Origin of the sequence: Vibrio eleionomae, assembly GCF_009874545.1 — a bacterium.
Classification (GTDB): Bacteria; Pseudomonadota; Gammaproteobacteria; order Enterobacterales; family Vibrionaceae; genus Vibrio; species Vibrio nitrifigilis.
On sequence record NZ_WEKT01000039.1, the window covers coordinates 1 to 48,343 of the forward strand.

At 42.7% G+C, this 48,343-nt stretch carries 36 protein-coding genes; 16 read left to right on the forward strand and 20 right to left on the reverse strand.

Translation table 11 applies throughout. From position 1 onward, the window contains the following. Nucleotides 1-118 precede the first annotated feature (118 nt). The 10 genes from F9817_RS16900 to F9817_RS16945 form a co-directional block, all read right to left on the reverse strand. Nucleotides 119-589 (reverse strand): NanQ anomerase/TabA/YiaL family protein, encoded by a 471-nt coding sequence (locus tag F9817_RS16900; protein WP_161157335.1) that lies wholly within the window; start codon nucleotides 587-589, stop codon nucleotides 119-121. A gap of 145 nt (nucleotides 590-734) precedes the next feature. Then, a complete protein-coding gene (locus tag F9817_RS16905; protein WP_161157336.1) occupies nucleotides 735-2,639 on the reverse strand; it encodes a sensor histidine kinase in 1,905 nt (634 codons plus the stop codon). A 71-nt stretch (nucleotides 2,640-2,710) separates the two neighbouring features. Then, entirely contained in the window at nucleotides 2,711-4,891 is a 2,181-nt protein-coding gene (locus tag F9817_RS16910) for an EAL domain-containing protein (protein WP_161157337.1), read from the reverse strand. 502 nt (nucleotides 4,892-5,393) lie between these two features. Continuing rightward, nucleotides 5,394-6,407: a M20/M25/M40 family metallo-hydrolase gene (locus tag F9817_RS16915; RefSeq protein WP_161157338.1), complete on the reverse strand. Its 1,014-nt coding sequence runs from the start codon at nucleotides 6,405-6,407 to the stop codon at nucleotides 5,394-5,396. Next, nucleotides 6,404-7,816, reverse strand: a complete 1,413-nt coding sequence (locus tag F9817_RS16920) for a M20 family metallopeptidase (protein ID WP_161157339.1) — start codon at nucleotides 7,814-7,816, stop codon at nucleotides 6,404-6,406. The genes F9817_RS16915 and F9817_RS16920 overlap by 4 nt, the downstream gene beginning before the upstream one ends. Nucleotides 7,817-7,900: 84 nt before the next feature. Further along, nucleotides 7,901-8,728, reverse strand: a complete 828-nt coding sequence (locus F9817_RS16925; protein WP_161157340.1) for an ATP-binding cassette domain-containing protein — start codon at nucleotides 8,726-8,728, stop codon at nucleotides 7,901-7,903. Next, nucleotides 8,728-9,720 carry an ABC transporter ATP-binding protein gene (locus F9817_RS16930; protein WP_161157341.1) on the reverse strand — a complete coding sequence of 331 codons (993 nt, stop codon included), beginning with the start codon at nucleotides 9,718-9,720 and terminating at the stop codon, nucleotides 8,728-8,730. Before F9817_RS16930 ends, F9817_RS16925 begins: the two co-directional genes overlap by 1 nt. Before the next feature lie 12 nt (nucleotides 9,721-9,732). Beyond that, nucleotides 9,733-10,638, reverse strand: coding sequence for an ABC transporter permease (locus F9817_RS16935; RefSeq protein ID WP_161157342.1), 906 nt, complete (start codon nucleotides 10,636-10,638; stop codon nucleotides 9,733-9,735). 12 nt (nucleotides 10,639-10,650) lie between these two features. Next, nucleotides 10,651-11,568 (reverse strand): ABC transporter permease, encoded by a 918-nt coding sequence (locus F9817_RS16940; RefSeq protein WP_161157343.1) that lies wholly within the window; start codon nucleotides 11,566-11,568, stop codon nucleotides 10,651-10,653. A gap of 57 nt (nucleotides 11,569-11,625) precedes the next feature. After that, the gene (locus F9817_RS16945) at nucleotides 11,626-13,143 is read right to left on the reverse strand and encodes an ABC transporter substrate-binding protein (RefSeq protein ID WP_161157344.1); all 1,518 of its coding nucleotides are present in this window, start codon (nucleotides 13,141-13,143) and stop codon (nucleotides 11,626-11,628) included. Between the two features lie 313 nt (nucleotides 13,144-13,456). Here F9817_RS16945 and F9817_RS16950 point away from each other — a divergent pair, with 313 nt between their 5' ends. Then, on the forward strand, nucleotides 13,457-14,392 hold the full coding sequence (locus tag F9817_RS16950; RefSeq protein WP_161157345.1) for a LysR family transcriptional regulator: 936 nt from the start codon (nucleotides 13,457-13,459) through the stop codon (nucleotides 14,390-14,392). Between the two features lie 113 nt (nucleotides 14,393-14,505). Here the strand turns inward: F9817_RS16950 and trhO are convergent, their stop codons facing one another. The 3 genes from trhO to F9817_RS16965 form a co-directional block, all read right to left on the reverse strand. After that, nucleotides 14,506-15,486 (reverse strand): oxygen-dependent tRNA uridine(34) hydroxylase TrhO, encoded by a 981-nt coding sequence (gene trhO / locus F9817_RS16955; protein WP_161157346.1) that lies wholly within the window; start codon nucleotides 15,484-15,486, stop codon nucleotides 14,506-14,508. 243 nt (nucleotides 15,487-15,729) lie between these two features. Beyond that, nucleotides 15,730-16,923, reverse strand: a complete 1,194-nt coding sequence (locus F9817_RS16960; RefSeq protein ID WP_329604817.1) for an amino acid aminotransferase — start codon at nucleotides 16,921-16,923, stop codon at nucleotides 15,730-15,732. Nucleotides 16,924-17,220: 297 nt separating this feature from the next. Continuing rightward, complete coding sequence (locus tag F9817_RS16965; protein WP_161157348.1) at nucleotides 17,221-17,688, reverse strand: Lrp/AsnC family transcriptional regulator; 468 nt, start codon at nucleotides 17,686-17,688, stop codon at nucleotides 17,221-17,223. Nucleotides 17,689-18,166: 478 nt separating this feature from the next. Between F9817_RS16965 and F9817_RS16970 the strand changes: the two genes are divergently transcribed. Continuing rightward, the gene (locus F9817_RS16970; RefSeq protein WP_161157349.1) at nucleotides 18,167-18,946 is read left to right on the forward strand and encodes a BUD32 family EKC/KEOPS complex subunit; all 780 of its coding nucleotides are present in this window, start codon (nucleotides 18,167-18,169) and stop codon (nucleotides 18,944-18,946) included. A 55-nt stretch (nucleotides 18,947-19,001) separates the two neighbouring features. On the opposite strand, the gene F9817_RS16975 is transcribed toward F9817_RS16970, so the two are convergent. Both F9817_RS16975 and F9817_RS16980 read right to left on the reverse strand, forming a co-directional pair. Next, nucleotides 19,002-19,616, reverse strand: coding sequence for a sugar O-acetyltransferase (locus F9817_RS16975; protein WP_161157350.1), 615 nt, complete (start codon nucleotides 19,614-19,616; stop codon nucleotides 19,002-19,004). 314 nt (nucleotides 19,617-19,930) lie between these two features. Next, nucleotides 19,931-22,375, reverse strand: a complete 2,445-nt coding sequence (locus tag F9817_RS16980; protein WP_161157351.1) for a TonB-dependent receptor plug domain-containing protein — start codon at nucleotides 22,373-22,375, stop codon at nucleotides 19,931-19,933. Nucleotides 22,376-22,515: 140 nt separating this feature from the next. On the opposite strand from F9817_RS16980, the gene F9817_RS16985 reads away from it, so the two are divergent. From F9817_RS16985 to F9817_RS17030, 10 genes are all read left to right on the forward strand, one after another. Further along, nucleotides 22,516-25,224, forward strand: a complete 2,709-nt coding sequence (locus F9817_RS16985) for a M16 family metallopeptidase (RefSeq protein WP_161157352.1) — start codon at nucleotides 22,516-22,518, stop codon at nucleotides 25,222-25,224. Between the two features lie 75 nt (nucleotides 25,225-25,299). Beyond that, entirely contained in the window at nucleotides 25,300-25,917 is a 618-nt protein-coding gene (locus tag F9817_RS16990; RefSeq protein WP_161157353.1) for a MotA/TolQ/ExbB proton channel family protein, read from the forward strand. Beyond that, nucleotides 25,910-26,329 (forward strand): ExbD/TolR family protein, encoded by a 420-nt coding sequence (locus F9817_RS16995; protein ID WP_161157354.1) that lies wholly within the window; start codon nucleotides 25,910-25,912, stop codon nucleotides 26,327-26,329. The genes F9817_RS16990 and F9817_RS16995 overlap by 8 nt, the downstream gene beginning before the upstream one ends. A gap of 1 nt (nucleotide 26,330) precedes the next feature. Beyond that, complete coding sequence (locus F9817_RS17000; protein WP_161157355.1) at nucleotides 26,331-26,804, forward strand: hypothetical protein; 474 nt, start codon at nucleotides 26,331-26,333, stop codon at nucleotides 26,802-26,804. Continuing rightward, nucleotides 26,755-27,159, forward strand: coding sequence for an energy transducer TonB family protein (locus F9817_RS17005; protein WP_345789742.1), 405 nt, complete (start codon nucleotides 26,755-26,757; stop codon nucleotides 27,157-27,159). The genes F9817_RS17000 and F9817_RS17005 overlap by 50 nt, the downstream gene beginning before the upstream one ends. Before the next feature lie 577 nt (nucleotides 27,160-27,736). Further along, nucleotides 27,737-28,771 carry a phosphate ABC transporter substrate-binding protein PstS gene (pstS, locus tag F9817_RS17010; RefSeq protein ID WP_161157357.1) on the forward strand — a complete coding sequence of 345 codons (1,035 nt, stop codon included), beginning with the start codon at nucleotides 27,737-27,739 and terminating at the stop codon, nucleotides 28,769-28,771. A gap of 76 nt (nucleotides 28,772-28,847) precedes the next feature. Continuing rightward, nucleotides 28,848-29,768 carry a phosphate ABC transporter permease subunit PstC gene (gene pstC, locus F9817_RS17015; RefSeq protein WP_161157358.1) on the forward strand — a complete coding sequence of 307 codons (921 nt, stop codon included), beginning with the start codon at nucleotides 28,848-28,850 and terminating at the stop codon, nucleotides 29,766-29,768. 2 nt (nucleotides 29,769-29,770) lie between these two features. Then, nucleotides 29,771-30,610, forward strand: coding sequence for a phosphate ABC transporter permease PstA (pstA, locus tag F9817_RS17020; RefSeq protein WP_161157359.1), 840 nt, complete (start codon nucleotides 29,771-29,773; stop codon nucleotides 30,608-30,610). A 35-nt stretch (nucleotides 30,611-30,645) separates the two neighbouring features. After that, nucleotides 30,646-31,434, forward strand: a complete 789-nt coding sequence (pstB, locus tag F9817_RS17025) for a phosphate ABC transporter ATP-binding protein PstB (protein WP_202436503.1) — start codon at nucleotides 30,646-30,648, stop codon at nucleotides 31,432-31,434. Between the two features lie 199 nt (nucleotides 31,435-31,633). Continuing rightward, nucleotides 31,634-32,473 carry an aldo/keto reductase gene (locus F9817_RS17030; RefSeq protein WP_161157360.1) on the forward strand — a complete coding sequence of 280 codons (840 nt, stop codon included), beginning with the start codon at nucleotides 31,634-31,636 and terminating at the stop codon, nucleotides 32,471-32,473. On the opposite strand, the gene F9817_RS24435 is transcribed toward F9817_RS17030, so the two are convergent. Beyond that, nucleotides 32,461-34,323 (reverse strand): diguanylate cyclase, encoded by a 1,863-nt coding sequence (locus tag F9817_RS24435; protein ID WP_161157361.1) that lies wholly within the window; start codon nucleotides 34,321-34,323, stop codon nucleotides 32,461-32,463. The two genes, F9817_RS17030 and F9817_RS24435, sit on opposite strands and share 13 nt — an antisense overlap. A 679-nt stretch (nucleotides 34,324-35,002) precedes the next feature. Here F9817_RS24435 and F9817_RS17040 point away from each other — a divergent pair. The 4 genes from F9817_RS17040 to F9817_RS17055 all read left to right on the forward strand — a co-directional run bounded on the left by F9817_RS17040 (nucleotide 35,003) and on the right by F9817_RS17055 (nucleotide 40,225). After that, entirely contained in the window at nucleotides 35,003-36,127 is a 1,125-nt protein-coding gene (locus F9817_RS17040) for a M14 family metallopeptidase (protein ID WP_161157362.1), read from the forward strand. A 290-nt stretch (nucleotides 36,128-36,417) separates the two neighbouring features. Next, a complete protein-coding gene (locus F9817_RS17045) occupies nucleotides 36,418-37,761 on the forward strand; it encodes a pectate lyase (RefSeq protein WP_161157363.1) in 1,344 nt (447 codons plus the stop codon). Nucleotides 37,762-38,189: 428 nt separating this feature from the next. Continuing rightward, entirely contained in the window at nucleotides 38,190-39,164 is a 975-nt protein-coding gene (locus F9817_RS17050) for a DUF1852 domain-containing protein (protein ID WP_161157364.1), read from the forward strand. Nucleotides 39,165-39,196: 32 nt separating this feature from the next. Continuing rightward, entirely contained in the window at nucleotides 39,197-40,225 is a 1,029-nt protein-coding gene (locus F9817_RS17055) for a methionine synthase (RefSeq protein WP_161157365.1), read from the forward strand. Between the two features lie 80 nt (nucleotides 40,226-40,305). Here the strand turns inward: F9817_RS17055 and F9817_RS17060 are convergent, their stop codons facing one another. From F9817_RS17060 to melB, 4 genes are all read right to left on the reverse strand, one after another. Next, complete coding sequence (locus F9817_RS17060; protein WP_161157366.1) at nucleotides 40,306-41,091, reverse strand: TSUP family transporter; 786 nt, start codon at nucleotides 41,089-41,091, stop codon at nucleotides 40,306-40,308. A 220-nt stretch (nucleotides 41,092-41,311) separates the two neighbouring features. Further along, nucleotides 41,312-43,432 (reverse strand): alpha-galactosidase, encoded by a 2,121-nt coding sequence (locus F9817_RS17065; protein WP_161157367.1) that lies wholly within the window; start codon nucleotides 43,430-43,432, stop codon nucleotides 41,312-41,314. Nucleotides 43,433-43,441: 9 nt separating this feature from the next. Next, nucleotides 43,442-46,531, reverse strand: a complete 3,090-nt coding sequence (locus F9817_RS17070; RefSeq protein ID WP_161157368.1) for a beta-galactosidase — start codon at nucleotides 46,529-46,531, stop codon at nucleotides 43,442-43,444. 52 nt (nucleotides 46,532-46,583) lie between these two features. Next, nucleotides 46,584-47,969: a melibiose:sodium transporter MelB gene (melB, locus tag F9817_RS17075; protein ID WP_161157369.1), complete on the reverse strand. Its 1,386-nt coding sequence runs from the start codon at nucleotides 47,967-47,969 to the stop codon at nucleotides 46,584-46,586. Between the last annotated feature and the right edge of the window lie 374 nt (nucleotides 47,970-48,343).

A 48,343-nucleotide genomic window follows, 5' to 3' on the forward strand; every position in this document is an offset into this window, starting at 1 on the left:
CCATATTTTTATGAAATTAATAGAATATAAATAAAAAACGATACCTAATTGAAAGTATCGTCTATTGGGAGAACGGGGTTGAAATCAACCTTCTTTGGATCATCAATACTAAGAAATATTACAAAATATCTTTATGTACTTTAATAATGACTTTTCGTATCGGTGCCGGCGTATCACGAACAGCAACAAGTGGGCGGTGTGGTTGACCTGGATAGAACACAACAAAATCCCCAGCACCTAGCGTGATAAAACGTTCGTTTTTAAGCTGATTACTAAACGCTAAATCTTTTTCTGCAAGGAAGTCTTGTTCCAAAGCGATAAATGTTTCTGTGCTATAACCAAACGTTTCTTCCCCTTCAAGTAGCAGTTGCACATCAAGATACTGCTGATGACATTCAGGGGTACGTTCTTTAATCAAATGCGTTTGATCATCTACTAACATGAAAAAAGCATTGTCGTCTGCCAATTCATATTTGCCGTTGGCTAACGACTCGTTAGCAAGACGAGTGGTGACTTGTTGAATCAATTTTACTAACGTTGGAGACAGCGCGTTATGGAACGAAGGTTGTGCAATATTTCCTATAAACATGAGCATATTCCTATGGTTAAGTTGGAATACATCATAAACCTATCAAGGTAATTTGCGACAGGATCAAGTCAAAAACGAGTGTAAGATAATACATTTTCATCAGGCAGCATGTCTAAATCTCACCCGAAGGGCTATAGACATGCTGTTAATCGTCTGGCAGAACTAACGTCATGGTTTGCGGTATATTGATCACAAAGGTCGTTCCTTTGCCTAATTCCGAGTCTACTTTTATCGAGCCATTTAAGGTACGCGTAACCCATTGATGTACAAAATGCATTCCCAACCCAGTACTCCCTTGGGACCGCTTACTTGTCACGAAAGGTTCGAATATTTTAGCGGCAATATCACTGTGCATTCCTTTACCATTATCAGCAACTTGTAAAATGACTCGCTCATTTTGACAAGTTGCACTAATGGTTACTTTCCCGCCTATTTCAGGTTCAAAAGCATGCACGATAGCGTTAACCACTAAATTTTGTAGAACCTGAGAGATGATGCCGGGAATACCCATCATCTCGATACTTTCGCTATGAAGGTCTATGTCGACATTAGCCACTTTTAAACGATGGTGTAACGTTTTTATGAGGTCATCGATAACTTGTTCGACATTGAAGGCAACAATATCTTCTCTGGCTCTGTCGATCGCTAACCGTTTAAAACTTCGAATGAGTTGCGCGGCTCTTTGTTGATTACTTTCAACAAGCTCTAAGCCCTCTTTAGTTGACTCAATATAATTTTGTAACTCTTTCTTGGTCAACCCCGTAACAAAAGACTCAGATAACGCGTTATGCTCTTTTTTGATGGTTGATGATGCCATTATTGCCGCGCCTAACGGGGTATTAAGCTCATGAGCCACACCTGCCACCATCATTCCTAATGCAGACAATTTTCCCGACTCTATTAAATCATCTTGTAAAAGCTGCTGTTGAGTTAACAACTTTCGGGTCGATTCTGCAGATTGTTCTAACAGAATTTTATCGTCGGCCAATTTGTGATTCACCTGAATCAACTGCATACTCATTTTCCGTTCACGAGAAATCGCCCAACTTGAACAAAAGAACAGCAGAACGCTTAAACTTATCGAAGGTATCGCAATGCTCATCTTCTGATCGTTAATAATGCTTTTTGGCGTATTGGCAATAAAGCACAACTTCGAATTCTGGGTGTCTTTATTGTAATAGAATCCCCGAGAGACATCATTACACTTGTAAGTAACTAAACCAGAGGGGACTTCAATACTTTTCATTTCATTTAATCGTTGTATCTGCTGCCAAACCGTAGGATTAATGATCTGAATGTTTTTACTTTTATTGTCTAAATCATACCCCCACTCATAAGATCTGTTTGGGTGCATCACCCAGTAACCACGCTTATCGACGATCTGTAGTTGCACTTTTTCATTATTAAATTCACGCAAAGAGTTCAGTAATGCGCCAATATCGTAATTGAGAATAAATAAACCAGATCTTAAATGATCATCAGCATCCGTTCTTAACGTGACACGAATCGTCGGCCGGTAAGGTATTTCAATTTTGCCATGTTCAATATTAAGATCTAACGCGGACAGATAAACATCACCTTTATCTGCTGCTATACCCTCCGAAAAATAATAGCGGTTACTTTTATCCTGAAGATTCTTCTCATCAATGACGATGGCATCACCACCTTTCCCATCAACCCTGACTTGTTCTTTACCTTGCTTGTCTAACCATCGAACCTGCATCAATGGCTCATAGGTTTTAATAAACGAAACAAAGGTTTTCTCTGCCAGCTCTCTATTTAATGGCGAATTAAGCTTTAATGAAGACTGCATGGAAGGCGTATCATGAAGAAGGTTAATTGTATCTTCCATACTCTTTATTTCATGACTAAAAATCACCAGTGATTGCGTAATATCTTTTTGTTGAACCTGAATAATACTATCAAGATATTTGTTGACGTTGATGGTATAAATCGTCCACCCAAGAATAACGCTCCCCATCATTCCTAAAATAAAAAGAATTAAGGTATAGCTTCGCGTATACGGTTTTGATAACTTATCAACTTGCATGATGCTAGCCCACGATATCTTGGGGTTGATGTTGTTTTAACCAATCGATTAACTGACCTAATGGCATTGGCTTAGCATAGAGGAAACCTTGCCCGATATGGCACCCTTTTTTTCAATAACGTTTCTTTTTCTTCTTGCGTTTCAATACCTTCAGCCACCACTGAAAAATTAAACAGTGAAGCAAGATTAATCACCAACTCAACAACCTGTTGATTAGCTCTGTTTTCTCTCAGATTCGTCACAAATGTTTTATCAATTTTGATCGTATCTGCGGCTAATTTAGAGATATGTGCCAGTGATGAATAACCCGTACCAAAATCATCGATACTGACGTGTACATGTAAATCATGTAAATGCTCTAAGATAGGATTAACTTTGGCGTAAGAATCCATGGCTTGAGTTTCGGTAATTTCGACATCAAGTAACTCTGGATCAATATGTTCAACGGCAATGGCATCTTCGATAAGCTGTATATAAGAAGATTCATATAAATCTTTCACGGTTGCGTTAAATGAAATTGGCAATTTATAACCGTGTTTTCCTAGCGCTTTAATTGCCTCTAACGTCAAATTTAGCGCAATCGCATCCAATTTAGTGATAATGCCTGAATTTTCGGCAATTGGAATAAAGGTGTCTGGAGGAATCACCGCTCCTTGCTTTTTCCAACGTAACAGCGCCTCTAAACCAACTGGCCGATCATTGTGAAGATCGATCTTAGGTTGCAGTTCAAGAAAAAATTCATCTTCTTCAATGGCTGCTTTTAAATCATTAAGAATCTGATATTCCGTTAATAATCGTTCACGATACCAAGCACCATAGGCCATAAAACCGACGCCTTTTTGACGTGCGTAATAAAGCAGACTTTTTGATAGATATAGTATCTGCATAGCCGAAAAAGATGACATATGTGAAAGGTCAACTTTAATAATCGTTAACGTATAATTACGTATTTCACCATCAACCTCATTGATCTGATTGGTAAATTCAACCAGCTCACTATCATCGATAGCCTCATTCTTATTACATAAGACAGAAAATATACTCGATTCAATCCGGCTAAATGCCATGGGGTGATGATATAACTCTGAAATTTTATGATAAGTATGAGTAATCACCTGAAGCAAAGAGTCTTCACTTAAAGTCAGGGCTTGCGAATCAAAATTATCAATGGAAAAGATGACTAATTGCGTATTATTCCGGTCAACACTATTCATGTTTTGCAATTCACGTAATAACCAGTTCTGGTTATAGATTTGCAGTTCTGAATCCAAATAGGCGAGATTAGAAAGTTGGTTTATAAGTGCAATTTTCATAAATCCAGAGCTGATATTTTCACCAAACACTTGTAAAAGGTGAATGCTATATTCACTTAAAGGTTGCTGTCCCTCTGCCAGAATAAAATAGCAGTTAGATTGTTGTTGCTCGTTAGAAAAACAGAGAATCGATAAGTTATCATTAAACTTATGGCTATGTTCTGATATTGCTTCCTGATACAAGTCACCGAATTTATCAAGCAAGACAGGAGGTAACGGCTTGCCAACAGGTACATTTTCATGTCCGGAATAAGCAAGGACATAAGACTGTTCTAGCGAATCATTGGTGACGTGAGTCGCGACACAGAGAGTGGATTCTCCCTCTCCCCCATCAATTATTGAAGCGACTTGCTTAAGCACTACTTGGATGAAAGACTTTTTATCATACTGGCTGGCCAGTTGCCGTGATGCGTCTATCACCAATTGCAGCCCTATTCTTGCTTGCTCTAACTGATACATTGACCGCCACGAACGGAGATTAGAGGCAACCACCGCTTTTAATATGTCATAATCAATCTCTGATTTATTCCAATATTCGTCAATATCATACTTCTGCATGACATCTTTGCGCGGTGCAACACCGGGTTGTCCTGTCAGCAATACAATCCTAACTAATGAGTTTCCTTGAATATTACGAATAGTCTCGACCAGACGTAAACCTGCATCATCGTCTTCCATCACGACGTCTAACAATATCACCGCAATTTCGTCATTTTGAGCAATCATTGTCGCCGCCTCAGAGGCAGAATTGGCAGTCAATATTTCCTCAACATCCCCTTTATCAACAAAGTCTCTTAAACTGTAAAGGAGAGACTGCTGATAACTTAAATCATCATCTACAGATAGAATCTTACCGATTGTTTTTATTGTTGAATGCGTCTTTATCTTTTGCGGAAAATCCGTTGGATCTTCCATAAAAATAAATTTTTCATCACCCATAGAATCAAGTTCCTTATCCACGACATTGAGTAACGTCCGGTCACTACTCTTTAAGTAGTATAGGTATAAAACCGATTGCACTAAGGTTATGACGGATATTTTTCATTGTTTAACGAGACTGTCGCCATTGTCTCATGTATATCCTTGTGACTTTCTTATTCTCAATACATTAAGAAATAACAAATTTATTCGATGGATAGAGCAGAGCAGATATGGAATGAAGAGGACAATATACGGAAGAGTGACCGCATTTAGGCATGAGTAGGAACATCGCCTACTCACACCTCTCTGAGATCATTTGGCTATAAGATAACTATACCCAAATGACCTCAAAATGCAGGATTCAGAGCTTCATCAACGAGCCAAGGTCAAGCTCAATCACGGTAGGAATGGTCATTCCCTTTCAACGTGATTGGGCGCAGAAATAGGTTTGTTGATGAGCTCCCAAAGGGCGAGTTGTATTCGCTCCTAGGCTGTGTTACTGATTTTTAACGTAGAATGACTATGTCTTCAAATCAGTGCCTTGCCTAAGAGCGAATATATTCTCGCTGAAACAGCATCTTGAGGTTAAACTCAGTAGTGAGCGACTCATCGGCTCTTCGAAGGGTAAGAAACCCACTTTTTTCTCCCATTCAATGGTCGCACCATCGATCAGAGCATTATTAACACAAGTTTCAAGTTGCTGTTCCAGCCATGCACCTTGTTCAGCCGTTAAATAACGCACATCCAGAGTTGCACTTGCTTTCTCTGCGACGGTGTTCGGTGTGGTTCCCCCCGAAATTAAACCGATATTGGTGGTAATCCCTTTATCGTAATCTGTTAGCGCATGTATTGATTGAATTAAATTGGCGAGAATGCCAATAGCACTAATCCCATCTTGATGGCAGACGCCCGCGTGTGCCGCGCGACCAGTCACATCAAAGGTATAAGTGCTCCCCCCTTTACGGGCTTTCACAACATTGCCAGTAATGCGTCCGGGTTCTGCATTAAATACCGCTTTGGCCCCTTCGACATGCTCAGCAATAATTTTGCGCCCATTCGGTGAGCCAATCTCTTCATCACTGGTTGCTAAGAGCATTAACTGAAGTGGCAGAGGCTGACCCGACTCTTTTTGATACTGATGAAACGCTTTGAGAATAAAGCAGTTCATGACAATGCCTGATTTCATGTCAGCAACACCCGGACCGAACGCTTTATCGCCGTCTTGAGTAAACGGACGTTTTACTACTTCGCCGGTCGGAAATACAGTATCTAAGTGGCCCGACAATACCAGAGGCGCTTGAGTTTTGTCGCCAACACATGCTTTGACTGAGTAGGTGTCGTGAGTCGTCAATAATTGTGCGTCGATACCTGAGTCGACTAATTCTTGATGCAAGCGTGTTGCGATCTCTAAACGTCCCGCATCGTTATGGCTATACGAATCTATATTGACGAACTCTTTCAACAGTTCCGTCATCGATTGGCGTTGATCAGCTAACCAGTTCGTAACGAACTCTCTCATGTTTTCTTGCATCATTGACGCTGCTCCTTAATGTGTAATCCTTGTTCGGCGAGGTCCCAAAACACGCCTGTCATGATTTGCAGTGATTGCTTCATGACACTGCCTAAACAGTGCTCGTTAGGCCCATGCTGCAAACAAGCTGGATAAGAATGTGGAATCCACAAGGTCGGTAACCCTAGCGTATTAGCAAACGTGGCATTAGGTAATGAGCCACCTAAATTGGGAATCAGAGAAATATCTTCGCCAGTCGTACTTTTTATCGAGTCTTTCGCCCACTCAACCCAAAGGTCATCAGGGTCTAGACGGGTAGCTTCCATTTGTGAAGCACGTGACGCACACACTTTAACATCGTCAAAGCCATGCTGCGCTAAATGTTCACTGATAATCTCGATAAAATGATCGCTTTGGCTACCGACCACATAACGAATTTGACCAAACAATTTAGCACTGCCCGGAATAGCGTTAGCTGGAGCATCAGGGTTTCCTGCAGTACAGGCTAAAATTTCCAGCGTATTCCAACCGAAGACGCGCTCGGCTGGTGTTAGCCCAGGCTCACCCCATTCTAACGAGAGTTTGGGGTCATGCTCACCAGCGCCAACAGGAATGGTTTTTACTGCATCACGCACTGATTCTGGCAAGCTTTCAGGCAATAACTTAGGCACCAATATACGACCATTTTCATCAACTAAACAACTCCACGCGTTCATCAACCGAGTCGCTGCGTTCGACAGCAACCCTCCCCAGTTACCAGAATGGTGTGAACCTTCACGAGCGTACACATCCAACTCAAAGTTAAATGAGCCACGCGAACCTAGAAAAAGAGTGGGATAATGAGCGCCAACGCGAGGCCCATCAGAGGCAATAAATAGGTCCGCTTTTAAGCGTTCTTTATTTTGCTGACAAAACAAATCTAAACCTGGAGACCCCGATTCTTCCCCCATTTCAAATAAAATTTTGACGTTAAAACCTAACTGACCTTTCAGTTCTAACAAAGTTTTTAATGCGGCTAAATTAACACTGTGTTGCCCTTTGTTATCAGCAGTGCCACGTCCGTACCAAAAGTCACCCTCCACCACAATGTGCCATGGCGAAAGGCCTTCTTTCCACTGGTCATCATAACCACGTACCACGTCGCCATGCCCATAGGTTAATAACGTGAGTAATTCAGGATCTTCAATCCGTTCAGCCACCAAAATAGGCCAAGCTTGTGGGTCATCAGCACCGGGATTAGTAAAAATTTCACAGCTAAATCCCATTTGCTTAAGATAGGGAATCATCTGCTGCTCAAGGTACACGGCAAGAGCAGGATACCCCGTTGGCGTTTGACTTTCCGAACGGATCGCAACCCGTTCAGACAACAAGGTGAAAAACGCGCCCGAGTCAAAATACTCAGTAACACTATCAATAGCTAATTGTCGACTCATAAACACTCCTTTTTTAGGCACGAAGACGCCCTGCTCTGCATGATGCAGAACGCCTTTTAATCTAATGAAAATAGGTAAAGCTTGTTAGCTGGCTTTGGACCAGACTAAAGATTGTGGATCAGGCAGACCTAAGTCAGGATCGGGGGTCAGAATAGACGCCAACAAGGTTTGAGTGTAGGGATGCTGCGGATCATCAAAAATTTGGGCACGTTCACCCTGTTCGACAATACGCCCCTGATGCATAACAGCGACCCGATCAGAAAGGTATTCCACCACGGCTAAGTTATGACTGATGAATAAATAGGTCAGCCCAAGCTCTTTTTTCAATGACATCAATAAATTGAGAATTTGTGCTTGTACCGAAACATCTAATGCAGAGGTCGGTTCATCACAAATCAAAATACTCGGTTTTAAAATCAAGGCACGAGCGATAGCAACACGCTGCCGTTGCCCACCAGAAAGCTGGCCGGGGAACTGTTCCAGTAAGCGATCGGGCAAACCAACTTTACGCGCAATATCCACTACTTCTCTTTCCTGCGTCGCTTTGTTACCCATTTTATGCAAAACCAAGGGTAAACGGATGATGTCTTTCACACGTTTGCGTGGATTCAATGATGAATATGGGTCTTGAAAGACTGGCTGAATGACTTTTGCCAGCGCCATTCGGTCACTTAAATCGATTTCTTTATCATGAATTAATACGTTGCCTTCGCTAGGTGCGAGTAACCCTAATACCATTTTCGACAAGGTACTTTTACCACAACCAGATTCGCCCACTAGCCCCAGCACTTCACCAGGTCGTAGACGTAAATTCACTTTATTAACAGCAGTGAATTGACGTTTCTCTTTCCACATCCCTTTGCTGACTTCAAAGTGACGAGTCAGATCACACAGTTCGAGCGCATAGTCCATTATGACGCCTCCTTAACAGGGTATAAGGTGATTGGGCAGCGAACCCAATGTTGTTGACCACGTTTTTCCAGCTGCGGATTACATTCTCGACACTGGCTCATGGCTTGTTCACAGCGGTTAGCAAACGCACACCCTTGAGTTTTACCAATCAAGCTTGGCACAACACCATGAATTGTCGCTAACTCTTCACCCGGCTTTGTCTTTCCCGGAATAGGAATACAACTCAATAATCCACGGGTATACGGATGTTTAGGCTGAGAATAAATTTCTTTAACTGTCGCGGTTTCCACGATCTGTCCGGCATACATTACTGCCACGCGGTCAGCGATACGCGCAACCACACCCAAATCATGCGTGATAAAGATAACGGCAGTACCAAACTCTTGTTGCAGTTCGCGAATCAAGGTCAGAATTTGCGCCTGAATCGTCACATCCAGTGCAGTGGTCGGCTCATCGGCGATGATTAAATCCGGTTCACACATCAATGCCATAGCAATCATGACACGTTGACGTAAACCACCAGACAGTTCATGCGGATACTGATTTAAACGCTCTTCTGGATAAGGAACGCCTGCGCGTTTTAATAAATACAATGCACGCTCATTAGCTTGCTGACGACTGATTTTCTTGTGGGCCATAATCCCTTCAGTTAATTGGTCGCCCAGCTTAAATGACGGATTCAGCGACGTCATCGGCTCTTGGAAAATCATCGACATATTTAATCCACGCAAGGCATTACGCTCTTTCTTGCGGATTTTTAGTAAGTCTTTGCCTAAAAACTCAATTTTATCTGCAGTGCACTTCGCTTTTTTCGGTAACAGGTCCATCAAGGCCATTGATGTCATCGATTTACCACAACCGGATTCCCCCACAATACAGAGCATCTCACCGCGATTGACGGTAAAGTCGATACCTCGTACCGCATTAAGGGGGCCATTTGCCGTTGGCAAACTCACTTGTAAGTTACGGACATCCAAAATTGTCTCTGCCATACTGCCTCCTGATTAACTGCGGTTTTGTGGTGCGTTCAAGTCACGTAGACCATCACCCACTAAGTTGATTGCCATGACGAGAACCATTAAAGCGATACCGGGAATAGCAATAACCCAAGGTTGGAAAAACATATACGCTTTTCCTTCGGCCACCATCAACCCCCATGAAGGTAGCGGTGGTTGTACGCCTAAGCCAAGAAAAGAGAGTGTCGCTTCAAGTAAAATCGCGTGTGCCATTTCTAAGGTAACAACGACAATCAAAGGGCTCAAAATATTCGGTAACAGCTCACGTAATAAGATGTAAGGTGTCGATGCTCCTAGCACTTTTGCCGAAGCAATAAATTCTGCGTCGCGTAACTGTTGCGTTGTCGCCCGGGCAACAACCGCAAAACGATCCCACAGCAACACCCCCAGCAAGATGATCACCATTTGCAATGATCCCCCGACTAAAGAGGCCATTGCCAACGCCACCAAAATGACTGGCATGGATAGACGCGTCGTAATTAAGTAGCTGATAAAGGAATCGGTTTTACCACCAAAATAACCAGCGATAATACCAAGTGTGGTACCAATCACACCGGAAAGCAGCGCCGCCGCTAAACCGATAATCATGGAGATTTGCGCACCATACAGTAAACGGCTTAGGTAATCACGGCCAAGTTTGTCCGTGCCCAACACGTGGTCCCATGAGCCTTTTTCTTGCCAAACTGGCGGAATCATTCGCTGTGTGACATCTTGAGCATACGGATCATGTGGCGCAATCAAAGGCGCCAGTAATCCACTGAATAAAATAACCAGTAACAGTACTGCTCCAAGCGTTAAGCTATGGTGACCTAGGACTCGGTTCAATCCTTTACGCCATGGCGGAATTTCTGGCATGGCGCCCTCTAGGGTATTCATAACGGTTGCAGACATCATTGACCTCCTTGTCTAAGCGATGCGTAATTTTGGATCAAGAGCCGCATTGAGCATATCAGCCAAGAATGTCAGCACGATATAAAACAAGGCGATAATCAGTACAATGGCTTGCACAACAGGATAGTCGTTACGAGAAATCGAATCCCAAGCCAGTTGCCCCAATCCTTGTAAGGAGAAAATAGACTCCACCACCACAGAACCGCCGAGCATAAAACCCAGTTCAACGGCTAACAATGCAACAACTGGAATCACTGCATTACGCAAGGCATGTTTTAACACCACTTTGGTTTCGCTAATTCCTTTAGCGCGAGCCGTACGAATATAATCAGACCCTAACACTTCGAGCATTCCGGTACGTGTTAATCGCATGATGGAAGGGGTCGCGTAATACCCTAAAGCAACCGCGGGTAACACGAAATTTTGCCATGAACTATTACCTGCAACGGGTAACCAATGCAGTGTCACAGCAAAAATAATAATGAGAACCAGACTAAAGAAGAAACTCGGCATAGCCTGCCCTAAAACGGCGATAGCCAGAGCTAAACGGTCAATCCAAGTATCTTGTTTAATGGCTGCCACAACTCCAAGAGGGATCGCAATAAACGTGGCTACCGCCAGAGCGATACCTCCTAACGTCATGGTGATAGGTAAACGTTCGGTGACAAGGTCACTCACTGATTCAGTGAAATAATAGGAGTTACCAAAGTCGAAATGTAATGCCCCCCATAACCAGTGAAAGTACTGAACTAAGATAGGCTCGTTCAACCCAAACTGAATTCTTACTTGTTCCACTTGTTCTGCGGTTGCTTCAGGCCCTGCAATAGATGTCGCTAAATCCCCCGACAAATGCAGCAGCATGAAGCACACTATGGATACGGTGAAAGCGACGCCAATCGCCATACACAACCTACGTAACATATATTTCAACATGTGAATCTCCTTCCCTGAAGTCACGTTTACAACTTTGTTAGCAACAAAAGGCTAACTCTACTTCCAGCTTGCTTCCCAAAAACGTGGGAGCTCATCGGGGTAGGCTTTAAAATTCAGATCTTTGGTAAAGGCGTAGTTACTTGAATAAGTAAACATCGGAGCCCAATACGCATTTTTGGTGATCTTATGAATGGCTTCACCATACAGTTTTTGACGCTCTTTCGGATCCGTTGATGTATCCGCTTGATCCAACCATTTAATTACTTGAGGATCTTTATCTTCGTCATCTGCACCACCTTTAAAGTAGACACTCACAATCGCAGAGGCGTCGTTAATCGAGTAAGAGCCCCATGTTTGGAAGGCCATTGGTACTTTGCCGGAGCGAGCTTGATCACGCAGCGCGGCATAACTCATGTAGTGCAACTTGGCGCGAATCCCCACTTTACGTAAATCACCAATGACCGCTTCAACATAATCACGATCGCGGTACGCATAAATATCGGTATCAAACCCATCTGGATAGCCTGCATCCGCTAACAGTTGTTTGGCTTTTTTCGGATTATATGGATATTGCACCGCATCTTGCGCTTCACAACCAAATTGGTCAGGGAAACATGGTGCACTTAAAGGTCGACTACCACCACGAACCAAAGCACTTGCGAGTGCTTTACGCTTAATGGAATAGTTTACCGCTTCACGTACTTTGACATTTTTAAACGGTGAATCGGCTTTACGGCTATTCAACGTTAAGAAACCGACCCGCATGGTTTCGCTACTAAGCACATCGACGTTTGGCATCTGTTTAAGCTGATCAGCTTGGTCCGACGGTACACGCCAAATCCAATCCACTTGACCTGTCATTAACTGCGCTACGCGGGTATCAGGGTCAGGAATCAACACAAATTTAATTTTGCCAATTTTTGGTTGACCAATTGGGCTCTCTTTAAAGTAGTGCGGGTTTTTCACCATATCGACTTCTTGACCATTCACTACTTTGGTAATTTGGTATGGACCAGTACCGATCGGTGCTTTATCAAAGCCAGCTAAACCGACTTTTTTAAAGTATTTCTCTGGATAAATAGGTAAAGGACCCGCTAGGTATTCAATCGCCGCTGGGAAAGGTTTATTGAGCTCAAATTCAACGGTGTAATCGTCGATTTTATTAACATGTTTAATCCAAGAAATATTTTGCAAGGTCACAACTTTAGAACTTGGGTCTAGCGCATAATTGAATGTGAACGCGACATCATCTGCACTAAAAGCATCGCCATTTTGGAACTTCACGTCTTTACGTAAATTCAAAACTAAATGAGTGGGATCTTTCCACTCCCATTTAGTCGCCAGCATCGGCTTGTATTTACCGGTGTCAGGATCGCGGTAAATGAGGGTATCCCATGCCAAGTGACCTAAGATCACACCTTCACGTAGGTTATTGTGATAAGGACTAATATTTTCTGGCCAACTGTTAGAGGCATACGTGAGAGTATCGTCTGATTTGCCAGCAAAAGCGCTGGTAGAGCTTACTGCGAGTGTAGAGGCGATTAAAAGTGAAAGTCCATGTTTAACCAGAGACATAAGCATTTCCTTATACTTGGGTACTCGTTAATCCATCCCTTTGCACATATCGGCTATTGTTGCATGAATAGACAACCTTCCGATAAGACGACGCTATATGGGAGCGTAAAAAAGCGAACAGTTAAGGGTCGTTAGTCATGGCAAAACAGTCAGTTATAGGTTCTTTAAGCCAACCTTAACCATTCACTTTCATTTCATACTATGGTAATAAATGCATTGCCACAATTATTAATTTGGCAACAAATCATTGCCGATTCAGCAATTAAGTTGCTTCAAAAACGGGCACCAAAATGGTGAGAATCACGGAGGATTTATGGCACTGATACATCATTTAACCGCACCATCCCTACGTTACTTCTTAGCAGTGGCAAAATTTGGGTCCATCAGTGAGGCCTCAACGCACCTAAATGTGGCAAGCAGCGCGATTAGTCGGCAAATATCTGGACTAGAGGAACAATTAAACACCCCATTATTTGAACGAAGATCACGTGGAATGACACTTAGTGCGGCTGGTGAATTGCTTGCAGCCTATGCAAGAAAGGTATCTTTAGAGACAAACCGAGTTATGGGGGAAATAGATGCTTTAGAGGGCTTAGAAAAAGGGAAAGTGATTATTGCCTCTACAGAAGGCTTTAGCATGGAATTTCTGCCTTTCTGCATCAAAGAGTATCAGGAAAAATTTCCCGGGATACATTTCCAAGTGGATGTTTACTCTCCCAAAGACATCTCTAAAGCGATTCAAAATGGCGAGGCCGATATTGGATTAGCATTTAGTTTAACCCCAGTCCCGAATATCCGCGTGATCCATTCTCAACCAGCCCCTATTCGAGCGCTGATTCCTAACAATCACCCTTTAGCGAATAAAAAACGCGTCTCTCTTCGACAGATCTGTGCCTATCCACTTGCCCTGCCCTATGCCGATACCACCATACGTCAGTTGTTTGATATTTGCGCCAGTCAGCAGGGATTAGAGTACGAGCCAGCCTTTACCAGTAATTATATGGCGGCACTGAATCAGTACACCGTATCTGGAGCAGGTATCTCACTGGCTGGGGAAATATCGGTACGTTTGATGTCGCAGCATCATAAATTAAAAGTAATACCGATTAGCGATAAAGGTATGGGGATTCGTAATCTAGAAGTTCAAGTGCTTGCGGGACGCACCCTGCCCAAAGCGGTCAGCTCGTTTAGCGACTTTGTTATTGAACAAGTGCGCCAAAGCAATAGTGCGATTCCCGAACACGATTAACGATACCTAAATAACCTCAAAATGAGCGATCGCTAATCGCTGAAACACTATCTTGAGGTTAATCGGGTATATCAGCCCCTTTAGGAAAATTAAGGGGCTGATGTTTCAATCAGTTATTTAGTTTGTCGTTGCTCAGCTTTACGCGCTAACTTTTCTTCGCGGCGCTTAGCGATGACTTTATCCGCTTCACCACCGACGTGAGTCTCACCACGTGCTAATGCCAGTTGCACTTGTTTTTCACGCTCGCGGAAACGCGCTTTCTGCTCTTCCGTGTGTTTATCGATACATTTCGGGCAACTTACCCCTTTTTCAAAGGCATCCGATTCCATGTCTTCTTGAGTAATCGGTAAACGACATGCTTTACACAGTTCATAATCGCTTTTCTCTAGCTGATGATTCACAGCCACACGACCATCAAATACGTAGCAGTCACCTTCCCAAAGGCTCTCTTGTTGAGGGACTTCTTCTAAATATTTAAGAATGCCACCTTCTAAGTGATAAACCTCTTCAAAGCCCTGCTCTTTCATATAGGCAGTGGATTTCTCACAACGAATGCCACCAGTACAGAACATGGCCACTTTCTTATGTTTCTTTGGATCAAGATTTTCCGCAACATACTCTGGTAACTCACGGAAAGTCTCTGTTTTCGGATTGACTGCGTGCTTAAACGTACCGATTTCAATTTCGTAATCGTTACGAGTATCAACCACAAATACTTCAGGATCGGAAATCAGATCGTTCCACTCAGTAGGTTTTACGTAAGTGCCGACAACGTGGCGAGGATCAATGCCTTCTACGCCCAGAGTCACGATCTCTTTTTTCAACTTCACTTTAGTACGATTGAAAGGCTGCTCACTATCATGCGATTCTTTATAAACAATGTTGGCCAAGCGTTCGTCTTGTTTAAACCAAGCTAGCAAAGCATCAATACCTTCTCTGCTTGAAGCCACCGTGCCATTAATGCCTTCATAAGCAAGCAGCAAGGTGCCACGAATTTCGTGTTCTTCCATCAGTGCTTTAAGAGGTTCGCGTAATTCAACGTAATTTTCAAGGCGCACAAACTTATATAATGCGCATACAACGTAATCTGTCATGGTGTTTCCTCAGCGTTCTGGAGCGTAAATCCAGTGCTTAATGGGTGATTTGTGCGGAGTATAGCCTACTGAAGAGGTGACAAACACAGACAGAGTTTGGGGTTAAATGAAAAGAATGGTATTTAAAAGCATACAAAATGCAGGGAATTAACCGACTAGATAAGATAATCGCCTGATGATAAACAATAAAAAAGCGACCTAATCAATAGGTCGCCATTCATACCAAGAAGAGAGTTGGTATAATTATGCAACGGCAGCAAATGCAGTCGCTACTTTTTCTAAATTCGCTTCATTCAAACCAGCAACACACATACGGCCACTAGCAATTAAATAGATGCCATGTTCTTCACGTAGTGCATCCACTTGTGCTTCACTAAAGCCCGTGTAACTGAACATACCATTTTGTTTCACTAGGAAGCTGAAGTCTTTTTCTGGACAAAGCGTTTGTAACCGTTCATAAAGTGCATGACGAACACCGCTCATACGGGCGCGCATTTCTTCTACTTCTGCTAGCCATTTGGCTTTCAAATCTGACCCTAAAACGCCAGTAACCAGTTGCGAGCCATATTTAGCAGGGCTTGAGTAATTACGGCGCACAGTTGCTTTGAGCTGACCTTGTACATTTGCCGCAACGTCCGCATTCTCACAAACAATCGATAAGCCACCGACGCGCTCACCGTACAAAGAAAATGTTTTAGAAAATGAGTTACTAACAAGAAACGTCGCTGTGGTGTTTTCTGCCAATGTACGAATCACATACGCATCTTGATCAACACTTTCGGCGAATCCTTGATAAGCCATATCAAAAAATGGAATCAATTGACGTTCAACAACCACATCGATCACTTTGTCCCATTGTGCGGTATTCAAATCCACACCCGTTGGGTTATGACAACATGGGTGCAATAACACAATTGTTTTAGCGGGTAGTGTTGAAAGAGCCGCTAACATACCATCAAAATTCAACATCTTCGTTTCATTATCAAAGTATGGATAAGTCGCCGTCTCGAAACCTGCACCTTGGAAAATCGCGTGGTGGTTTTCCCAAGTTGGGTCGCTGACGTAAACTTTGGAATCAGGGAAATAGTGTTTTAAGAAATCACCACCAATCATCAATGCACCAGAACCACCTAAACTGTGGATTGTTGCTACGCGCTGTGCGTTGACTGCTGGATGATTGTCGCCAAATACCAACGATTGCACAGCACTGCGATAAGCTGGCACACCATCCATTGGTAGATAAATGCATGGTTCTTCAGGTTGGCTATTCAGAGTTTGCTTTGCAGCTTTTACAGATTCCAGTGTCGGAATAGTTCCTTCACCATCGTAATAGAGTCCAATACTCAAATTGACCTTACCGTCTCGCTCATCAGCGAAAAACTTTTCCATTAAAGACAGGATAGGGTCGCCCGCATATGGGCTCACATGTTCTAACACAGTCATACTCCTTACTGACTAGGCTCTATACGATTGTTGCGGTGATTTAACGCAATAATAAGATGCCGGCAATCTAAATCACTGCACGGCTAAAAATTGGCGCAATAGTAACACTGCCTTAGATAGGACACCATACTGATTTAGCCCTTACGGCTATCCATTCTAAAGTAGGATTACATCCTTACATTTGTAGGTAAATTAAACATGCTCGTAACACAAAATCAAGTAATATTGCGCCACGTATGCATTTTAAATGCATACGTGTCGATAATACGCATGAATTATGCATTGGTGCCGTTATTCACCAATAACGATGCCGTTTTCTTTTACTCGATCTAAAACCACAGAGGTTTTTATATGAGAGATAGCCTTCGTTCCGAATATACGATTAATCAGATCGTTTAGACTATTGAGATCAGATACGACGCACCGCAAAGTATAATCCCCATCTCCTGTGGTTTTATACGCATCGAAAACCGCTGATTCACTATGAATATAAGATAAAAATCGCTCAGCTTTTTCTGTTTCATGGCTCAATAGTTTTACTTCAACCATTGCCACTACTTCTTGTTTCAGAGCCTGTGGCGAGAGCCTGGCTTGATAACCGAGAATAAATTGCTGCTGCTCAAGCTGGATACGGCGGCGAGAACACTGTGAGGGCGATAGCCCAACTAAATCACTCAGCTCTTGGCTGGTTAGTCGACCATTTTCTTGTAGCAGTGTCAGTATTTTTATGTCGTATTGATCAGTTTGGTAAGAAGTCATGTGTTGTTAATCCTGTACATCCTTTGGATTGTTGATGCCACCTTCCATTTGATAGCATTTGACGTTGCGATAAGAAATGAAATTAGACGATAGCTGACAAAGCATTGCAATACACGCAACACATTTTCTCGCACAGTACTACAAACCTTTTACATGCCATTCATCAAGTTGAATACCCACACTATATAAGTGGTTACCAATATAACGATAACTTTGTTATTTATTTAACCAAAGCGATCAAAAAACAAAGCAGTTTTTATATTTAGCCCACAAAACCATTTATTTTATAAATATATCAATATGTATCATAAGATTTGACAAAAACATGACATATGTTTCAATGTGTTTCAGAGTATTATGACAACCTAATGAATGAACAGTGTACAATTACAATTAAGTCACTGGTTAGATACATCTGAAGATAATACCAAACGACTGTTGACTAACATATTTACCCCCAATTGGCTTTGAGGACCTCATGAGTAATAAACACCGCCAAGTGTTTGTTTACATGCTAAAAGAATTCGAGCAATGTGACACGACTTATTGGCTAAAAAAATGTGGTGAAGATAAACGCAATGTCTTAAATAGACTGGTGAATTTTTACTTCAAACATAGAAAAAACCGTGCCCATCTTATTTTGACCAGTGGTCTTACTCCAAAAGAGCGCTTTAATAAAGAAGTGTCTGTTTTAGAGTATGCCAGCAACCATGGCCTATCGACCCCAGAAGTTGTTTTTAAAGGTCGCTCAATGTTTGTAACCAAAAATGCAGGTACGCCAATTCATCGCCAACCGGAAGATAAGCAAAAAGAACTCTTTTGGAAAGCCACCGATGTTTTATGCGATTTTCATCGTAATGGATTAATTCACGGGCGTCCCGCCATGCGAGACATCGTAGTGAATGAAACGGGTAAAGTGACATTTCTGGATTTTGAAGAAGCAAGATTAACTAGCACCCCCTCTTTGCGCACGCGCGACTTCCTTTTATTTTTGCTAGATTCTTACCGTCTCAAAGGGATTACCCAAGAAATACGTTTATCTGTACTCATGTATTGGTATCAAGAATTTGGAGAAAATACGCAACGCACTTTCCATTGGGTTGAAAGTGTATTGAATCGTCTTGGTTGGATTGCAAAACTCGTACTCATGTGCCGTAAAAATCGATTATCAACACAATTACTGGCTTTACGTGAATTGCTAAGAGAATTTGAAGTAAAAAAGCGCAATCTCGAACATTCAGTGGCTTTAGATCACTAAACCATCACCACCACTGAATTAATTCATTTCATATTAGAGTAACCCAATCCACTGCCTAGAATGTCTGCAAGGATGCGACATTCTCAGGTAATCGATGGGTTGTTCTGTCACTATCCGACACCTTATCAGATAGAACTCGACACGGATTACCAGCCGCAACCGCGCATGCTGGGATATCATGAGTAACAACTGATCCACTCTCGATAATGGCGCCATCACCAATCGTCACGCCACCTAAGATCGTACAGTGATCACCAATCCAAACATTATCACCAAGCTTGATTGGTTTGGCATAAGCCAAGGCATTTAAGCGCTCATCAACGACCAGAGAGTGGCTAGAACAGGCGAAACACACTCCCGTTCCGATATAAGCATTATTACCGATTTCTATTTCAGCGCTATCAAGCATAGTGCAATGAGGTTTCACTACTGCACCACCGCGAAAATGAATATTGAAACCGAAATCACATTGAAATTCTGGTTCAATCACCGTTGTTCCCTGACTGTCTCCAAGTAGCTCTGACAGCAATAGAGTTCGTTGAAGTTGCTCGTCTGCAGAAGTTCGGTTGTACTGATACGTTCTCTTATAAGCTTTTAATTGTAAGCGTTGTAGTTCGGGATCCATCGCCGGGTACCACTCGCTGCATATTTTTTTTTGTCGCTCACTCAAGGTAAATCTCCTACCTTATTGTCGATCTGTTAATCACATCGATCCGCTAGTGACCAATGTAATAGTCACTATAGCGCTAAACAGAATAACAACTTTGCGACCTACTGAACAAGACTGCACCAAAAAAGACCGACGAATTATCGAACCTGGTCGATATTGGAGCATAGCTCGCTACATAATGGTGCTTATGTAGTGAATTTATAGCCAAATGAGCCAAAACGCCTCACAATACGTTATTCCCTAAATTAAAAAACCGCAAGCGCAAGCACTTGCGGTTTTAATATCATTTGAAATGTTCGTTGAATAACGATGAGTTACATGTAGTAACTAAAGCCTAACCAAATTGCACGGCCTTTTTGGTAACGGGCACCTGATGCTGTATCTGTATCAGGCAACTTATTAAACAAATTTGTGACCTCAGCTTCAATATTAAGTTGCTGGGTATCTGTATCAATAAGTTTATACATTGCTTTCATATCTACGCTGGTAAACGCATCGCGTTCAACTTCGTCATAAACATTATAGTAACCACCATCTACTTCGATTATATCATCGGTATCTTCAAGGGCATTATATTTACCGCGATATTTTACAGCAGTATTGGTAATTAAACGTTCATTAAACCAATCTGCTGTCCAAGAAATCGTCGCAGTCATAGGAGCAGCAAAGTTAGTCGCCTCCGCTGAGGAATATAGCTCAGATTCTGTCATCAAATCACCGTGGTAATACACTGTATCTGAATACTCTACATTTGAATCATAGTCTTCTTGACCATATGACTTAGTTTTAGACCAAGTGACTTGGGCACCAAACTTATGATGTTCAAAACCGCCGTTCCATTTGATCGTATAACCTTGATAGTCCCCTTTCCCATCGTTAGTCATGTTGTAGTAAGAGCCATCATCATCGGTAATTTTATCACTTCTCGAAAAGCGATCTCTGTAATGACGGAAATTAGCTTCTAGAGCGACTGTACCCTCTAAGAAAGTAGGAACGATAAACTTCAAGCTGAGCTCGTCGGTATGAGGCGTTTTCAAATCCGAAACATTGTAATTTGTTGTACTACTGGTTGTTACCTCTTCCCATTCTCCTATTTCGCCTGTAGAGCTATTAACCGTTCTTTTATAGCGGGTAGTGGCAGCTATTTTATCTCTCAGTGCGTAAGTTAATTGGTTGTTAGAGTAATAACGGTTTAGACCAACGTTGAAATAAGTATCTGGCATGAACTCCCAACTTATGCTCGAACGTGGAGATAAATTATAGTTATCCAAGTAATTATCGTGATCCAAGCGTAACCCCAACCTAACTTGGACGGGACCAATTCCTCTCGTATATTCAGACCAAAGCGCTTGAGTGGCATAACCTACAGATGTGTAGTTTTCTGGATAGAGAAGTGCATAGCGGTCGACACTGCCAGAATTACATGAAACGTCCCCATCATCACAATCCCAATCTCCAGCCAACGGAGAGTAATAGCTGTAAAAATCGGACAACCGATTACGCTGAACTTTGGTATATTTTAACTCGGAACCTGCTGCTAAATTGCCCCCTAATACCGGGGTATCAATTTTAAATGTCCATTCATAATCTTTCTGACTAATGTCGAGATCGCCATACCCGCCAGATCGGCAAGTTGTCGATGTACACCAGTCTACCGAAGTACCTTTATATATCGCTTGGTAATTTTCAGATCTTTTTCCAAGTTCACTATCTGTCGCAGCAAATTTGGACTCCCATGTCGTCAAGCCAACATAACCATTTGCTTTAATATAACCTTGAAGACCATCCGTCTTATGAGTGGTGTCATTATTGATTCGGTTAGCATTCGCATAATCTGAACGATAAGGGCTGTATATTATCTGGCCTCTAAACGTAAGGTCGTCTCGATATTCATATAACCCTTTTAGTAAATAGATTTCTGATGTGTCGCCATTATGATAACTACTACCGCCATAACTTTCATCTTTAGTGTATTTAACTGAAGATTCACCTCTAGAATAAGAAGCCAATAACGAAAGTTTATCCGTTACTGGTAAGTCAAAACTGACTGTCCCTTTATATTTACTGTACTCTGGTGGATCCGTAATTGTTTCGTCTTCAGCTAGATCACTCTTGTTATAAATGTAATCAACGAAAGAGTCATTTTGGTATTTACCAGACATAGACATATGAAATTCTTTCTTGGGATCACGAATTTCATAATTCACCGCACCGCCTAAAAAACTACCGTATTCAGCAGAAACATTCGATGTCATGACATCCGCTCTTTCCAATAATGATGAATCAACATACATGGATTGAGCGGTAATACCTGCTACATCTTCTATAGAACCATAGTTATTATTACTAACATCTAATACGGAGTTTACTCCGATGCCATCAATCATGATGTTATTTTCGTAATAGTTACTACCATTAATTGCAAAATCAGCGGGACGCAAAGATTGAATATTTTCTTCATTCACCTGGTCGTTATTTACGTCCAACTGGACGCCAGGAAGACTCTCTATAACTTCTGTTGTATCGAGCCCTGTCATGGTACTTTGCTTAATGGCATCTTGGCTGATAACGGTTTTCCCCGTATCGATAGGATCGTAACTTTGGATCGGTGCGGTTGCGCCTTTTTGTCCTACTTTTGATTCGGTTTTTTGCGCGGTATCGACTACCTCAATACTACCTAGATCAATAGGTTGTGATTCCCCTAGTGCGTAGAAAGGTAGCGCTGCAACCACTGCTGCGCTAAGAATAGACTTTTTCATTTTTTATAATTTCTTTGTTTGCTGTCAGAGTTGGAACTCTGCATCATAACTTTGGAAACAATAATGATAATGAAATTAATTCTCAGTAACAATATATTGTTACACTTTGAAATAATATTTATACAATTCTGGTCTATTCGATGCGCACCTATATTTTTTTGCTATTAATATTTATATCTACTAATGTACTTTCCAACCCAAAATGGGATTCTAAATTAGTAGTTAGTAATTTAGATAACGGGTTCAAATATGTTATCTACCCCAGTACAAATAAAGCTGAACCCTTTAATCTGCGTTTAATTGTTCATGCAGGTTCAATCGATGATTCTATTCCAGGGATTGCTCATATTCTTGAGCACATGTCATTTCGTACTAATACGGTCTATGGCACCACTGTCCATCAATATCTAGATAAAATTGGTTGGAAAACGGGTAAGCAAGTCAATGCTCTTACACGCGCAGCAGAAACTCAATTTATGATTCGTACTCGCCCTGATGATGCAATTGACCTTCATCAGTCGATTCAGATGTTAGCGAATCTATCCCTGCATTCAGCAATCTTATCTCGTGATTGGCATATTGAACGTAAGGTGATCTTAGAAGAATTACGCATGGATGAAAGCGTAGCCAAAAGAATTAATGATCAAAAGAAAGCGATTATTCGCCACAACTCGCATTACGTGAATGGACCAACGATTGGGTTTCGTAACACCATTAAAAAAATAACGGCTGCTGATATTCGTGCTTTTCACGATAAATATTACGTGCCTGACAATATGACCTTAATTATCAGCGGTTATGTTGATCCCAACAAAGCAACAGAGTGGATTAAACAATCGTTTTCTGGGCATTACCACATAGCACCTCAACGTGATTATCTTGAACTGCCTCTATTTAAAGAACTTTACATGGGCAAAGTACAAGATCCACAAGGTTCATCTTCTTACGTTACGTTTGGTAATCGTTTAACACTGGCGAGTAAAAGTACTGATTTAGGTATTGAGCAGCGTCTACAAAACTACGTGTTGCGTAAATTGATCCGCCTGCATATGAATCGGGTCAAGCAAGCATATAAAGATGACTCAGCCATCAAAACCATCTTTATGACGATTAAAGAAGCGACACCAGAGCGAATCATCGTTGCATTGCGTATTCGTAGTAAACACCATGCGAAAGCACTAAACATTGCGCTTAAAGAGTGGCAACGTTTATCTCAAGTAGGCTTTAACAAAGAAGATCTTGCGACCGTTCGCGCACAAGCGCTACAAACGCTGGTAAACAATGAAGCATTGATTAAACAGCGCCGCTATACGGATTGGGAAGACAAAATCACCTCGGCCATTATGCAAGAAGGAGTATTAGAAAGTTATTCTGACAGTGAACCGCACCTACGCCGGTTACTCCATGCGATGACCGTTGATTCCTTAAATCAACGACTACACACCTTACTTTCTAGCCAAGATCAATTTTTGATCTACCAAGCGCCTCAATCGGTTACTTTAACGCTGCCAACAAAAGAAAAGGTGAAAAAAACGCTTAATGACTACGCTCAGGCTAAATTTTCTCCTTTGCCATCAGCGACAGAATCAATAAAAGCGACAACTTCGCCCCAACCGCCTAAATTACCATCAATCAAGTGGCCTAATTTAAAAGCGTCTCCACACATTGCAAGCAAGCAAGTTTGGGGCTCCGCTAACGTAACCCGTTGGTCATTAAAAAATGGCGATGAAGTCGTTTGGCTGAATCGTAAAAACAGTGATAACGCACTTTATATCAAAGTGCTGTCCAATTCTGGATATGCAAATACCCATAAACCATCATGGCGCGCTCAAACCGCTGCACAAATTTGGCAACAGAGTGATGCGACATTTGCTTCCCAAAAAGCAATTAAGCAATGGGCTGAGTTAGAAAAAACAACATGGCAATGGAAACAGCAAGAAAACGCCTTAGATCTGAGCTTACGGGTGATGCCTACACATTTGGATCAGGCGTTTCGTCTCTATGCGACGATGCATCATACAATAGCTTTAACAGATGCTGAGTGGTTACAAACACAGCATGATTTGCTACAACAAACCTCTTTAACCGAGCAAGATAAAGACAGTATTCAACAGACCACAGCTGCTGAGCTACGTAATGATATTGCTGATATGCAGGCACAACCCAACACCATCTACATTGTTGGCGATTTGAATGAGCAGCAAATCCAAGAGAATATCTTGCCTTATCTCTCAGCACTAAAACGTGACACAAAAACAGCTATTATACCATTACGTGACACGATAAAACCGGTGAATTCAAAGCAAATTGAGCACGTATTTCACACCAATAAAGCCGTGGTGGAAATAAAGGGCCAAACCCCAATGCCATGGACCCCGGAAACGAGTTTTAGTCTTTCGAGCCTTAATCCCATTATTCAACAGGCTTTAAAAAACGAACTTCGCCACAAATTGGGAGGCATTTACAAGGTTGATTTTGAGCTTACCCTGTCACGTGACAATCTTGTGCATACTAATATGAGATTCTCATGCGATCCTAATCGCGTAGAAGAACTGATCGCCGCAAGCCGTCGCGTCTATCACAACCTAGCAAGTAGCATTGCGCAATACAATTTGCCTCAACTTCGTTCTGATATCGATTACGCGGAGCGCATGCGTTTGTCTAGCCCGAATACATGGTTAAACCGCTTAGCATTGAGTTTTGAACGTTACCAATCACCACAATATTTGCAGTCGATGAGTACTCTTAAACAACACATCACGGCCGCTCGCTTAGTTCAATGGGTGCAGGAGATTTTTCCACAACCAACTCATCAAATAACGATAAGTCTTCCTTTAGACAAGGCATAACACTCAATAAGCGCCACTAAGAAAGGCGCATCACTAGCCAAATATGGCATTAAATACACATAGGGGTATCTTTACATGTTGAATGACACTTGGGCTTTAGCGACCGCAATCCCGCTGATTCTATGTTCATTGATCGCACTGTCATTGATTTTTGACCGCGGATTTGCTGTTCTAGGCCACAGAGCACTGGGCGAGACTAAGCATCAAGAGGTATCTGACCTTCTCAAACAAGGGCAGATTGAACAAGCTAAAACAACAGTGAGCGACTTTTCAAAATCTTATCAACAAGCTATTGGTGAATTAAATGCCACCAGCAAGCTTGATAAACACCTACGTGAAGAAGCGCTCAGCTTATGGTTAGGTCGTTATACCAAACAGTTACGCCGACGTTTATCCGGTTTAACAACCGTGGCCACTCTCGCACCAATGCTCGGACTATTAGGCACAATTGTCGGTCTTATGCGCTCATTCCATGATATTGGTTTAAGTCATGGCCCGGTCGAACCCGCTATTGTTGCTGATGGTTTATGGCAAGCGTTATCTACGACGGCGGCGGGAATGGTCATCGCGGTGATTTGCGTCATGTGTCATGCCCTATTTCAATCACGTATTCGTTATCATTTGAGTGATGTTACCGACCTACTCAATCAATTTACCTTATCTCAAGAAATTCACGAGGTAAGCCATGATTAAGAACCCTGCTCTGGAAGAGGAGCAACAAGCCTCTGAGCCGCTCACGGCTATGATTGATGTTATCTTTACGCTGATCGCTTTTATGATGTTAATGATCAACGCTCCCTTAGTAGGGATGGATGTCAAGCTTCCAAGTACCGAGCAACATGCCCAAAGTATCAACGTCAATCCACATACGGTCACGATTTCCGTTTTAAAGGAGAAAAGCGTCTGGTTTTTAGATGATGCCCCGCTGAACTCCGAACAACTAAAAGCAAAGCTAACCGAATTGAAGGCGGCTCACCCTGATACAAAAGTGATCGTAAACAGTGATAACGATGTGCCAATGCAACGTATGGTCACCCTATTTACTTTAATGCAGTCAGTGCCACTGGATGTCACTCATATCGCCTTAAAAGAGGCCGCGAAGTAACATGGCCAGCTTAACTCAACAAAGATTTCATATAAGTTGGGGGCTTTCTATTGCAGTCCACTTGATCATCGCTATGGGTGTGTTGTGGCAAGTGACGACACATACGAGTTTGACTAAAAAATCCGAACAACGTTTGACCATTTCATTGGGTTTACAAGCAGCGTTGGCGGGTGCAAACCATACTGTCGCTCACACTGCGCAACAAAGTGCCAAGCAAGTGAGCCCTAAAGAAAAGCCCATTAAGCCGATAAAAGAACGGGTAAAACCACAACCAGAAAAGAAGATCGAACCACCCAAAATAGTGAAGCACGCTGTGGTGAAAAAAACCCAGCAGCCGCCAAAAGAGCAAGAGAAAGTCGTTAAGAAAGTTCCCAAAAAAAAAGCCCGAACACAAAGTAGTAAAGGTACAAACAAGCCAAAGGGCTATTGCCCAGCGTGCAACGAAAGAAACACAAAGTGGCTTAAAGGGAACTAACGGTTCGAAGAAGTCTGCCGATACACGCAAAGAAACGGGAACGGCAAACAGTGCGGCTGTTGCGAATGCTGAACAACAATATGATTATTTGGTTCGTCAGCATCTCCTTTCTCACAAGCGTACACCTAAGCTTCTTAATTCGGGGCGAACTCGAGGAGCGGTAACGTTACACTTTATATTAAATAAAGAAGGCAAAGTCATTAAAGCTGAGATTACGAACCCATCTCGGATTAAAGCGTTTAATAAAGCTGCGGTAAAAATGTTGGCTCATGCCAATCCTTTTCCTAAAGCACCTTCTGAAGTCACATGGTCACAGCGCGATTTTCGCATCGTGATTACTTACGATATCCGCTAACGCGATACTCTCCCCATATCCCGTAACAGGGAACTTCTGTTACGGGATATTCCTCTAATAATAGTGTCATCTATATTGACCTATGACTGCACCCGAAACCATTCTGATATGCACACCGTCTTATTGTTATCAATAGAGCATGTTTTCCACGTTATCTATATACAGTTTGCTGTCGGACACATGGCATAAACACCAAAATAACGATAAATGCTGGGATGAAAAAATAGCGTCGATATTCTATTTGAGAATGACAAACGACGTATAAATAATCACTCTCTATATACCCCTTACGAGTGGTGATTTTTCACCCAAAAAGAATAAGAACTTTAAATGTCATCTATGTTACAAAACGATGACACAGAATAGCTTTCAGCTATTAAAATTAGAGACACATTAGACACAAACCTATCAATCACGCCTTTTAAATACCTTACAAATATTTCATTAATATTTCAAAACCGCAAAATTAGCCCCTCAATAACGGAAAGTTATTTTTAAAAATGAAACTTTATCTTCTAAAAATATGGCCATAACATCCCTTCTCGAAACAACAAGTCAATCTTTTAGGGATTCAAAAATGAAAAAATTCGCTGTATTAGCTGCTTCATTATCCATGCTTTCTGCGGGCGCATTCGCTGCAGATACCATCAACGGTGCAGGTGCAACTTTTCCATATCCTGTGTATATGAAGTGGGCTAAACAATATCAGTCAGAAACTGGCATGAAACTGAACTATCAAGCAATTGGTTCAGGCGGCGGTATTAAACAAATTTCAGCAAAAACTGTTGATTTCGGTGCATCTGATGCCCCTCTCAGCAAACAACAACTAGACAAGCTTGGTCTAGTTCAGTTCCCAGCAGTGATGGGCTCAATTGTCCCTGTTGTTAACGTAAAAGGAATTAAAGCAGGCGAACTTAAAATCTCAGGTGAACTTTTAGCCGACATCTATATGGGCAAAGTAAAATACTGGGATGCAAAAGAAGTGAAAGTAGATAACGCATCTCTAAAACTTCCTCACCAACCTATTGTTACTGTTCACCGTTCTGACGCATCTGGTACTTCTTTCAACTACACAGGTTACCTTGCTAAAGCAAGTAATGACTGGAAAGAAAAAGTAGGTCAAGGCAAAGAAGTGGTATGGCCAAAAGCGGCGATGAACTTAGGTGGTAAAGGTAACGCTGGCGTTGCTAACCTAGTTAAACGTACTCCTGGTGCTATCGGCTATGTTGAATACGCATATGCAGAACAGAACAAACTGATCTACACAGCAATGAAAAACAAAGCTGGTCACTTCGTTGAGCCTTCTTTGAAATCTTTCCAAGCTGCTGCAGCTAACGCAGATTGGAAAGCAGCCCCTGGCTTCGCGGTTGACCTAAATAATCAGCCTGGCGCGGAATCATGGCCGATGACTGCAGCAACCTTCATCCTAATGTACAAAGACCAAACTAACGCGAAAACTGCGAAAGAAGTATTGGATTTCTTTGAATGGGGTTACGAGCATGGTGATCTAGCTACAGGCCTAGGTTATGTACCAATGCCAAAATCGGTTGTTTCAATGGTAAACGACATGTGGTCTAAAGACATCAAAGCAAACGGCAACGCCGTTTACTAAGTGTCAGAGTTTATTAAAAGTGACCTCTGGCAGAAGCTAGGGGTCTTATTCCATCTAATAAAAACGGTATGAATCTGTGATTGCTTCTCACGCTATTTATGATCGTTGTTTTAAACAAGGTAGCTTTTCTAGTGCCTTGCTGATTACCGTAATGATGGCGGCGATTTTTGCTACCCTAGTGGGTGGCGCAATGCCAGCAATACGAGAATTCGGTCTTTCTTTTGTTTTCAGTACGTCCTGGGATCCTATTAATTTTGTTTTCGGTGCGGGTAACGCACTTTATGGTACTCTTGTTTCTTCGATCATCGCGGTAATTATCGCTACCCCTATCGGTATCGCAATTGCCATTACACTTTCTGAATTATTGCCTAAGTGGGTGTCTTACCCAGTAGGCCTTGCAATTGAACTGCTCTCAGCCGTGCCAAGTATTATTTACGGTATGTGGGGATTGTTCGTGTTTGCACCTTGGTTCGCTGAAGGCCCGCAATTGTGGATGCTTGAACATTTAAGCACCATTCCTGTTGTAGGTACGTTATTCAGCGGTGCGCCGTTAGGCCAAGGCTTATTAACCGCAGGTATCATTCTTGCGTTTATGATTTTGCCAATCCTAACGTCTTTAATTAAAGATGCTCTTTCAACGATACCTAACGTATTACGCGAATCGTCATACGGTATTGGTGCCAACACGTTTGAAGTCATCAGTAAAATTCTTTTGCCTTCGATCAAAAGCTCTATTTTCGGCGCTTTCATCTTGGCTCTAGGACGCGCATTAGGTGAAACCATGGCGGTTACTTTTGTTATTGGTAACTCGCAAGACATCAGTTCATCGCTATTTATGCCAGCGACCTCTATCTCTGCAACCATAGCAAACCAATTTAACGAAGCAGACGGCATTAAGATGTCATCTTTGATGGCGCTTGGCTTGGTTCTGTTCGTCGTCACCTTCTTGGTGATGGGTTATGCACGTTTGCAGTTTAGAAAAAATAAGGCGGCGTAATCATGAAACTAAGAAAGTTTAAAAACTGGCTGTTTAAAGCTGCTTGTTTCGCAGCAACGACCATTGGTCTTTTTATTCTAGCGGCCATCATGTATAGCCTAATTAGTAAAGGCACTGCAGCACTATCTCTCGATGTCTTTACTAAATCACTCCCTGCACCTGGCGACAGTGACGGCGGCTTAGCGAATGCTATCGTTGGTTCATTGATGATCAGTGTGCTAGGTATTCTCATTGCCATTCCGATTGGTGTAATGGCAGGCACTTGGCTTGCAGAGTTTGGCAAAGACTCTGCTATCGCTGATACCATTCGTTTTATGAACGGTATGTTGATGTCTTCACCATCGATCTTGATTGGTCTGTTTGTTTACTTAATTTTTGTTGCGCCATTCCACCACTTCTCAGGTTGGGCTGGTGCGATTTCACTGGCCATTATTGCCCTACCAATGATCATTTCAACGACAGAAGAAATGCTGAAATTGGTACCTCCTAGCCTACGTGAAGCAGGCGCAGGTATTGGTGCACCAATATGGAAAGTAACAACAGCTCTGAGCTACCGCAGTGTCGGCGCAGGTATTATTACGGGTATCTTGCTATCGTTTGCGCGTATCTCAGGGGAAACAGCACCATTGCTGTTCACCTCTCTAAGTAACTCATTTATGTCTTTGGATATGGCAGGCCCAATGGCTAACCTTCCTGTGACAATATATAACTTGGCTATGAGCCCATATGAAACGTGGAATAACCTCGCCTGGACAGGCGCATTAATCATCACGACCAGTATTCTGGCACTTAATATTCTTTCACGTTCCATCCCAGCAATTATGAATAGGCGGAAAATATGATGACCACGTTTGCTGAATCAGAGACAATCAACCCGATGAATGTTGACACAAACTCACAAGCGCTTTCCGAAAAACGCATGAGCGTTGAAGGTCTAAACTTCTTTTACAACGAAAGTGTGCAAGCGTTGTACAACATCAACATGCCTATTTATAAGAACCGTGTGACTGCGATCATCGGTCCATCAGGCTGTGGTAAATCAACGCTACTACGTACACTGAACCGTATTTATAAGCTTTATCCAAAGCAGTCAGCAAAAGGCAAAATCATCCTTGATGAGACCAACATCTTGGACAATAACTACGACCTAAACCAATTGCGTGGTGAAGTCGGTATGATTTTCCAAAAGCCGACACCATTCCCGATGTCTATCTACGAAAACATCGCATTTGGTATTCGCTTAAAAGAAAGCCTATCGAAAAAAGAGATGGATGAACGCGTACAACAAGCACTAGAGCAAGGCCGTTTATGGAAAGAAGTAAAAGATAAGTTGCATACGGATGCATCTGGTCTTTCCGGTGGCCAGCAACAGCGTTTGTGTATTGCCCGTGCCATTGCATTAAAACCTGAAGTTTTATTGATGGACGAACCAACATCAGCACTCGACCCAATCGCAACACAAGGGATTGAAGAACTGATCACTAAATTACGTCGCGACTTTACGATTGTGATCGTAACCCACAATATGCAGCAGGCTAAGCGTATTTCAGATTACACTGCCTTTATGCACTTGGGTAAACTGATTGAGTTTGACCGTACCGAAACCATCTTCAACGCACCTGCAGAGCAGATGACTGCAGATTACGTGGGTGGCCACTTCGGTTAACCAATATTGACTGACTTGTTATTTCGTTTCTTTAAAGGTGCTAGCAATAGCACCTTTTCTTTTTCCATTCATCATTGACGCTTTGTTGTACAACACATTGATACGTCAATTTTTCAATACAATATTGTGCATCTGCCCATAGGATTCACTGCAACTCATCTTTACAATAAATGATCAAATGACGGTTGGAGGAAAATTTATGGCAGATATTACATTACCTAGCGGTAACACCATACCTAACCTGGGTTTGGGTACTTGGTATATGGGAGAAGGACGTTCTGGCAGACAACAAGAAGTCGATGCACTGCGATTTGGTATCGAGTACGGCGCACGCTTAATTGATACCGCAGAAATGTATGGCGAAGGTGAAGCCGAACGAATTACCGGTGATGCCATGCAGGGGCTGCGCGATCATGTTTACCTAGTCAGTAAATTTTACCCACATAACGCAGGCTACAGACAGGTCATTCAAGCCTGTGAACGTAGCTTACAACGCCTACAAACGGATCATATTGATCTCTATCTTTTACATTGGCGAGGATCGGTTCCCTTCAATGAAACACTCGAAGCGCTCTATCAGTTACAAAAAGATGGCAAAATACTCGAGTACGGCGTGAGTAATCTTGATGTCGATGATATGGAAGAATTTGACCAATACGATATCAAAGGATTGTGCGCAACTGACCAAGTGCTTTATAATCTAGCTCGTCGCGAAGCCGATTTCGCACTCAAGCCGTTTCTTGATCAACGCAACATCTCCATGATGGCCTATTGTCCATTAGACCAAGGCGGGCTGCTGAAAGATCGCTTGCTCAATCAGATCGCACAAGCACATCAAGCAACGCCAGCGCAGATCGCTCTTGCATGGTTACTGCAACGTCCTGGTGTCATCGCCATTCCAAAGTCGAGCCACCAAGATCGAGTTAAAGAAAACCTTGATGCGGCCAACATCCAACTCTCAGCTTCTGAGATCACTCTGTTAGATGAAGCCTATCCAGTGCCGCAATCTGCTCGTCAGGCTAGAATTCACGTTCGGTAGCGACGCACTGAAATAGAAGTGACTTTTGATTCACGACTGGCGACGCGATTGCGTCCCAGTTTTTTCGCCTCATAGAGATACTTATCAGCTTCATCGATCGTTTGCTCTAGGGTTTTATCAACATCATAAAGCGCGATCCCCAAGCTCACTGTAATATACCCTACTTCAGGAAATACATAACGCTCAACAGCAATCCGCACTTTTTCTGCCACCGACACCGCTTCATCTAAACTCGTTTCAGGGCAAACAATCATAAATTCTTCCCCACCCCAGCGGCCAACTTCATCAATCACTCGCGTATTCTTATTCAGCATAATCGCTAATTGGTGCAAAACCTTATCGCCCGTTAAGTGCCCATAGGTATCATTGACTCGTTTAAAGAAATCCACATCCAATAAAATAACGGAGAAATATGTTCCGTAGCGCTTAGCACGTTCTTGCTCTTGTATCAGACATTTGTCGAGTTTAGCGCGATTATACAACTCAGTTAACGAATCCATTTCTGCCAAAAGTTCGAGTTTTTTCTTTTCGGTTTTATCAGTAGACACACAAATATAGTGATCTATTTTACCGCGCTTATGAATTGGAATAACGGTACTAAAAAGCCAAAACTCTCGTCCGGTTTTACTGACATTGTGAAACTCGCCCTGCCATGGTAAATGCCGCCGAAGTGCATCCCACATATCCTTAGATTGACCATCGCCTCGATTAAAGCTCAATATCGAAGCAGGTTGACCTCTTAATTCCTCTTCCGAATAACCACTTAAAATACTAAATGCGCTATTACAATGGGTAACATGACCATAGGGATCGGTCTGCAATACCGGTACATATTTGTCCATTATTTTCATATATTGGTTGCGCTGCTTAGAGACTCTTTTCAAGCGAGATACGGTACGAGAAGGGCCTATAGCCACCAAAAAACCAAAAATGATCGAAAAACCAAGCACGACAAGTACGATATTAAACAGATAATGATGCAACTCTTTCGTACGCGTCGTTATATAGCTGTCTGCAGCACGACTATAGACAGCAATCCCTTGATGGTTATTAAAGTAATTCACTTGATAACGAGTGAGTTCATGAGTACTTAACTGATCGGGGGAATGAATGTCCGTTAGATCAAATCGTTGCTGCAGCGTTGGTATGCCATGTTTTGTTTGCTCTGATGTCGCGATAATCATGCCATCTTTATCAACCACATACAGATCGAGATTATTATTAGAAGTCATCACATTGAGTATCGGCGTCATATTTATAAACATACCGACATAACCGATTATTTTTCCATGACCATTTTTATAAACAGGCGTAATCATCTCCATGACTTGAATCTTGGGACCATCAGGAAAGAGATAATTTTGCGCGCCTATAATCTGAGTAAAATAGACCGGATGAGAAGGGGTGAATGTCAGCTCACTGGGAACAAAACGCTGTATACCATGTGAAGACTTATCTTGTCTAATGTGTTGATATGAATTGGTAAAGTAAGAGATGCGAACCGCACCACTTTCATCATATAGCTCGATACGATAGTGACTCACAGAAGCAGCAAGAATACTTTGCATCCAACGATTTAACGTTGCATGGTCTTCTTCATCATAAGCTTGTAAATAACGATTCATCTCCATACTGTCCGCGATTCCAACAACAGGTTGTACCGCCGCTTCCACCATATAATTTAAAGCACTATCAATACGTCGGTGCTGGAACTGGGTACTCTCTTCGACAGAATGGCGAATATAGGATTGCGCATGCTGATTAAGAAGGAACAAAGCAATGGAAAGTACGCATGTTCCAAACAGCAAAAAATAAGCGCTAAATTTCCAATAGATACGTTCTTTAAACACACTCTCCCCTTGAAATCCTTTCGCAGTGGGCTCGGTGTTATTGCTTGCTAGTGACAATTAAGCGGGGAATAAATCGCATCCTGCGTATATTCGAAATCATACCGAGCGGTAACCTGTCTAAAAGTGAACTAACCGAAATGCGCTGTCGACCCTACTAACGTTACATGATGAGATAACCGCCATTGTAACCATGCTCAGTGGCAAGGGCTAATAGCAAATCGTCATATCATCTCTTGGTTTTTATTAAGAATTAGTAAAACACAATATTTAACAATTAGTAAGCGTTAATCTAGCAACGACTAAAATATCATATTGTGTGATGAATACTTACTGATAAAAAATAGTCCAACATCTCTTAATTATCCTATTTTTTAATCAGTTAGTGACACTTATGTCGTTCAACTCACACTAGGTATCACAATTATTAACAATCTAGATAACAGCATGTTTTTCACCTCTAATACCATTTCGTTATATACCTAAGTCACCCGAAGATGATGCCTCGGCGAGAATCCATAACCTCTACAGCAAGTTACTGATCTGGAATATGAATATGGAGTCATTTTACGGAGAAAATCCGTTGCGCAGCATGGAAGAGTAAAATAGCGCAGAGTGCCACTTTCCATCACACGACATTCTTGCTAACGTGACACAAATTATTTACTCAGCGTGATTCAGGATGAAAATATTCAGCAATTTTGAAAGTGGTAATATCCATGTGATACAAGCCACGAACCCAATGGACATTCAACTTAGTATCCCTAAAGACAACCAATCGGAATTTGCTCAATGGTTCCATTTCAGACTAGAGACCGAGGCGCAAACACAACATCAGATTAAGCTTTGTGATCTCGCTAATTCAGCTTATCCAGAAGGCTGGGCTAGTTATGATGTGGTGGCATCTTACGACCGCGAAGAGTGGTTTCGTATTCCTGCTGAATTTGATGGTGATACACTCACATTCAACTTCATTCCTGAGTTTGGCTCTATTTATTTTTCCTACTTTGCGCCTTACAGCTACTCACGCCATTTAGACTTACTGCATCGAGCCCAAACTAGCCACCTTTGCCAATTAGAAACGTTAGGCCAAACCATTGATGGTAATGACATTTCACTTTTGACAGTCGGTACCCACGAAGAAGGCAAAAAGCGTATTTGGATTACAGCACGTCAGCACCCTGGCGAAACCATGGCTGAATGGTTTATGGAAGGGTTAATAGAGCGTCTACTGGATGAATCCGATACCGTCGCCCGCTCACTGCTTGATAAAGCAGTGCTGTATTTAGTACCTAACATAAACCCTGACGGCAGTATTCGTGGTCACCTACGCTGTAACGCTATTGGTGTGAACCTTAATCGAGAATGGCAAACGCCTTCTGTTGAGCGCAGTCCCGAAGTCTTTTACGTTCGCGAACGTATGCTAGCAACTGGGCTTGATATGTTTTTGGATATTCATGGCGATGAAGCGCTACCTTATAACTTCGTCGCGGGTAGCGAAGGAGTGCCGAGTTACAATGAGCATATTGCCGAACTTGAAGCGCTGTTTAAACAAGCATTATTAACCATTACCCCTGAGTTCCAAGACGAACATGGTTATGAAAAAAATGCACCAGGTACGGCTAACTTACTGATTGGTTCTAAGTGGGTAGCAGAACAATTCAAAGTGCTATCCTACACCATCGAAATGCCATTCAAAGATAATAACAACGCCCCTGATGAGTTGTATGGCTGGTCTCCAGAACGCAGTTTCAGCTTTGGTGAAGACACGCTTGCCGCTGTGCTCAATGTCGTCGATAAGCTGTAACGATCTCACCGACTTTTATAGATAAAACAGCCGCGATTTTTCGCGGCTGTTTTATCTACTCATATTGAAAAGGAATGTTCATTCTTGTCATTAAAGAGCTGACCTATTCTTACTAATGACGCTATTGAGTCTGCATCCATGAGTCTATTTGGGTATGTCCACCATGCCACAGGAACTAACCACGCTAATTTTCTACCTAGTAATCACATCAGACATAAATATTGATGTGGATTATAGGAAATGAAGGTTCTCTTCTTTCCTTTTATTATCGTTAGGAAAGGAACATTCCCATGCTGGTAGCCAATTTACAAATTAATACCTCATCAGATTCCCTTGGTCTCGGTTCGTCCAACCAAAACCAATCATCCCTTGGAACAGAAAGTAATAACTCCGGTTTAAAAGATGTTGCAGCCATGTTTGTTGGCTTACTCATGGCAGCAGCCCAGCTTCAAGGTGGACAAAGTAACCAGACAGGAAATTCGGCTCAATCAGGATCGTCACAAGATCAATTAACCCAAATGATGACTGAGCTGTTGCACGCGCTAACGGGTAATGGCAATACGCAAAATGGTAGTCAGTCAGGAATATCCTCACTCAATGATTCGGGAGGTAACACCGGAACTGGCTCACTCGGTGGTCAGAGTGATGCCTTATTGCAAGATGTGGGTAGTAGTGCAATGCAAAGCTCGTTGAATCCGACATCAGATGGTGGCGCTCATATCAACTCAGAGCAATCTCCACTACTGAGCAGCGTCTCAAATGTGATGGATCAAAATCCAGACACCTTTGGCACACCTTCATCCCCCGCAGGCACACAGACACCATCCACTACTCAGACATCATCATCTCCCCAAACATCCCTTGAGACGACAGACACCCAACCAGCACAATCTAACAATGCGTCGGCAAATCAAGCGATGACCAGTGTCCCTAGCGATACAAGTAAACCTATTATCGATGCCGAATCCGGCGCTCGCGTGCGAGAAGCGACCACCAGCCAAACGACAGGATCGAGTGTCGTGCCGCCTAAAGCCTCGTCTAACCCGAATGTGGTTAACGATACGATTGTGGTAAAAGCTGGCGAGACCTTCGATGGCAAAGGACAAACATTTACCGCCGGTTCAGCATTAGGTGACGGCGGCCAATCAGAAAGTCAAAAACCTATCTTCCAGCTAGAAGATGGTGCCAGTTTAAAAAATGTGGTCATTGGCGATAATGGCGCAGATGGCGTACACGTGTATGGCGATGCCAAAATTGATAATGTTCACTGGACCAATGTCGGTGAAGATGCATTAACGATTAAGCCAAGTGAAAATGGTAAGACGCATAACGTGGAAATCACCAACAGTAGTGCCCAACATGCGCACGATAAAATCTTCCAAATGAACGATAACGCTAATATCAAAATCGATAACTTTACTGCTGATGATTTTGGTAACTTTTTGATCAGTAACAACCACCAACAAGGCAAATGGAATATCGATCTTAGCAATATGTCACTGAAAAATGGTAACTACTCCGTAGTGAACAGTTTCAACAAAGAAGGCACCACAGTTAACCTAGATAATATTTCTATGGACAATGTTAAACGCACTTACGTTCTCACCGATGGTGCGAAAATGAATGTGAAGTAAACCGTTAGTATCATCAGGCAGCGATTAATGTTGCCTGATTTTTTCATCAACATCCCCCACTTCGCAGCACTTCTCTTCAAAAACCACCTTGCGTCAAGCTACATCCTCGTAACACTCATGGTCGATTTAACCGCAAAAAATGAGCCAATTAATAATATTAAATTTTATAAAAACCACGTAAGTCATTGATAAAAAACAATCCAAAAGTATTTATATTCGTATTAGTCTTATAACTATGAATATTTTTCATGTTGCGTATTACGTAAAAACATTGTTATTCAGACTTTGAAATGGTTATAAAAATACTCAGAACATAACCATCAGCAATATAAACGTTCACTCTCAGTTCGGTCATGTCATTAAGACTGAGATGAAATAGCTCGGATTAACTCAGGTTTTATCTCAGAATAATTGGATACCAAATCACTATGAATAACGATTTTACATTTACTATCAAAAGCACTCGTCTTGATGAAAACTATCATCCAGCGGATAACACTCGTATCACAACAAACTTTGCTAACTTAGCTCGCGGCGAATACCGTCGTCAGAACCTACGTAATGCACTGGACATGATCAACGAGCGTTTTAATGACTTGGCAACTTGGGATAATACTGCTGGCGATCGTTACTCTGTTGAACTTGAAATTATTTCTGCGGAAATTCATGTTGATGACTCAAACGAGCCTATCCCATCCATTGAAGTATTAAAAACCTATATCGTTGATCACAAAACGAATCAACGCATTGAAGGTATCGTAGGCAACAACTTCTCATCGTACGTACGTGACTACGATTTCAGCGTTCGCTTACTGGATCACAACAAAGACAAACCGTCTTTCTCTGTTCCTGACGATTTTGGCATTCTGCATGGTAACATCTTTAAGTCTTTCGTTAATTCAGATGCTTATAAGAATAACTTTACTAAAGCTCCTGTTATTTGCCTCAGCGTATCAGACAGCAAAGTGTATCACCGCACTGAAAACGAGCACCCTATTCTTGGTTTTGAATACGAGCCAAACGAGTCTTCGTTAACCGAACAATATTTCCAAAAAATGGGCTTACAAGTTCGTTACTTTATGCCGAAAAACAGCGTCGCGCCATTTGCGTTCTTTTTCTTCGGCGACCTACTGAACGATTACACCAATTTGGAATTGATCAGTACCATCAGCACGATGGAAACGTTCCAAAAAATCTACCGTCCAGAAATCTACTTCGCAAATGAAACTGCTGGCGAACGTTACCAGCCTAATTTGAAAAACGGCGAACACAGCGTCACCAACATCATTTACGACCGTGAGGAGCGTACTCAATTAGCGATCAAACAAGGCAAATTTGCAGAAGAAATCTTCATTAAGCCTTATCAATCCGTTCTTGAGCAATGGTCTGCTCAATACGCTTAAATCCTTAACGAGACAATTTAACGGAAACTATCATGACAAAATTATTCCCAACTTCGACAGCAGGCAGCTTGCCAAAACCAACTTGGCTTGCTCAACCAGAAGTGCTTTGGTCTCCATGGAAATTGGAAGGACAAGAACTGATTGATGGTAAACACGATGCACTGCGTGTAGCTTTACAAGAACAATTGGTTGCAGGTACAGACATTGTGAGCGACGGTGAGCAAACTCGTCAGCACTTTGTTACCACCTTTATTGAACACTTAAATGGTGTCGATTTTGAAAATCGTCAAACGGTTAAAATTCGTGACCGTTATGATGCGAGCGTACCAAGCGTAGTTGGTCCTGTTTCTCGTCAAAAACCGGTGTTCGTCGATGATGCGAAATTCTTGCGCTCGCAAACAGACAAACCGATTAAATGGGCATTACCAGGGCCAATGACCATGGTTGATACCCTTTATGATGGCCATTACAACAGCCGTAAAGATCTTGCGCTAGAGTTTGCCAAGATTCTGAATCAAGAAGCAAAAGAGCTTGAAGCTGCCGGCGTCGATATCATTCAATTTGATGAACCCGCTTTCAATGTATTCTTTGATGAAGTGAACGAATGGGGTATTGCCGCACTAGAAACCGCTATTGAAGGTTTGAAGTGTGAAACAGCGATTCACATCTGTTACGGTTACGGCATTAAAGCCAACACTGACTGGAAGAAAACATTAGGTGGTGAATGGCGTCAATACGAAGAAGCGTTTCCGAAACTACGCGAATCAAACATCGATATCATCTCACTAGAGTGTCACAACTCTAAAGTACCGATGGAACTACTTGAATTGGTTCGTGGTAAGAAAGTGATGGTGGGTGCTATCGACGTAGCAACCAATGACATTGAAACACCAGAAGAAGTAGCAGCGACCCTGCGTGAAGCATTGAAATATGTTGATGCAGATAAGCTTTACCCTTGCACTAACTGCGGTATGGCGCCACTATCACGTGACGTTGCTCGAGCTAAACTAGCAGCCTTAAGCGCTGGTGCTGAGATTTTGCGTGCTGAATATTCTGCATAATCAGCCATAATAAAAAGGGGCGACCGATATNATATCGGTCGCCCCTTGTTATTTCATTGAGATAACCTGAGCCCGCGAGCTTATACTAAATGCTGCGTCCAAACATACCGAACCAACATTGCGATACTCATGATCACCACAAGATACCTGAGGTAGTTTGGATTAATCTTAAATAAGGTTCGAGCGCCGATCCACGCCCCAATGAGTTGGCCCAAAAACATCACAATCGCGGCTGGCCAAAGAATGTGTCCTGCAAACAAAAAAACAACCAGTGAAGCGACATTGGAAGAGCAGTTAAATACTTTCGCAACGGCGGTGGCATCAACCATAGATAAACCACGTAAAGAAACACCTGAAAGGGCAAAAAACGACCCCGTACCAGGACCAAAAAAGCCGTCATACCAGCCAATAACAGGAACGATACAGCGTTGATAAATTTTCTTTGAACAGCGCGACTCAGCAGTCTGAACCGGTGGTTTTGAAAATAAAAAGAACAAGGCAATAAAAACCAATACTGCAGGCACAATCCAGCTCAACCAAACCGTGTGAATATGTTGGACCAAAAATGTGCCAACAGCGGCGCCGATTAACGATCCAAGAATGCCACCACGCACATCTTTCCAAAGCACCCGTCTAGAGCGAAACATCATTAATGATGCCATTGCCGTACCAAAACTGCCCTGAAACTTATTCGTTCCCAACGCCATCAGTGGCGGTACACCACTTGCCATTAAGGCAGGAATACTTAATAGCCCCCCGCCACCCGCTAATGTATCAATCGTCCCGGCAACAATCGCTACCATTAATAAAAAGGCTAATAATTCGCCAGACAATCCACTAGCGAAATAACTCCATAACTCAGCCATAAAGATATCCAATCAAAAGTTTTGGTATTTTTACCGTAAAAAATGGCTCTAAACAATTGTAAGTTGAGAATAAATCAGATGTTGGAGCGATTATGCCAAATAACCTCAAGCTACTGTTTCAGCGAGATAGGCAAGACGCTAATTTGAAGAGAGAGCTATTCTACGTTGAAAATAAGGACACACTCTCAATTTTAAATCAAGTGTGTCCATGTTAAAGCCCTTACCCAATCAACGATATCGCCAGCAACACCGCGCTTTCTGGATCCATCAATGGCATAGCGATACCCACTTGCGCTAGCCACTCGCCAGTGACTTCTACTGGTTGATACATCCACTCTGGTTGGCAATTCACGATGTCATCTAATAAGGCAGGTTTATCCAATACGTCAATACGATACAGTTTCTCCTCATTGAGTCCCGGAATACGCAATACCCCAGAAAGGGAATAGGTCGACATGGCCAGTTGAGTAATCGAAACCAAGGCGTTAGATTGATCAGGCGCCACCACGGCGACACCTTGTTGAGCACATTCATCATCTAGGGTTAGGCGATATGTTCTTCCTGTGTGCAACAACGGACGCCACTGTTTATGAAGCGAGACATAATGCCGGTAAGCACGCTTGTCTTCATCACTGGTTTTCACAGGATCAAGTTCTAACCCCATATGGCCAAATAACGCCGTAATCCCCCGCAGCGATAAGGTGTGCGTTCTTCGCGTAGTATGGCTATGCTCCGCACCAATATGAGCGCCCATCACCTCGGGTGGGAAGAAATAGCTCATCCCTTTTTGAATCTGTTGTCGCTCTAATGCATCGTTATTGTCAGATGCCCAGAAACGGTGGGTTCTTTTTAGCACTTCATAATCGATGCGCCCACCACCAGCAGCACAAGATTCAATATCAACATCGGGATGTTTTTCTACCAGTTTATCAACCAACTCGTAATAGGCATGTACCTGACCATCCCCCGCAGCCATATCATTATGGCCGGGCTGAACGATTTCTCTATTCATATCCCACTTAACGTAATCAATATCATACTGACTCAAAAAGTGGTCTAGACGCTCAAACAGATACGCCGACACTTTAGGGTTTTGTAAATCTAATGCGTATTGATGACGTCCGGTCGGCTGATCATAATCTGCCACGGCCAATAGCCAATCGAGATGCTGGCTATACAAATCAGAATGTTTATTGATCATTTCAGGTTCAAACCACAAACCAAATTCCATACCGAGTTGATGGACATGATCGATTAATCCAGCAATGCCATTTGGGTATTTGTCTGCATCAATAAACCAATCTCCCAATGAAGAGGTATCGTCGTTGCGGCCTTTAAACCAGCCATCATCAACAATAAATCGTTCCACACCTATAGCAGCGGCTTCAGTTGCCATCTGCATGATGTAATCAGGGTCATGCTGAAAATAGATCCCTTCCCAAGTATTAAGATGAACTGGACGCGGTTTTGCAACACGATTTCCTAGAATTTCATGGCGTACATGTTGATGAAAATGATCGCTCATACCATTTAAACCCGTATTGCTGTAACTCATATACAGAGTTGGCGTCGTGATGGATTGTTGTGGCTGTAAGTAAATCTCTCCCGGTAAATACAAGGCTTCCGCTTGCAGTAACCGGCGTCCATCGGCTTTCACATCGACACGCATCCGATGATTACCGCTCCAAGCCAAATGTGCGCCCCACACTTCCCCTTCTTGCTCCGAAAATCCTTGTTTGCCAAGCATCAACGCTGGGTAATGTTCGTGAGAGGTACGCCCGCGACGATTTTCTTGAATAAAACCAGCGGCGCTAATTACAGTGCGGGTCTGTTGAAACTCTTTTACCCAACGACCAAAATACGATAGCACTTCATTGGCGCGCTCAGGCAGAGGAACCGTATTGGCAAAACGAGTAACACTGTAACCTTTGTCACCATAGTTATTCAGCGTTTGGCTTACCTGTAAAACATCATATTGATCCAGCTTAAGTGTAATGGTGAGCTTTAGTTTGGCTCGCTCATCACAGCTCTCCACGACTATCTGATGATCCTTTTGCTCCACACATACGATCTTAAATTCGGGTGACCAATTAAGGCCATTACAGTGGCCTTCTAATCCTGGTGAGCCAAAACTGCCACGTGCGAGTTGTGGATTAAGCGATACCGGCACATCCACATCTAAACGCCCATAAGGAATGGCTCGGCGCAATGCCGAGCTCGCATTATGGCTGCTAAAACCATGGTGCAGTTTTTTCCCGTAATAGAGAATTTCTGCCACCTCGCCGACCGATAAAATCAATTGCGATTGCTCGCCCGACAGTGTGTATATTTCATTACTCATGGTTCATTCCTATTGTTGTACCGTCTCTTGCACCGCTTTCGTATCACACACAAACGTCACTTGATAATGATACTGTTTTTCTTGCAGCAGATATTCTGGATGGACGCTTGGCGTCCAAGAATCATCACCACCAATTCCCATATGGAAACCGTCGATATTGAGATACAACAAAGGATCCGCTCTTAGTTCATTGGTATGTTTAGCTTGCTCCAAATTCTCGGTACTGTAACGCCCAACAGAGAAGTGGAATTGTCCTTTCACAATCAGTGCACCAATGGATAGCTCTTGGGTATTGCAGCGTAACCCATTGGCACTCGGGAAAATATACGGTGTATGCATCTCATCGATGGTGCGTTGGTAACGTCCCATGCGCGCCGCTAATTGGCGATCTGGATAGTTCTCATGTGGCCCCAAGCCAAACCAATTCACGTGATGATTCAGTGGAATGGCACCACACATGCCGATTCTAGCCAATGAAGGTAATGGAGCACGTTTTTGCACCTGTACATCAATGGTCATGACCCCTTGGGCATCAATACGATATTGCCATTGCGAAACCAACACGGTGTTACCTAGCGCATTATGAGCAAATTCAACTTTGATCAGCACTTGATGTGCCATCGATTCTATATTGAAGCCTGTACAATGAGATTCGAGGCGATCTAATCCTGCGGCTTTCCAACGCGCCATCCAACTATTTGGATCGGGGCGATCCACTTCACTGGTACCAATATCGTTATCCAGCGGCGCACGATAAAAATGATCTTTTAACGGCTCAATAAGTTGTGGCACACCATTAACCAGCCAATCGTCCAGATAACCACTTTGGCGATCAAATTGCCAGCTATTGTGCGCGGCACGAATCATCACGAGGTGTTCGTTTTCTTCAATCTCTAGCTCACCATCAATACAAGGAAGCGCTGGGGTTAGATACGCTTCTTTAAGCGCAAATTGAGCCTGAGCGACCGAGTGCCCTACTGGCGCCCATGGTGTTGATTGAGCCAACATCACATCGACATTTAAATCATAACGATGAATGTCATTCCATGTGTTCTGATCTAACGTGAGGTGAATTTGATGAGTCGAATTCGGAGCGATACTCAACGCAACTTCACCTTGTTCAATCTCAACCCCATCTTCTAGCACAGACCAGCGGCACAACAGCGACTCTTCACTAAACAGATGCTCACTGGCGATAGTGATCTGATTGTTGTCCGCAGCTATACGATAAAACTGCTGAGCATATTTTGCTTCAAGTAAGGTAGGATGTGGGGTCCTATCTGGCCAAATCAAACCATTGATGCAGAACTGACGATCGTTAATGTCATCTCCGAAATCACCGCCATACGCCCAGTAATTCACACCGTTGTCATCGGTTTTGGTTAATCCCTGATCAACCCAATCCCAGATAAAGCCACCTTGTAAACGGGGATATTCGCGAAAAGCTTGCCAATAGTCATTGAAGCTACCCAAACTATTCCCCATCGCATGGGCGTACTCACACAAAATCAGCGGTCGATGTTCACCGGGATGACAGATCCAATCTTTGATCGCAAATTTCGGATTTGCGCCACCTTGATATTGGTCGACACGCGCGTACATCGGGCAAATAATATCTGTCGCGGCAGTGTTAGCACCGCCACCCTCGTACTGAATTGGCCTTGAAGGATCACGCTGCTTAGTCCACTGATACATGGCGTGATGGTTAAAACCAATGCCTGACTCATTACCCAATGACCAAATAATGATGGATGGATGGTTTTTATCGCGCTCAACCATGCCTTGCATACGCTGCATATAGGCGTTGGTCCACTGAGTATCTTCCGATAGACGGCACATAGGAAATTGGCCATGGGTTTCAATATTGGCCTCATCGACCACATACAAGCCATATTCATCACACAGTTCATACCAACGTGGATGATTCGGATAATGCGCAGTGCGCACCGCATTAAAGTTGTGCTGTTTCATCAGCACAATATCTTGAATCATGGTCTCTTCATCCACCGCGTGCCCAGTGGTTGGATGATGCTCATGACGGTTTACCCCGCGAATAAGCAGTGGCTGGCCATTCACTTTGAGTAACCCATCATCAATTTCGATATGGCGGAAACCGATTTGGTAAGCTTCGCATTCCACCACTTTGCCCTGAGCATCGAGTAAGGTAATCACGCAGCGATACAAGTTGGGCGTTTCCGCTGTCCAGTGATAAGGACAAACAACTTTTAACTCATGTTCGGTTCTGTCGCTCCAGCCACCTTTTTCATCCACCTCGAAGGTATTGGTATGCAGACACGTCTCACCTTGCACCGGCACAGGTTGCCCTTGTTGATCATATAAGGCGACAAACACTTGATGATCAGAACTCGCTTGGGTCAACTTAGTGGTGACCGATAAAGAACCATGTAAATAGCAGGCATCTAGCTCAGGACGAATAAATACATCCGCAATACCAACCACAGGTTTACGATAGATAAATACATCGCGGAAAATGCCGCTTAGCCACCACATATCTTGGTCTTCAAGGTATGAACCATCTGACCAACGCAACACCATTACGGTGAGTCGGTTTGTGCCCGCAACTGCATGTGGCGAAATGTCAAACTCGGCAGGTAACCGGCTGTCTTGTGAATACCCGACCCAGTGACCGTTACACCACAGATGAAACGCCGAGTTCACGCCTTCGAACACCAAACGTAGCGAATCTTGCTGCCAGTCATCTAACGTAAAATCAGTGACATAAACCCCGGTTGGGTTCTCGCCTGGAACGTAAGGTGCATTATCTGGAAACGGATATTTTACGTTGGTATAAATCGGCTTATCAAAGCCTTGTAATTGCCAGTTACCTGGAACAGCAATTTTATCCCAATGGCTAATATCTGTTTGAGGTGCAACCACTTCAGCCTGAACCAATTCAGGTTTAGAAAATAAATGAAATGCCCATTGACCATTCAAATATTGGCGCGAGCTTTGGCCCGAAATAGCGGCATCTTGACTTGAATAATGATGCAAGGGCGAATGAGGAGGCAAAGTTCCCAACTTAACAATGGCTGAGTTCTGCCAATCTTGGCTCGCAATAATATCGTGAAACGTGCGCATAATAACCTCGTAGCAATAAAACAAGGGAGCACCACGCGCTCCCCCAAATACATTAAGCGGTTTTCTCAGCGGTCGGCTGTAATTCAGCAGCATTTGGCAAATCTGAACTGTCCGGCGCAACAAAGCCTTCGTGAAGATGATAAAAACGTTTATAGATAATGGCGCTGAACAACATCAAAATGGTTGGCAAACCAATCATCATGAAGTTCAAACCTAAAATAGTGCCGTCACTTTGAGTGACGTTAGGGACATAACCAATCGCAGAAAGGCCGACACCGACAATGAATGCACCCGCTGCGCCCGCAAATTTCACCAACATAGTTTGTACTGAAAAAATAACGCTCTCAGTACGGCGGCCAATTTTGTATTCGCCGTAGTCAACCACATCAGCCAACATCACCGTTTGCAACGCATTAGCAATACCCACACCAAACTTGATCGCCGCACCCGACAAACCAATTAAAACCACGTTACCCGGTGCAATCATGCTCATCGCCAACAGCAATAAACAAGACACGATGGGTAAGCCACACGCCACCACCCACAGATTCTTACGCGGTAAAAGGTTAGCCAACTTAGGAAATAAGAACACACCAGCTACTTCGGCCCCACCCGCAATCATCATATAAGCAGGGAACAAACTTTTATCGCCCATGGCATAGGTAAAGTAATAAATCGCAAAACCACCGACGAGCAAATTGGCAATTTGGAAACACAATACAGTCGCAATAAGCGCTTTTAGCTGATCGTTACCGCCAATGATATGCAGGGTATCTTTTAGGCTAAATTTATCATTATTGGCAACGTGGACTCGGACTTTTTCTTTTACATTACGGAAGGTAATTAACGCGCTCAAAAGAAACAATACCGCGATAATACATGCGCTATATAAGAAACCTTTCCCTTGGTCGTCGGAGCCTAAATCCGTGACAATCGCCAAACCGTAACTGCCGACAATAAACCACGCGACACTGGCAAATAGACGTGGCCACACCACCAATTTTTCTCGTTCTGGACGCGAATCAGAGATCGCCGGAATCATCGACCAGAAAGGGATATCCATGATGGTATAGGTAACGCCCCAAAGAATATAAATAGCCGCCGCATACACATACGCTGCTGTGCCTGAAAAAAGGTGAGTACTAAAAAGGGCAATTAAGACAAACATATTGACGAACGTACCGATCAATATCCATGGCCTAAATTTACCAAAACGAGAACGGGTGTTATCCACCACAATTCCCATCATGGGATCAGTCACCGCATCGACGATTCGAGCTGCAAGGAATACCGCGCCGACATAAGCAGCCGAAAGGCCGACCACATCGGTAAAATAGAACATCAAAAAGATGTAGATGGGCGCACAAGCAAGGTCTTTGCCGAGAGCCCCTAAGCCGTATGAAAGCTTAGTTTTGTAGGTCACATGAGTTGGATTCATAGGGTCACGCCTTTCTTTTATATTTTTATATATGGTTCATCCGCTCGTTAAATCAGCGAAAGAAAGGTCATTATGTGTACCCCATTTGTTAAATACTGTGATCGAAATAGCAGCTGATGGAAACGTTTCCACTAAATGTTTTGTAACACGTAGCTCATCACAGTTTTTCAAAAAATCACCTAATATACATCTACTTAAAATTCATCATGCGAAAGCTCATTGTTTAGCTATTCCCATTAGCATGCTAATTTAAATCCTAATCTTTGAGTTGATTTTCTAATTATAAAAAACACATCACTTTCATATTTAAAAGATACTTAAAATGATAATAAATGAAAAATAATGGTAGATATTCCTATTACAAGGTGTATAGT

Excerpts from the sequence above, each read along its gene's own strand:
- F9817_RS16900 (WP_161157335.1), bottom strand. The coding sequence starts at position 589 with ATGTTTATAGGAAATATTGCACAACCTTCGTTCCATAACGCGCTGTCT.
- F9817_RS16905 (WP_161157336.1), bottom strand. The coding sequence starts at position 2,639 with ATGCAAGTTGATAAGTTATCAAAACCGTATACGCGAAGCTATACCTTA.
- F9817_RS16910 (WP_161157337.1), bottom strand. The coding sequence starts at position 4,891 with ATGGGTGATGAAAAATTTATTTTTATGGAAGATCCAACGGATTTTCCG.
- F9817_RS16915 (WP_161157338.1), bottom strand. The coding sequence starts at position 6,407 with ATGATGCAAGAAAACATGAGAGAGTTCGTTACGAACTGGTTAGCTGAT.
- F9817_RS16920 (WP_161157339.1), bottom strand. The coding sequence starts at position 7,816 with ATGAGTCGACAATTAGCTATTGATAGTGTTACTGAGTATTTTGACTCG.
- F9817_RS16925 (WP_161157340.1), bottom strand. The coding sequence starts at position 8,728 with ATGGACTATGCGCTCGAACTGTGTGATCTGACTCGTCACTTTGAAGTC.
- F9817_RS16930 (WP_161157341.1), bottom strand. The coding sequence starts at position 9,720 with ATGGCAGAGACAATTTTGGATGTCCGTAACTTACAAGTGAGTTTGCCA.
- F9817_RS16935 (WP_161157342.1), bottom strand. The coding sequence starts at position 10,638 with ATGATGTCTGCAACCGTTATGAATACCCTAGAGGGCGCCATGCCAGAA.
- F9817_RS16940 (WP_161157343.1), bottom strand. The coding sequence starts at position 11,568 with ATGTTGAAATATATGTTACGTAGGTTGTGTATGGCGATTGGCGTCGCT.
- F9817_RS16945 (WP_161157344.1), bottom strand. The coding sequence starts at position 13,143 with ATGTCTCTGGTTAAACATGGACTTTCACTTTTAATCGCCTCTACACTC.
- F9817_RS16950 (WP_161157345.1), top strand. The coding sequence starts at position 13,457 with ATGGCACTGATACATCATTTAACCGCACCATCCCTACGTTACTTCTTA.
- trhO (WP_161157346.1), bottom strand. The coding sequence starts at position 15,486 with ATGACAGATTACGTTGTATGCGCATTATATAAGTTTGTGCGCCTTGAA.
- F9817_RS16965 (WP_161157348.1), bottom strand. The coding sequence starts at position 17,688 with ATGACTTCTTACCAAACTGATCAATACGACATAAAAATACTGACACTG.
- F9817_RS16970 (WP_161157349.1), top strand. The coding sequence starts at position 18,167 with ATGAGTAATAAACACCGCCAAGTGTTTGTTTACATGCTAAAAGAATTC.
- F9817_RS16980 (WP_161157351.1), bottom strand. The coding sequence starts at position 22,375 with ATGAAAAAGTCTATTCTTAGCGCAGCAGTGGTTGCAGCGCTACCTTTC.
- F9817_RS16985 (WP_161157352.1), top strand. The coding sequence starts at position 22,516 with ATGCGCACCTATATTTTTTTGCTATTAATATTTATATCTACTAATGTA.
- F9817_RS16990 (WP_161157353.1), top strand. The coding sequence starts at position 25,300 with ATGTTGAATGACACTTGGGCTTTAGCGACCGCAATCCCGCTGATTCTA.
- F9817_RS16995 (WP_161157354.1), top strand. The coding sequence starts at position 25,910 with ATGATTAAGAACCCTGCTCTGGAAGAGGAGCAACAAGCCTCTGAGCCG.
- F9817_RS17000 (WP_161157355.1), top strand. The coding sequence starts at position 26,331 with ATGGCCAGCTTAACTCAACAAAGATTTCATATAAGTTGGGGGCTTTCT.
- pstS (WP_161157357.1), top strand. The coding sequence starts at position 27,737 with ATGAAAAAATTCGCTGTATTAGCTGCTTCATTATCCATGCTTTCTGCG.
- pstA (WP_161157359.1), top strand. The coding sequence starts at position 29,771 with ATGAAACTAAGAAAGTTTAAAAACTGGCTGTTTAAAGCTGCTTGTTTC.
- pstB (WP_202436503.1), top strand. The coding sequence starts at position 30,646 with ATGAATGTTGACACAAACTCACAAGCGCTTTCCGAAAAACGCATGAGC.
- F9817_RS17030 (WP_161157360.1), top strand. The coding sequence starts at position 31,634 with ATGGCAGATATTACATTACCTAGCGGTAACACCATACCTAACCTGGGT.
- F9817_RS17040 (WP_161157362.1), top strand. The coding sequence starts at position 35,003 with ATGAAAATATTCAGCAATTTTGAAAGTGGTAATATCCATGTGATACAA.
- F9817_RS17045 (WP_161157363.1), top strand. The coding sequence starts at position 36,418 with ATGCTGGTAGCCAATTTACAAATTAATACCTCATCAGATTCCCTTGGT.
- F9817_RS17050 (WP_161157364.1), top strand. The coding sequence starts at position 38,190 with ATGAATAACGATTTTACATTTACTATCAAAAGCACTCGTCTTGATGAA.
- F9817_RS17055 (WP_161157365.1), top strand. The coding sequence starts at position 39,197 with ATGACAAAATTATTCCCAACTTCGACAGCAGGCAGCTTGCCAAAACCA.
- F9817_RS17060 (WP_161157366.1), bottom strand. The coding sequence starts at position 41,091 with ATGGCTGAGTTATGGAGTTATTTCGCTAGTGGATTGTCTGGCGAATTA.
- F9817_RS17065 (WP_161157367.1), bottom strand. The coding sequence starts at position 43,432 with ATGAGTAATGAAATATACACACTGTCGGGCGAGCAATCGCAATTGATT.
- F9817_RS17070 (WP_161157368.1), bottom strand. The coding sequence starts at position 46,531 with ATGCGCACGTTTCACGATATTATTGCGAGCCAAGATTGGCAGAACTCA.
- melB (WP_161157369.1), bottom strand. The coding sequence starts at position 47,969 with ATGAATCCAACTCATGTGACCTACAAAACTAAGCTTTCATACGGCTTA.